At 53.7% G+C, this 41,912-nt stretch carries 31 protein-coding genes; 16 read left to right on the top strand and 15 right to left on the bottom strand.

What is annotated here, in order from left to right:
* Window positions 1-234: 234 nt before the first annotated feature.
* The 3 genes from JW953_22015 (at window position 235) to JW953_22005 (ending at window position 3,100) form a co-directional block, all read left to right on the top strand.
* Window positions 235-900 (top strand): hypothetical protein, encoded by a 666-nt coding sequence (locus tag JW953_22015; GenBank protein MBN1995380.1) that lies wholly within the window; start codon window positions 235-237, stop codon window positions 898-900.
* A gap of 204 nt (window positions 901-1,104) precedes the next feature.
* Window positions 1,105-2,046: an NAD-dependent epimerase/dehydratase family protein gene (locus JW953_22010; GenBank protein MBN1995379.1), complete on the top strand. Its 942-nt coding sequence runs from the start codon at window positions 1,105-1,107 to the stop codon at window positions 2,044-2,046.
* A 202-nt stretch (window positions 2,047-2,248) separates the two neighbouring features.
* Window positions 2,249-3,100, top strand: coding sequence for a hypothetical protein (locus tag JW953_22005; protein MBN1995378.1), 852 nt, complete (start codon window positions 2,249-2,251; stop codon window positions 3,098-3,100).
* A 116-nt stretch (window positions 3,101-3,216) separates the two neighbouring features.
* On the opposite strand, the gene JW953_22000 is transcribed toward JW953_22005, so the two are convergent.
* From JW953_22000 to JW953_21980, 5 genes are all read right to left on the bottom strand, one after another.
* The gene (locus tag JW953_22000; GenBank protein MBN1995377.1) at window positions 3,217-3,453 is read right to left on the bottom strand and encodes a family 1 glycosylhydrolase; all 237 of its coding nucleotides are present in this window, start codon (window positions 3,451-3,453) and stop codon (window positions 3,217-3,219) included.
* Window positions 3,341-3,688, bottom strand: a complete 348-nt coding sequence (locus JW953_21995) for a hypothetical protein (GenBank protein MBN1995376.1) — start codon at window positions 3,686-3,688, stop codon at window positions 3,341-3,343. Before JW953_21995 ends, JW953_22000 begins: the two co-directional genes overlap by 113 nt.
* 5 nt (window positions 3,689-3,693) lie before the next feature.
* A complete protein-coding gene (locus JW953_21990; protein MBN1995375.1) occupies window positions 3,694-4,320 on the bottom strand; it encodes a TetR/AcrR family transcriptional regulator in 627 nt (208 codons plus the stop codon).
* A 277-nt stretch (window positions 4,321-4,597) separates the two neighbouring features.
* Window positions 4,598-5,626, bottom strand: coding sequence for a zinc-dependent alcohol dehydrogenase family protein (locus tag JW953_21985; protein MBN1995374.1), 1,029 nt, complete (start codon window positions 5,624-5,626; stop codon window positions 4,598-4,600).
* Complete coding sequence (locus JW953_21980) at window positions 5,568-6,974, bottom strand: glycerate kinase (protein MBN1995373.1); 1,407 nt, start codon at window positions 6,972-6,974, stop codon at window positions 5,568-5,570. Before JW953_21980 ends, JW953_21985 begins: the two co-directional genes overlap by 59 nt.
* 348 nt (window positions 6,975-7,322) lie before the next feature.
* Between JW953_21980 and JW953_21975 the strand changes: the two genes are divergently transcribed.
* Window positions 7,323-7,868: a GNAT family N-acetyltransferase gene (locus JW953_21975; protein MBN1995372.1), complete on the top strand. Its 546-nt coding sequence runs from the start codon at window positions 7,323-7,325 to the stop codon at window positions 7,866-7,868.
* Here the strand turns inward: JW953_21975 and JW953_21970 are convergent.
* The 4 genes from JW953_21970 to JW953_21955 form a co-directional block, all read right to left on the bottom strand.
* Complete coding sequence (locus JW953_21970; GenBank protein ID MBN1995371.1) at window positions 7,857-8,561, bottom strand: M50 family metallopeptidase; 705 nt, start codon at window positions 8,559-8,561, stop codon at window positions 7,857-7,859. The genes JW953_21975 and JW953_21970 overlap by 12 nt on opposite strands.
* A gap of 538 nt (window positions 8,562-9,099) precedes the next feature.
* On the bottom strand, window positions 9,100-10,071 hold the full coding sequence (locus tag JW953_21965) for a hypothetical protein (protein MBN1995370.1): 972 nt from the start codon (window positions 10,069-10,071) through the stop codon (window positions 9,100-9,102).
* Window positions 10,072-10,111: 40 nt separating this feature from the next.
* Window positions 10,112-12,907 (bottom strand): VWA domain-containing protein, encoded by a 2,796-nt coding sequence (locus JW953_21960; protein MBN1995369.1) that lies wholly within the window; start codon window positions 12,905-12,907, stop codon window positions 10,112-10,114.
* An 86-nt stretch (window positions 12,908-12,993) separates the two neighbouring features.
* The gene (locus tag JW953_21955) at window positions 12,994-15,054 is read right to left on the bottom strand and encodes an SUMF1/EgtB/PvdO family nonheme iron enzyme (protein ID MBN1995368.1); all 2,061 of its coding nucleotides are present in this window, start codon (window positions 15,052-15,054) and stop codon (window positions 12,994-12,996) included.
* A 257-nt stretch (window positions 15,055-15,311) separates the two neighbouring features.
* Between JW953_21955 and JW953_21950 the strand changes: the two genes are divergently transcribed.
* From JW953_21950 to ruvA, 5 genes are all read left to right on the top strand, one after another.
* Window positions 15,312-16,196 carry a class I SAM-dependent methyltransferase gene (locus JW953_21950; protein MBN1995367.1) on the top strand — a complete coding sequence of 295 codons (885 nt, stop codon included), beginning with the start codon at window positions 15,312-15,314 and terminating at the stop codon, window positions 16,194-16,196.
* A gap of 73 nt (window positions 16,197-16,269) precedes the next feature.
* Window positions 16,270-17,805, top strand: coding sequence for a xylulokinase (gene xylB / locus JW953_21945; GenBank protein MBN1995366.1), 1,536 nt, complete (start codon window positions 16,270-16,272; stop codon window positions 17,803-17,805).
* Between the two features lie 173 nt (window positions 17,806-17,978).
* Window positions 17,979-18,728 carry a YebC/PmpR family DNA-binding transcriptional regulator gene (locus JW953_21940; protein MBN1995365.1) on the top strand — a complete coding sequence of 250 codons (750 nt, stop codon included), beginning with the start codon at window positions 17,979-17,981 and terminating at the stop codon, window positions 18,726-18,728.
* Window positions 18,728-19,219 carry a crossover junction endodeoxyribonuclease RuvC gene (gene ruvC / locus JW953_21935; GenBank protein ID MBN1995364.1) on the top strand — a complete coding sequence of 164 codons (492 nt, stop codon included), beginning with the start codon at window positions 18,728-18,730 and terminating at the stop codon, window positions 19,217-19,219. Before JW953_21940 ends, ruvC begins: the two co-directional genes overlap by 1 nt.
* Window positions 19,216-19,800, top strand: a complete 585-nt coding sequence (ruvA, locus tag JW953_21930; GenBank protein MBN1995363.1) for a Holliday junction branch migration protein RuvA — start codon at window positions 19,216-19,218, stop codon at window positions 19,798-19,800. Before ruvC ends, ruvA begins: the two co-directional genes overlap by 4 nt.
* A 26-nt stretch (window positions 19,801-19,826) precedes the next feature.
* Here the strand turns inward: ruvA and mnmE are convergent, their stop codons facing one another.
* Entirely contained in the window at window positions 19,827-21,206 is a 1,380-nt protein-coding gene (gene mnmE / locus JW953_21925) for a tRNA uridine-5-carboxymethylaminomethyl(34) synthesis GTPase MnmE (protein MBN1995362.1), read from the bottom strand.
* 175 nt (window positions 21,207-21,381) lie between these two features.
* Between mnmE and JW953_21920 the strand changes: the two genes are divergently transcribed.
* The 4 genes from JW953_21920 (at window position 21,382) to JW953_21905 (ending at window position 30,790) form a co-directional block, all read left to right on the top strand.
* On the top strand, window positions 21,382-23,688 hold the full coding sequence (locus JW953_21920) for a HAMP domain-containing protein (GenBank protein MBN1995361.1): 2,307 nt from the start codon (window positions 21,382-21,384) through the stop codon (window positions 23,686-23,688).
* Between the two features lie 471 nt (window positions 23,689-24,159).
* On the top strand, window positions 24,160-25,842 hold the full coding sequence (locus JW953_21915) for a tandem-95 repeat protein (GenBank protein MBN1995360.1): 1,683 nt from the start codon (window positions 24,160-24,162) through the stop codon (window positions 25,840-25,842).
* Between the two features lie 27 nt (window positions 25,843-25,869).
* Window positions 25,870-28,425, top strand: a complete 2,556-nt coding sequence (locus JW953_21910; protein MBN1995359.1) for a DUF11 domain-containing protein — start codon at window positions 25,870-25,872, stop codon at window positions 28,423-28,425.
* Window positions 28,426-28,552: 127 nt separating this feature from the next.
* Window positions 28,553-30,790: a hypothetical protein gene (locus tag JW953_21905; GenBank protein MBN1995358.1), complete on the top strand. Its 2,238-nt coding sequence runs from the start codon at window positions 28,553-28,555 to the stop codon at window positions 30,788-30,790.
* A 293-nt stretch (window positions 30,791-31,083) separates the two neighbouring features.
* On the opposite strand, the gene secD is transcribed toward JW953_21905, so the two are convergent.
* From secD to JW953_21885, 4 genes are all read right to left on the bottom strand, one after another.
* A complete protein-coding gene (gene secD / locus JW953_21900; GenBank protein MBN1995357.1) occupies window positions 31,084-33,561 on the bottom strand; it encodes a protein translocase subunit SecD in 2,478 nt (825 codons plus the stop codon).
* Window positions 33,562-33,851: 290 nt separating this feature from the next.
* Window positions 33,852-35,459, bottom strand: a complete 1,608-nt coding sequence (locus JW953_21895) for a fibronectin type III domain-containing protein (GenBank protein ID MBN1995356.1) — start codon at window positions 35,457-35,459, stop codon at window positions 33,852-33,854.
* 546 nt (window positions 35,460-36,005) lie between these two features.
* On the bottom strand, window positions 36,006-36,176 hold the full coding sequence (locus JW953_21890; protein ID MBN1995355.1) for an Rdx family protein: 171 nt from the start codon (window positions 36,174-36,176) through the stop codon (window positions 36,006-36,008).
* A 208-nt stretch (window positions 36,177-36,384) separates the two neighbouring features.
* Window positions 36,385-37,314, bottom strand: a complete 930-nt coding sequence (locus tag JW953_21885) for a prolipoprotein diacylglyceryl transferase (GenBank protein MBN1995354.1) — start codon at window positions 37,312-37,314, stop codon at window positions 36,385-36,387.
* A 216-nt stretch (window positions 37,315-37,530) separates the two neighbouring features.
* Here JW953_21885 and JW953_21880 point away from each other — a divergent pair, with 216 nt between their 5' ends.
* From JW953_21880 to JW953_21870, 3 genes are all read left to right on the top strand, one after another.
* Window positions 37,531-38,298 (top strand): triose-phosphate isomerase, encoded by a 768-nt coding sequence (locus JW953_21880; protein ID MBN1995353.1) that lies wholly within the window; start codon window positions 37,531-37,533, stop codon window positions 38,296-38,298.
* 20 nt (window positions 38,299-38,318) lie between these two features.
* Window positions 38,319-39,080: a hypothetical protein gene (locus tag JW953_21875; protein ID MBN1995352.1), complete on the top strand. Its 762-nt coding sequence runs from the start codon at window positions 38,319-38,321 to the stop codon at window positions 39,078-39,080.
* Window positions 39,081-39,380: 300 nt separating this feature from the next.
* Window positions 39,381-41,192, top strand: coding sequence for an AMP-binding protein (locus tag JW953_21870; GenBank protein MBN1995351.1), 1,812 nt, complete (start codon window positions 39,381-39,383; stop codon window positions 41,190-41,192).
* A 174-nt stretch (window positions 41,193-41,366) separates the two neighbouring features.
* On the opposite strand, the gene JW953_21865 is transcribed toward JW953_21870, so the two are convergent.
* A partial coding sequence (locus JW953_21865; GenBank protein MBN1995350.1) for an acetylxylan esterase occupies window positions 41,367-41,912 on the bottom strand: 546 nt, incomplete at its 5' end.

The raw sequence follows: 41,912 nt of genomic DNA, 5'->3' as shown, positions 1-41,912 counted from the left end.
TTTTGTGTGTTCATAGCCAAATTCTCTACCCAAGGGCGGTTCTGCGCAACTCGCAGCCCGCCCATTTTTTATTCTAAATTCAAGATGGCAGAAACTGCATGATAAAGGCGCCATTGGCATTCTTATTAATCTGGCGATTTTGGTCGCCGTGCTTATCTTTCAATGGCCCAACTTTGAATCTTAGTTTTCCCAAAATAGAGGAACTTGGCGATGTACACTAAAGGAGACAGATTTATGGAAAACAAAACCACTTTCAGCGCGGCAAAAAGCACAGCTTTGATATTTGGTATTTTGGCAGGGCTGGGCGGTCTCACCCACGGCGTGGGCGAGGTTCTGCAAGGCAATGTAAAGCCGGATAGTATCTTTGTAAATTCATGGACACAGGGGCCGATTGCCACCAACATGGGCGGCGAGCCGGGCGTGACCATTGTTCCCAATCTCTTGGTCACGGGGATTCTCACCATCTTGATTTCCGTGGCCATTGTGGCCTGGGCGATATTGGGGCGCAACAAGCGCTATGGGCGCACGCTGCTGCTGCTTTCGATTGCTTTGCTGTTGGTGGGGGGTGGGGTCGGCCCGCCGCTGATTGGCATGCTGGCCGGGGTGGCGGGGGTCGGCATTGGAGCGCCGGCAACTTGGTGGCGCCAACATCTCCCCGTAAATGCCCGGCGTTTCCTGGCCGCGTTATGGCCGTGGGTGTTTGGTGTGGCGGTTATCAACGGCGTGTTTTTGACGATCGGCTCCGTCATTCTGGTGTATTTTTTTGATCTGAACAACCCGGATTTGTTCCTCAACAGCTTTTACTTTTCTATCTTATCTCTGCTATTGACGATTTTTACCGGGCGGGCGTATGATATTCAGATGAGTGAGCCTGACATGACGGCCCAGGAAGCTGTCTAATACAAATTATGCGGCTCGTCAAAATCGGATATGTTCTATCGAAAGGATTCGTTACCCGACTCTCAACCTCCCGCAGGTTAGGCAGTAATTTTGGGTCATTTTACACGCTGGTCACGAGATTTGGCCCATAATCAAGACGATTTTTGAACCTGCGGGAGGGTAGCCATCTCAAATGTCGGGTAGTGAATCGAAAGGAGAGACTCAATGAGCATTAATTCTGAGCTACACGTCGTATTCGGCGCCGGCCCGCTGGGGTTGGCGGTGATGCGTGAATTGGTTGCATGTGGCAAACCAGTTCGAATGGTCAACCGTCGAGGGCAGGCAAAGGTACCCGCCGGAGTCGCAGTTGTACAGGCTGACGCCAGTGACCCCGCCAGTGCTCGTCAAGCCTGCAAAGAAGCCAGTGTAGTGTACAATTGTATCGGCGTGGACTATACCAAATGGGTGGAACTTTGGCCCGCCATTATGGATGGGATTATTGCAGGCGCAGCATCTGCCAATGCGAAACTGGTCTTTGGCGACAACCTATATATGTATGGCCCGGTATCAGGGCCGATGACCGAAGACCTGCCCTACGTCGCCACTACGCGCAAAGGCCGCGTCCGTGCTCAGATAGCAACCACTCTGATGGAAGCTCATACTAGCGGCAAAGTGAGAGCCACGATCGGGCGCGGTTCCGACTTCTACGGGCCGGGTGCGCTGGTCACTGCCGTCGGAGAGCGGGTGTTCCCCCAGGCGCTGTCAGGAAAAGCTGCCAGTGTGTTTGGCAATCTGGATATGCCGCATACCTACACTTACATTGAGGACTTTGGCAGAGGACTAGTGACGCTTGGAGAACACGACGAAGCATTGGGTGAAGTCTGGCACATTCCCAACGCCGAGACACTGACTACGCGCCAATTCCTTGAACTGGTATTCGAGGAAGCAGGGACACCATTCAAGGTCAGCGTGATGCCGAAGGTGATGGTCTCTATCCTGGCTTTGTTTGTACCAGTATTACGTGAAATGAAAGAAATGCTGTACGAGTTTGAGGAGGCGTTCATTGTGGACCACGGCAAGTTCGAGAGGGCGTTTGTCGCCAACCCGACTCCCCACCGCCAGGCTATCCGCCAAACCCTGGACTGGTTCCACCAGAAAACCGGATGACTTTTGGGTTTCACTTTCGTTTAATCCAACCTACGCGCTCCTTAAAAAACTCTGGTAACTATTCACCTTCTTGGCATGTCATTGCGAGGGCGCAGTCCGAAGCAATCTCCAATGCCAGGATGGAGACTGCTTCGCCTCTGGCTCGCAGTGACATGGGAGACAAGGTGAATAATTACAAACTCTGGAAGTCTGAGGAGTAACAATGTCAAATATAATGGAATCTTTTTTAATCCTTATATTTATTATTGGCCTTCAAATAATAGTATATGCTGTTTTTCTGCGCCCCATAATCTTAACTTGGGGCGCATCTAAAAATGAAGTAAAAATGCCGTTAGTGGGAGATAGTTTAGCCCCATATATAAGCGCCACTCGGGCGATAACTATAAATGCGCCAATTTCTGAAGTTTGGAAATGGCTGGTTCAACTGGGGGCGGACCGGGGAGGATTTTTCAGTTACTCTTTTATCGAAAAGGCATTAGGATATGAGTTCCGCAAGGGAGATGTAGAACCAGAATTTCAAGAAATGAAAGTGGGGCGTATTGTGCCAGCATCGCTCGATGAATCCAAGAGCCTAATAAAATATAATTTTCCGGTAGTAGCGGTTGAACCTGGACAATCGTTTGTTTTAAAAGATTGGGGGGCTTTTGTTTTGAAGAAGATCAATTCAAAGCAAACTCGTTTGATCGTACGCACCCATGGGCAGGAATTGCCAAATCTGAAGAGTATAATTGGTGATTTTATTGGAAGGCCATTGCATTATATCATGGAAAGAAGAATGCTGATGGGGTTTAAGGCCCAGGCCGAAGCGGGTGCTGGGGTTCGCTTATCTTCAACTTCAGATAATTTATGGCTTTTGGGCGTTTTTTTGTCTGGCATTGGCATAATCATAATGATCTTTATAGGCAGAAATATCCAAGCCACTTTGCTTGCAGCCGTCTATGGCGTTATTTGGCTTTGGCCTCTTTTGATTTTCGAGCCGCGACCTAAATACAGTTTGATTCTATTGCTGCTCGTCGTTGTGACTATTGGAGGGTTACTACAGATGTTCAGATAATGTTTTAGGGTGGGAGGAGGGCATTGTGCCCTCTCGCCACCCGACAGAGGCTCAAATTCTTTTTCTGAAAAACTATATAAGGCCGCATACCTATGCCCACCCCCTTGCCGTGATTTTCATCTCTGGGCAGCGATAAGCTCCTTGAACCACAGGCCGCTGTCTTTGATGGTGCGCTGCTGGGTCTTATGATCGACATACACCAAGCCAAAACGCTTGCTGTAACCCTCTGCCCACTCAAAGTTATCGACCAGAGTCCATGCAAAATAACCCTGGCAATTTGCGCCTTCGGCCAGGGCTTGTTTCACCCCGGCCAGAATGCGCTGGGGGGGGGCGGCCCAGGACCAGGGCGACATTGGCGTAGGTTTGCCACAGAACCCCCAAGGTCAATAGTTCAAAAGCATACTCGGCCCCGGAGCGAGGCGTCTCGCGGCCGGTCTGCCGGAGATAGGTTTGAAAGGCTTTCACCAACGCCCCAACCCGGTCCTCCGCCTCAACCAGCACTTCATCCGTGAACACGGCTACATCCTGGTAGTACTGCCCCGAATTTTTTTGTCCGTCTCGCAGCGAGTAGGTGACCACGTTTACCATTGCACTCACTCCTGGTCTTCATAGCGGCCATTCGGTTGCCGCAGCCCTTCCATCACAAAGATCACAATCTGGTCGGGGTCGAACCAAATTTTGCCTACTGAGTCCAATAACGAACAACTGCCCAGGTAAATGCTCATCAGCAGGGCCGCGGTTAGATTCGGGTCTACATGTTTGAAGTCACCCTGGGTTATGCCGTCGCCCACAATGCCCTCAATCAGCAAAGTGAACAGCGGCTGGTAGGCTTGATAGATACGCTGTTTGAATTCGTCGTCGTGGCCATAGACCACGTTAATGGCCAGCCGCGCCTGCACGGAATGTTGTTCAACAAAGGTGAAACCGGCGCTGAAGAAGCGTTGCAAACGTTGAGTGGGGTTTGGGGCAGTTTCAACCTGGGCCATAATGAAATTAGTATGGGTAGCCGCAATTTCGTCAATCAGGGCCAGCATCAGCGCCCGTTTGCTGGAGAAATAATTATAGATGGTGCCTTTGGCAAAACCGGCTGCCGTGGAAATATGGTTAATATTGGCGCTGGCAAAGCCTTTGTCGGCAAATTCCACGGCGGCGGCGGCCAGGAGTTGTTGCCGGGTTTCGGTTAAAACGTCGTCTCTTACGGCGGTGGATAAACGGGGCATGGGGTCTCCTTTGATTATTAATAGTGGGTGGGCAGTCACCCATATTATATTCCACTCTTTCTATTTTGTCAAGAGCTTGAATGTTACCGGCCTGAGAGCCTGTCTGAAAAGCCCAACATGTCATTTCGAGCGTAGCGAGAAATCTCTACGGCGTGAAGTTTTCCGGCGAGATTCCAGGGATTTCTCGGCCTATGGCCTCAAAATGACATGCTTTTCAGACAGCTTCTGAGAGGTCAATTTTGATCGGTAGATCATGCTGAATTTGGCCAAGGGCGGCTCAACCAATTTGTAAAACTTTTGCCCCCCGGATTTTTTGCGTTTTGAGTTCAAGCAGAGCCTGGTTGGCTTCTGCCAACGGGAACTGCTCCACCGTCGGTTTGAGCGGTATCTCGGCGGCCAGTTGCAAACATTCTTGCACGTCACGCCGGGTTACATTGGCCACGCTTTTGATCTCTTTTTCCAGCCACAGGTGAGTGGAATAATCCAGCCGCAACAGGTATTCTTTGTCTCCATCTTCCTTACGAATGGCGTTGATCACCAGCCTGCCTCCCGGGGCCAGGTTCTTTAGGGCTTCTACCACCGGTTTCCACACGGGCGTGGTATCTATGATGGCGTTCAACTTTTCGGGCGCTTTTTCGGCTGTATCACCGGCCCACACCGCGCCCAGTTCCCGGGCAAATTCTCGCTCTTTGGGATTGCGGGCAAACACAAATATTTTGGCCCGCGGATAGCGGTGCCGCGCCATCGGCAAAACCAGGTGCGCCGACGCGCCAAAGCCGGTGAATCCCAAATTCTGTCCATCTTGCAGGCCAGCCAGCCGGAGCGAACGATAACCCACGGCTCCGGCGCATAACAACGGCGCCGCTCCAAGATCAGAAAAGGTTGGGGGGATAGGATAGGCAAAGTCTTCCGGCACGGTTATATACTCGGCATAACCACCGTTGGCATCCCGGCCGGTGGCCTTAAAATTGGGGCATAGATTCTCTTGCCCGGTTTGACAGAACCGGCACCGCCCGCAACTGGAGTAAATCCAGGCAATGCCCACTCTATCGCCGACCTTGTGTTTTTGGGCGGCCCGGCCCATTTCTACCACACGGCCCACCACCTGATGGCCCAAAACAACGGGCAACTGCGGCGGCGGAGTGCGGCCTTCAATTTCGTCCAACTCGGTGTGGCATACGCCGCAGGCCAAAACTTTCACCAAAATTTCCTTTTCGCCGGGAAGGGGATCAGGCAGGTCGGTTAGTTCAAGGGGCGAGTTGTTTTCGGCCAGGTTGCCCAATTCGTTCAAAATCATCGCTTTCATTTGAGTTCTCCTTACGGCCGACTAAAATCAACGTCAAATCATTCACATTCGTCCGGGTCGGCCCGGTCATAATCAAATCGCCCAACGGTTCAAAAAAGTGATAGGCGTCGTTGCGAGCCAGGAAATCTGCGGCGTCCAGGCCCAAGGCGGCGGCGCGGGCCACGGTTGTGCCATCGGCAAAAGCGCCGGCCGCGTCGGTGGGGCCGTCGGTGCCGTCGGTGGCCAGGCAAGCAATAAGGACGTTGTCCCAACCGGTCAGAGCCAGGGCCGCAGCCAGGGCCATTTCTTGATTGCGCCCTCCCTGGCCGTTGCCCCGTAACGTTACCGTTGTTTCTCCTCCCAAAATCAAACAGGCGGGTTTAGCAATTGGCCTGCCTGCCGGATGCATGGTTTCGCCGCGAGCCAAACCTTTGGCCAGGCCCGCCACCACTCGCCCTACCTCCCGCGCTTCACCCTCGCTAAACGTTGTCAGCAATACCAGGTCAAAGCCCAGCTTTTCGGCAGTGTCAGCCGCAGCGCGGGCCGCCAGCCGGTTGCTGCCCACAATAATGTTTTGCACCCGGTCAAAAACGGGAGCGCCGGGTTTGGGGGTGTCGGCCAGTTGGCCGCTAAGTCCGGCGGTAAGATGGCGCCCGATGGCCGCCGGGATGTCGTTCTCTACCCGATAGCGCGTCAACACAGTCCAGGCGTCGGCAAAAGTAGTGGGGTCGGGCACGGTGGGGCCGGAGGCAATCACGTCCAGGGGGTCGCCCACCACGTCGGACAGGATAAGGCTGACCACTGTGGCCGGGGCGGCCCATCGCGCCAACTGCCCGCCCTTGAGCCGCGAGAGGTGCTTGCGCACGGTGTTGATTTGATGGATAGGGGCGCCGCAGGCCAGCAGAATTTGGGTCAGCGCCTGCAAATCGGCCAAAGAAACACCCGCTACCGGCGCGGTCAGCAGCGCCGAACCGCCACCGGAGATAAGACACAGCACCAGGTGACGGGCGGTGGCGCTGTGCAGCAAATCAATGATCTTTTGCGCCCCACGCACACCGGCCTGGTCGGGCAGGGGATGGCCGGCCTCGATAATTTCGATGAGGCCGGTAGCGGTGGGGTCGGCCAGGGTGTGTTTATGTTTGACCAGCACCACGCCGCCGGATAGGTAGTCGCCCAAAACCTCTGCCGCCGCAGCGGCCATTGGCGCCCCGGCTTTGCCCCCGCCCACAACCAATACCCGGTCGAAGTCGGCCAGATGGTAAGTTTGTTCAGGGCCGTGGGGGTCTGAAACGATCAGGTTGTTTTCGGTGAGATGCAGGCACCGGCGAACGGCTTGAGCCGGGTCAACGGCTTGCAGGGCGGCCCGCATTATCTGCCAGGCCAGGTCTCGCTGGGGGACGGATTGTTGAGTGGGCGTGGTCACCGACTGACTCCCTTCAGCAACGATGCCCTAATATACGTTCTTTCCAAGGTAATGTCAAGACCTCCGGCATCGGAGGGTCTGTCCGATATTTTAGGAGGACCGGGCGGTGTAGGGGGTATCCCCCCAAATTTCCCCCTGTGCTTTCCTAAAATTCTGGACACACCCGGCATCGGAGGTCTTGTCAAAGATATAGAGCAAATCTCGGCTTTGGCTTTGACAAACCAGGCTGAAGGCCATACCATACCTTGCCAGCCAAAAACACTGAATTTTTCGTCAGCAAGGAGAACATTACCAATGATTAAAGGCGACAAAATCAACTTACGCGTGATTCAAGAGAAAGATTTGGACATTTTGTTCAATTTTTGGTCGGATATCGAGAACAGGGGGGATTATTTTCCGGTTTTCCTGACGGCTCAACCGGCCTTCAAAAAGGATTTTGCCGAACATGGCTTTTGGAGTGAGAATTTTGGCCGGTTGGTGATTGTCAATAAAAAGGACAAAATATTGGGTAGCATTTGGTATTTCAAATCCGTGCCGTATTTTGACGGGCTTGAAATTGGCTACATCCTTTTTGACCGGGCCAGTCGAAACAAAGGATGCATGACCGAAGCGTTGTCGTTGTTGGTCAAGTTTTTGTTTGAAACCAAAAAGATCAACCGGCTGCAATTGAGCGTGGTGGTGGGCAATCCGGCTTCAAAAAAAGTGGCCCAAAAATGCGGCTTCAAGAGCGAAGGGATTGCCAGGCAAGCAATATTCTTAAAAGGCCGGAATCTTGATATTGAATGGTTTTCGCTGTTGAGAGAAGAGAGGATGGGCCAGGAGGACAATTCACGCGGATAAATGACGCAGCCAGGTAAACCAGAGAGCTACGGCTATCATCAAAAACGTTGTGATGGACCAGGCGGCAGCCCAAAATTTTGCCGACCGGCCGGTGAGTTTGGCCATTTGAGCGGCATCGTGGATACCTGCGGGATCAAAGCGGGCCAGGTGGGTTATTGTCCGCGAGTCACGAATAGCTACCACTATGCCTATGACAGCGAGTAAGTAAAGTAAAAAGACTGACCAGATCAATGCACTATTCCAGGCCACCCAAATGAATCCGGTGCCCAAGGCCAGCCCGATAATTGCCGTTGATAGAGATCGGCCATGACGCAAAACGCTAAAAATCAACAAAATACCTAAAAAACTCACAGCGTAAGGCGCAAGGTACGGCAAGCCACTCACCAAGGTCAATCCTGTGGTGAAAATTGCGGTGGCCATATACCCTGCCGGAATGATATAATGAGGGTCTCCCTTCTCAAAATTTGTTACCCCTTTCTGGCTGCCTTTGCTTCTAAAGTGGACTTCAAAGCCCTTCACTTCACCCCCGGTGAGTATAGCGGCAAAAACATGACCTAACTCATGAATGGTGGTAAAAAGGCGATCAAAGGGAGCGAATAAAGTAAAGGCCAGCACTATCCCGGCCACAATGGCCGCCGCCAGAACGACGACTGCCTCCATATTGAGTGGGGCAAAGACGTTAACCTCCTCCATACCTAATTTCTCCCAAATCAGGCAAAAACGCTCTGTATTATGTTAAGTATAACTCGTTTTATCTAATTTTGCAATCTGGGTTTCAGGACCACTTTAATTTGCCGACCAAACCAAAATGATCAGAGGGGAAAACATTAGCATGATCAGGCGAGATGGGCTTTGTGCCGAGGAGTTCAATGGACTTTGGCCGCCAAGGGAGCTACTTGAGCATAGAAATGGGCCTGACAGACAGTCGTCAACGCTTCCACTGACCACTTGGCTGTCCGTAGAAAATAGCACAAGCCAAAGATAGTCACCTTGGTGAACACTTGGCGTAACAAAGCTGACAGGGTGCGCCGTTCATCACAGTGCAATAAACCCAGGAATACTGTCACAACGTACTTCCATTGGGGCAAACTAAACACATTGCTGAACAGACGCAAATACTGCATCAGTCGTACATCTCGGATATGGCTCGGCTGGGGCATAATTCCCTCCAGATTAGCTTCAGAGTTTTTCAAAGTATGCCCCAAATGAAGCAATATTCCAATTCAAATTGTTAAAAATGCAAAACTACTGACTTATTACATTTTATACACCGAAATATAACATTTGCTTCTTGAGTAATCCCTTGATCCACTTGATAGGCTTTATGACACCACGGACAATAAAACACATCTAAACATTCAGAAGTGTTGGCCTCATCTTCTCCCATCTTGATAATTTTCACTGGAACAGGATCTTGATTGAACGCCTGATCCTCCGCAACTTTGGCGTTTTCTCCCCCATCCGCATATCTTTTCCACACTTTTATTTTAGCGTTTTTGACCACACCCTGCTGGCCGGCATCTACCATAGCCGCACCAACGGATAACGCTGGAGAAGTATCTGTTACAGGATTGCTATTTTGGGATAACAATTCATCATTCTTTGAAACTACAGTAGCCCCCCTGCCAGGCCGATCTTTTGGCTTGATGATCCATCCCACAAAAATAAGCGCGATCCCTGCGGGTATATTACAGTAGAAGCCAAACGCATTTGCGTCTCCTAATAACGACTGAAGTCCACTTAAAATAACCAAGATTCCAATAACAATAGTTATGCCGGCGGCAAAAGTACGCGCATCAGGGTGTTCTGCCACTTCAGTTCCTCCTGTTGACTTAATATGGTTGCCAGGTTTTTCTCCGGGAACACCTGTTTTGGAAAGAGTAAAATATTCTCCGTTTGATGCAAACCAATAAACAACATATCCCAATAAGGCCAACATAGCTATTCCGGCAAAGCCACCTGCTGCAAAACCGGCTAGTATTGCTAAACTTAACACCACAATGACCATAATGCGTGCCCAATTTTTTAAATGCCATAAACCCCAAGCAAGCACAAGTGAGAGGATAACATCGCCCCAATAAAAAGCCAAAAGCACTATTAGCTCACTGATGGCCTCATCTTCGGCACGAAAGGACATTAACACTAACCCTCCCTTTATTGCGGGAGGAATAGCGGAAAGCCCCATCACAATGGCCGCAGCCATTATACAACCGGGAAGTTGTGGAGATGTTTTCATATAGTCCTTAAGAACGCATCAACTCTTCATACAACGCATCAAAAAATGGGTCAAACCAGCCAAAATCGCCCGTAATCACGTTGGCCTGGGTGCGGCGGGCGCGCATGGCGTGGTACACGGGGTCGTCCGAGGCCGGGGCGTCTTGGCCCACGTACCAAACCGAGCCGCCTTCGCGCTCAATGGCCCGGTTGATATCGTAATCGCGCGGGCCGTGGCCAATAATGATCACGTCGCGGCTGAGATAGTGGCGTAAAATTCGTTCACTGTCGTTGCCAAAAACCGTGATCTCGCTGGGGGTAAAAGCAAAGGCGCGAGCTTCAACATCGCCGTGCAATTTGATCACTCTTACTTGAGCCTGCGGATTGGTAGGCAAATCCATTGTTTCGCCGTTGCGCTGCTCGCCGCACACCAATACGTCCACGCCTCTTATTTTATGCTCGGCCAGGGAATCTTCCACAAAGGGGTCAAGATTGGTGGTGAGGATGACATTGAAAAAACCTTTTTTGACCAGCTCGGCCAGGTAGCGGTAGCCCGACGAGAGATCGGCTTCGCCAAAATATTTCTTCAAAATCACGTAGCGTTCCATGGCGCTCAGGCTGTCGAGCGTTTTATAAAACTTTTCCAAATCCGCGGTGCCGGCCACGCCTTGAACCACGTATTGCATTGACTGGCTGCCCAGGCTCACCGCCGGGCCGCTGCCCAACACCAGCACGTAAGGTGCCTCGCCACTTTGCAAACGGGACTGCATCAATTCGGCCAATAATTTTATCTTTTCCGGCACATCCCCGCGACGTCGCTTGCGCCAATATCCGGCCAGCACCGCAATCAGCGCCGCCAGTAACAGTAAAAGCAGCAGCCCCGGCCAGCACCACGACGAGCGGGCGGCGGCCACCAAAAACGGAACCGGCGTAGGCGTAAGGGTGGGCGTGGGTGTGGGCATAGGGGTGGAAGTGGCCGTAGGGGTGGGAGTAGGCGGGACTGGCGTGGGTGTAAAAGTTGGCGTAGGCGTAGGCAGCGGCGTAGCCGTTGGCGGCAGCAAAACAGATAAAGGCAGCGGCGCAGTTTCATGGTCAAATACCCGTCCGCCGGGTAGAATGGCCATCAATTTCACCTGGACTTCATAATTGCCGCTTTCTTCAACCAGTGGGAAATCGCCGGTGTAGGCCACCACGTTCTCGTCGCCCTGGCTGGTGGTTTCGCCACGACTCATTTCGATGCTCTGGACCGGGATGCCATCTTTCAACAGCGTGGCCACCAGTTTGGTGTCTTCAAAAGAGATCGCCCCGGCCAGGTGCACGCCGGCGGCCAGGGGAATAGGCTCGGTGGGCACAAACGAGGCCTGCCGGCCCGGTTCGGTCACTTCAACCCAGGGCGCAGAAATCAGCGTGACCCACTTGTGCTCGTAAAGAGGCGTGCCGTCCGGCAGCAAGGTGTGGAAGGTCAACGAGTATTCACCTTTTTCCGTAAGCGGATCAAGCTCAACCACAAAGGTATCGCCATCTTTTTCCAGGCCAACCTGTTTTCTAAAGTTTTCCCCCTCTATTTCTACCTGAAAATCCTTGACCGGCACGTCAACCACCTGGCCGTTTTCATCCATAATTTTGGCCCGAACGGTAAAGGGCTTATCCACCGGGATAAAGTTGTTGCCCGGCTCAACCAGGCCAATGGATACGTTAGGGAAGAAAACATAACTAAACTCGGCCCGACCCTCGCCCTCCAGGGCTACCTGCCAGGTGCCGGCCCAAGGCTCCGAAATTTTTACGCCCCACACCTCATAATCCACGCCGCCTTGCCAACTAATGCCTTCTTCGCCTTTGTTTAGGGGCACGGTTCCTTTGCTGCCGTCCGGCTGGGGCCGGTAAACTTTGGCCGCCACTTTCGGGTTTTCTTTGCCGGAAATGGTGAAGAAAATTTGAAAATAACTATCGTAAACCTGGTATTCAAGCACCTGGGGCGAGCGCACGCCCAGCGAGGGCGTAGCCGGGGTGCAGAGCAACTCCGAGAAGATGTAGGTGCTGATGCCCTGCATTTCCTGTATTTTCTCTGCCTCTTTGTAGTAGCCGCCGGCCCTGGCCGCGCCCTCCTGCCAAAACTCCCGGTAGAGTTCAATATATTCCGGGCTGGACGACTCCACCAGTTTGTCCACGCCCATGCCAATCATATACAGCGGCGCGCCGTTGGGGCTGGCGCAAACATTGGCCAGGTAAGGATATCCCTGCAACTGCCCCAGCAAGCGGCGCGTTTCCTGCAAGTAGGTTGCAACCGTTTCCTCGCCCTTTTTCTCGCCGGTCTGGCGGTTGGTGGGCTGACCGTCGGAGATGAGGATAAGGGCAGATTTGCGGGTGGGGTCGCTATCCTGGGTCATCATATCCAGGGCCGCTTGGAGGGCCAGGTTGAGGTCGGTATACTCTTTATCATGGTGCGCGTCAATGCCCCGGTGGATGGCCGCGTACCTCTCTTTGAGGGTCGTGGCGGCGGCGGGAGTGTCGAGCGTGGTATAGGGGATCACTTGAGGCTCCGTGCCAAAAGCAACCAGGCCCACCCGGTGCGTGGCCCCGGATTGCTCAGAGGTGAGCACGTCAATAAAATAATTAACCGTGTTGACTCTGACGCCCTCGGTATCGGTTTTATTCCACATTGTCTCCGACTCGTCAACCAGGATAATCACGTCCAGGCCGGGCACGGCCCGTTGCTGCCGGGCGTCGTTTTGGTCCTGGCCATGGGCGGGTAAGGGAAAAAGTACGCTCACCAGAATCAGGATGATAGCGAGAAAGAGCTTGTCAGGCCAGAGTGAGGTTTTCATTATTTTCTCCTCTACAATTTATTGATGATTAAATGGGTGGTTTACAGTAAGGGTAAAGTTGATTTCTTGCATTCTATTTTCAGGGATTACCGGCTGCAACGAAATCCCGTAAAATCGTAAGTGTAATCGGGCCTTACATTGTAACGAAAGGCTGTACGGGCGTAAACCGAGTCAAAGAGCCACGAGCCGCCCCGCAACACTTTGTACGCGCCACTATCCGGCCCCGGCGGATTAGCCGATGGCGACTGGCTGTAGTAAGCGCTGCCGTACCAGTCCGCCACCCATTCCCACACATTGCCGGTAATATCGGCCGCGCCGTAGGCGCTGTCTCCTTGTGGGGAAAAAGCACCCACCGGGGTGGTATTATTCAGCCCTGTCTCTTTGATATTGGCTTTGGTTGAGTCAAACTCGTTGCCCCAGGCATAAGCATAACCAGCCGGGCCGCGAGCGGCCTTTTCCCATTGGGCTTCGGTGGGCAATTGTTTGCCGGCCCAATCACAGTAGGCGTCGGCGTCGTTCCAACTCATCAAAACCGCAGGGTGGTCCATAAGGCCCTCAATATTGCTGTTGGGGCCGCGCGGGTGGCGCCAGTCGGCGCCGCTGACCTCTTCCCATTCATCACCGATGCGCACCCAGCCCCAACCGGCCTGCTCGGCTTCTGTTTGATAAGCGGTGGCATCCACAAAACGGGCAAAACGTTCGTTGGTCACTTCATATCTATCCAGCCAAAAATCATCCAGGTAAACCGGGTGGATAGGCCGCTCATCATCGCCCAAATCATTGCTGCCCATCAAAAAACCTCCGGCGGGCACAAAGACCATTTCTGCGCCGTCGGCCGGCCAGATTTGCGTTTGGACGGTTGGCTGCGGCGGCGCTGTTGGCGTGGCCGGGGGAGTGGGTGTAGGCAAAGGCGCGAGCGCCGTAGCCGTTGGCATTGGGGTTGGCGTCAACTCCGGTGAGGGGAGAAAGGTAGCGGTTGGAGGGGGATCGGTGGTTATGGCCTCAGGCTCTGTGGCCGTTGGGACGGGTAATGTTTCCAAAGGGGTAGCTTCGGCGGCTGAAGGAGTGATCACGCCGGCCAACAGGTCGGCAGACATAGTGGAGGCGGTTTCTTCAATAAGAGGGGCTACCAGGGGCAACAGCGAATCCCGAAAAAGCAAGAGAGCGATCAGCCCAAAGCCTACCAACAGCAAGAATCTCATAACCACCTTTACCCACCGCGACTTTCGCTGGCGGAGGCGACGGGAAGGCGTGCTTGGGGTTGAAACGGGTTCATAATTTAGAGGGGGATCCCTGGGGCTAATGGGCATGCCGCCCGGCTGGAGCAGGTTGAGATTGGCCGCCTTTTGTAGATCGGTCACAAAATCTTCCATCCGCTGGTAGCGGTTGGCCGGGTCTTTAGCCAGAGCCTTGAGAATAACGCGCTCTATTTCATTGGGTAAATCGGAGCGCAATTTGCAGGGCGGGGTCACGGGGTCGCTGATGTGTTTGAGGACCACGGCCATGGGACTGTCCAGGCCAAAGGGGGGCTGCCCGGTAACGGCCTCATACAATACCACCCCCAAGGAATAAATATCGCTGCGTTGGTCAACCGGAAAACTCTGAGCCTGTTCGGGCGACATATATTGTGGCGTGCCCACGCTGGCCCCGCTCATGGTCAATTGCAGCGTGTCCTGCACCATCTTGGCCAGCCCAAAATCGGACAGCAAAGGCCAGTCTTCTTCAACCAGCAAAATATTGGCCGGTTTGACATCCCGGTGAATCATCCCCAGCCGGTGGGCATGCGCCAGGGCATTGCCCATTTGGGAGATCATATTTACCGCATAGCCCAGGTCCTGGGGCCAGCCGAGTCGCTCTTTGAGCGTGCCTCCGCCAACGTACTCCATCACCAGGTAAAACAGGTCCTGCTCGTGCCCGTAATCAAAAATGGTCAGAATGTTACGATGGCGCAACCGGGCGATGGTTCTGGCTTCGCGTTCAAAGCGGGCCACAAAGCCTTCGGCGTGGGCCAGATCGGCCTTTAGCACTTTAATGGCTACGTAACGATCCAGGCTGGGCTGGCGAGCCTTGTAGACGGTCGCCATACCCCCGTGTCCGAGTTGCTCGATAACGTGATACTGACCAATGGAGGTTCCGGTTAAGTCCATTTTTACCCCTTGTTAAGGATCCTTGGCGGTAGATACTACCATAAAATAGCTTATTACATTCTTTAAGATGGGTCAATAGGAAATTGTTCACTTGCCTTGAGGCAAAACTCCATTAGAAATTTCACCCGGGCAGAAACAAAACATTTTTTGAGTGATTGCCGGGGATGTGGTATGATGAGGGGGTTATAGCAAACAAAAACAACAACCAGACAGGCCGGGGCCACCATTTTAGTGGCCGGGAGTATGATGGAGGAGTTATGGCGCACAAAAACAATGACCAACACCTGGCTAAAGCGCTCTGGAAAATATACCATCGCCCCGGCCGCCCCGCGCCTTGGAGTGAAGGCGGCAATTTACCCTGGGACGACCCAGATTTTTCGGAACGGATGTTGCGGGAACACCTGGACCAATCGCATGGAGCGGCCTCGCGGGTAACAGGCGAACGGTTGAAGCAGATTGATTGGCTGTGGCAGAAACTGGAATTGTTTTCCGGCGCATGTCTGCTGGACGTAACCTGCGGGCCGGGCCTTTACGCGGTAGAATTTGCCCGGCGAGGCTGCGCAGTAACCGGCGTTGACTTTGGCCCGGCTTCTATTGCTTACGCCCGTGATCTGGCTTTGAGCCAGGGCGTGGCCAAGCAGTGTACGTTTGCGCAAAAAGACATCAGGCAAATGAATTACGGCCAGGCCAGCTTTGACGCCGCTATGTTTATTTACGGCCAACTGAGCGTTTTCAAAAAAAATGAAGCCCAGGCTCTGCTGGCCCAAATTGCCCGGTTTTTAAAACCGGGGGGCAAACTGGTCGTAGAATTGCTCAACCAAGACCGGGTAGATAAAAACCACAACACCTGGTGGTTCACCGACGACAAGGGCCTGTGGGGTGACAAACCCTTTTTGCACCTGGGCGAACGCTTTTGGGACGAAGCCGAGGCTATGTCCATTGAACGGTTCCACATTATCCACCTGGAAACGGGAGAGTTAGAGCAAATTATGCTCTGCGACCAAACTTACACGGTTGAAACAATGATAGAGATGATGAAACAAGCCGGCTTTGCTACGGTTGAAGTTTATCCCGGTTGGGACAACCTGCCCCTGTACGATGCAGAGGAGTGGGTGGTGTACGTAGCCGGTAAGGCGAGTTAGGCCCTGTTTAAACCTCAGAAGTCGCCAACACCGTCCGCTATCTGGTAGATTATTGCCTCAAAGGAGAGGAACCATGACCACCAAAAACTATGTTCTGGCCCACGACTTGGGCACAACGGGCAATAAAGCCACGCTCTACAACCGCGCCGGCGCTTTGGCCGGCAGCGCCTTTTACCCCTACGGCACCGAGTATGCCCACACCGGTTGGGCCGAGCAAAACCCCGCAGATTGGTGGCAGGCCGTGTGCGGCTCCACCCGCCAACTCCTCCAACAAACCAGAGTTGGCCCCACCGAAATAGCCTGCCTTGTTTTCAGCGGGCAAATGATGGGCTGCGTGCCCCTGGATAAACAGGCCCGCCCCCTGCGCCACGCCATTATCTGGGCCGACCAGCGCTCGGTGGAGCAGGAGCGCTGGGTGGGTGAGCGGGTGCCGCCGGAAGAAGTTTACCGCCTTACCGGGCATCGTCTCAGCGTCTCATATTCGTTGAGCAAAATACTCTGGCTGCGCGACCACCAGCCGGATATTTACCGCGCCGCCTACAAAATTGGCCATGCCAAAGACGCAATGGTAGCCCGGCTGACCGGCGCTTTTGTTACTGACCCCTCGGATGCGTCGGGAATGAACCTTTACGATTTGAAACAGGGCGCGTGGTCGGAGCGCATCATCGAGGCCGTTGACCTTGACCCGGCCAAACTGCCTGACCTGCGCCAATCCATTGATGTTGTTGGCGGCGTGCTGCCTGCTGTGGCCAATGAAGTTGGGGTAGCTGCCGGAACGCCGGTGGTTCTGGGTGGAGGAGATGGCCCATGCGCCGCCACCGGGGCCGGGGTGGTGGCCGAGGGGATGGCCTACAATTATGTCGGCTCTTCTTCCTGGATTGCTATGGCCAGCCAACAGCCCATTTATGATCCCGATTTTAAAACCTTTACCTTTGCCCATGTGGTGCCCGGCATGTTTACGCCCACCGGCACCATGCAGGCTGCCGGAGCCTCTTACCAATGGACGCGAGACCAATTGTGCCCGGTAGAAGTTCAGGCCGCCGCCACTTTGCGGCTCAATCCGTATGAATTAATGAATTTAAAAGCCGAAGACTCGCCCGCCGGAGCCAACGGGCTGATTTTTCTGCCCTACCTGATGGGTGAACGCAGCCCGCGCTGGAATCCGCAAGCACGTGGCGCATTCATCGGCCTGACCATCCGCCACACCCGCGCCGATATGGTGCGGGCCGTATTGGAAGGCGTCACCTTGAACCTGCGCGTCATCCTCGATGCCTTCAAGGCGCAGGGCGCGCCGATAGAGGCGATGCGCCTCATTGGCGGCGGGGCGCGAGGCCGTTTCTGGAATCGATTGATGGCCGACATCTACGGCATCCCTGTCCAACGGCTGGCGACTCTGGAAGAGGCTACCTCCATGGGGGCCGCCCTGATCGGCGGGGTTGGCGTGGGCCTGTACCCGGATTTTTCGATGAGCGAGACGATGAACGAAATCGCCGAAACAATCCTGCCCGATCCGGCGGCTCAAGCAGTGTATGAGAAAATCTACCCCGTCTTTGAGACGGCGTATCAGGCCTTGATCCCCCTCTACGAAATGATGGCTAAAACAAAATAAGTTTCAGAATGATGTGACCTGAATAGCTACCAACGGCTTTTATTTGGCAGCCCCTATTCTCTGGCAAGTTTCTGGCCTTAATGATATAATGTCGGGTAAATAAAGCCCATTTTTTTAGATAGAAAAATAACCCGGGCGTTCCCAACAAAAAATAGTTACAGAAGGGGTGGAATATGTCTGGCCATAGCAAATGGAGCACCATTAAACGTAAAAAAGGCGCGGAAGACGCCAGGCGAGGTAAGGTCTTTACCCGCCTGACCCGCGATATAATGATTGCTGCCCGCAGCAGTAGCGACCCGGCGTCGAACCCAACGCTGCGCACGGCCATTGAAAAAGCGCGGGCAGCCAACATGCCCAAAGACAACATCGAACGGGCCATTAAAAAAGGCACGGGTGAGTTGGAAGGGGGCGAACTTGAGGAAATCATCTATGAAGCCTACGGCCCGCACGGCATCCCTATCTTGATCAAGTGCCTCACCGATAACCGCAATCGCACCCTGGCCGAAGTGCGCCGCGTATTCAACCGGCAGGGGGGTAATATGGCTGAAGCCGGGGCAGTCAGTTGGATGTTTGACACCAAAGGCTATATCACCCTGGAACGCAACGACCAGGACCCGGACGAGATTTTTATGCTGGCCGTTGACGCTGGCGCCGACGATGTGGAGATTAGTAACGAAATGATTGAAATCTACACCCTGCCCATCCAGCTTCACGCCGTGGCCGGCGCGCTGGCCGACAACGGCCTTAAAATTGACGAAGCGGAATTGGCCCTTATCCCCAAAAACGAAATTGAATTGGACCCAAAAGAAACTCAGCAGGTGATGGGCGTAATTGAAGCGCTGGAAGAACTTGACGACGTGCAGCAAGTTTACTCCGGCCTGCACCTCAGCGATGCGGCCATCGCCGAACTGGCCGCGGCTTGATGCGGGTTTTGGGCGTTGACCCCGGCACCGCTATTACCGGCTGGGGCGTGGTAGAAGGGGACGGTGATGATTTGGCCATGGTGGCTTGCGGCGTGATCACCACGGCGGCAGGCACGCCGCTGCCGGAACGCCTGCAAACCATTTACCGCGAACTGACCCAAATTATAGACCGCTGGCAGCCGGCCATCTCGGCCATTGAAGAGCTGTTTTTTAGCCGAAACGCCAAAACCGCCTTGGCCGTGGGGCACGGGCGGGGAGCGGCAATGTTGGCCCTGGCCAATGCCGGACTGCCCATTATGGAATACAAACCGCTGGAAGTGAAACAGGCTCTTACCGGCCACGGCGGGGCCGACAAACAGCAAATGCAGCAGATGGTCAAACTGCTATTGTCGTTAGACGACATCCCCCGGCCCGACGATGCAGCCGACGCTCTGGCCGTAGCCATCTGCCATAGCCATTCGGCCCGGCTGCGAATGTTGGAGAGCAAATGATTGGTTCTTTGCGCGGCGAAATCATTGATAAAACAGACGACGCGGTTTTGCTTGAAGTCAACGGGGTGGGCTTTCAGGTGCTGGCCCCGGCCACGCTGCTCGATATCTTGGACGTGGGCGTTAAAACCCAACTTTTTACGCACCTGCACGTCCGCGAGCAAGAGTTGACCCTGTTTGGTTTTGCCGATAAAGAGGAATTGGATTTGTTCCGCACCCTGCTTAAAGTGCAGGGCATTGGCCCCAAAGTGGCCCTGTCCATTCTCTCGCATATCCCCATTGAAACCTTGCGCCAGGCCGTGGCCCGGGAAGAGGCGGCCCTGTTGGCCCGGGTGCCGGGCATTGGGCCTAAAAAGGCCAAACAAATTGTTTTTCAACTCAGAGATAAAATTGGCCTGGAAGACATCTTTGTAACCACCGTGCCCATTAGCGATAGCGACGGCGAAGTGATTGCGGCCTTGACCACCCTGGGCTACAGCGTGGTGGAAGCCCAGGCCGCCCTGCAACAACTGCCCCAGGAAGCCCGGAATCAAAGCGTTGAAGAAAAGGTAAGGCTGGCGTTAAGCAGTCTGGCCAAACTTTAAACCATTTAACCTCGGAGTGTTCAACGTTATTTCCCAATACAAAACTTGCCAAAAATGGTATCCAACAAATCCTCGGTCACGGTTTCCCCGGTGATTTCCCCCAGGGCTTCAACCGCCTCGCGCACGTCAATCGAAACCAGATCGGGGGAAATATCGTTTTGTTGGGCCTCAATGGCGGCCCGGATGTGGGCCAGGGCGCGTTGGAGCAAAGATTTATGCCGGGGGTTGCTCACCAGCGGTGTATCGGCCAGAGTGACCCGGCCACCCAGCACCAGATCAACAATGGCCGTTTCCAGGGTGTCAATTCCCTCTTGGGTAAGGGCAGAAATAAAAACACGGGCTGCGGCAGTGGGCAAAAAATCAGCCGGGATGGGGTGCGCCTCGGTGGCGGCCAGGTCATTTTTATTAATGACCAACAAAGCCGGTTTGTTTTTGACCAACGCCTCAATCTCCCAATCTCCGGTTTCCAGATCACCACTGCCGTCAACCACCAGCAGGGCCAAGTCGGCCCGGGCCAGGGCGTTTTGGCTGCGGGCTACGCCCATGCGTTCAACTTCATCCGTAGGCGCGGCCCGGATGCCGGCGGTATCTACCAACACCACCGGGATGCCGCCCACATTGGCCGTTTCTTCCAGGGTGTCGCGGGTGGTGCCGGGAATGTTGGTCACAATGGCCCGGTCGCCGCGCAGCAAGGCATTGAGCAGGCTGCTTTTGCCCACGTTGGGCCGGCCCACAATGGCGGCCCGCACGCCCTGGCGATAAACAATGCCGTTGTCGGCGCTTTGAAGTAACTTTTCCAGCCGCAAGGAGGCTTCACTTAAAGGACCAACGACATCCTGAAAAGGGATTTCGTCTTCCACAAAATCAATGCTGGCTTCCAAAAAAGCCAGGATATCAAGCAAGGCCAGCCGCACCCCAGAAACCTGGGCCGAAAGAGAGCCGCCCAGTTGTTCCGTAGCCACCCGCAGGGCGGCGTCGGTTTTGGCCTCAATGATGTCCAGCACGGCTTCGGCCTGGGCCAGGTCTAGCCGGCCGTTGAGAAAGGCGCGCAGGGTCATCTCGCCCGCCTCGGCGGGGCGGGCGCCCAGGCTGAAGGTCAGCTCTAAAATTTGGCGCAAGGGCGTAATGCCGCCGTGGGCTTGAATTTCAATGATGTCCTGCCGGGTGTAACTATGGGGTTTGGGCATGTAAACTACCAGGGCCTCGTCTACAACGGCCTGGGACTCAGGCTCAATAATGTGGCCGTAATGCAGGCGATAGGGCTGTAACCGGCCCGCTCCTCTGGCCGAACGAAAGAGTTGTTGGCCAATGGCGCGGGCTTCCGGGCCGCTGATTTTAACAATGCCAATACCACTTTGGCCTATTGACGTAGCAATAGTAGCTATGGTATCATCTAAACTGTACATAATTAATAGTTTTCTCCTGAAGATTCCTTAAAGGCCGGGACCTTATTCAACCGGAAAAGAAACTAGAGGGGGACACACCCCCCAAGCCTACCGGCAGTTTCTTAGTAGGATTATACCATAAGCCCCTGAACCGGGGGAGACAATGGTATCCAGACCTGAGTTGTTTTGATAGATCATGAAGAGTCCGCTCCAGTGGCTGAGCGCGGGATCAAGATTTTTCTCGTCCAGCATTCGACATAGAATTATCATCCCCTATGCTTTGCTAACGTTGGTGTTGGCTGCATTTGGCACGTTTGTGGTCACCCAACTGGTGGCCGGCAGTTTTGAAGAGCGTTTCCGCAACCAGTTGCTTGATGCCGGGCGGATTGTGAGCGATGAGATCGTCAATCGAGAAGAACTGCGCCTGGAAGTGGAACGGGCCGTAGCCAATACCATTGGCGTGCCCCAGGCCCTGGTTGATCGCAGATTTGAAGAGCTTGACAACCTGGTCTCGCCCATCATCGCCAATGCCGCCGATATTGACAGCATTGTGCTGCTGGATACCCAGGGTAAGGAAGTGCTGCGTTTGCAGCGGGAAGCGGTGTCGCCCAACGCCCCCGCCCAAACTTATCTGGGCAGCGGGGCAGACTTCTTCAACTGGCAAGCGGTGGCCCGCGTTTTGTCTGATCCTAAAGGCAACCTCAAAGAGGTGCAACTGGCCATAGACCCCACCTCAAATGAACGGATTGTTTACACCGTTGGCCCGGTCAAAATGGACGGAAAAACCATTGGGGCCGTGCTGGTGGGCACCTACCTAAAAAAAGAAGTTGAGGCCATTCGTGATCTGGCCCTGGCCGAAATCACTCTGTTTGACGACAAAGGCAATGTCATCATCTCCACCCTGGTGACCACTGAGGCCGACCGGGAAAAGTTGTCACAAGCTCTCACCCCGGAACGGTTTCAACAGGTGATTGACCAGGGCGGAGAAGTGACGCTGCTGGAGGATATAGAGGATACAGGCGCCCCGGCTGAACCGGGAGTAGAAGCGCGCGGGCAAAATTATCGTTTGGCTTTTGCGCCTTTTAAACTGCGGGACCGGATCTACGGCATTTATGCCGTAGCCCTCTCTACCAATTTCATTACCGACACCAACAACCAAAACCGTCTGTTCCTGTCTATTATCTTTTCCGGCGGGGTGGTGGCGGTGCTGGTGATTGGTTACGCCGTTTCCCAACGGATTATCCGGCCCATCATTCGCCTGGTGCAGACCTCGCAAGAGATTGCCAAAGGTAATCTGGACCAGCGCACCGGCCTCAAAGGCAAAGACGAGATTGGCTCTCTGGCCAGCACCTTTGACAATATGACGGCCGAACTGCAAAGAAAAACGGCCGCGTTGCGGGAAGAAGCCGGTAAACTCAACGCTATTCTTAACAGTATTGCTGATGGGGTAATTGTGCAAGATTTAGAGGGCAATATTATCACCATCAATCCTGCGGCTGAAGGAATTTTTGAGGCCATCGGCGGCGATTTTGCCTATTTTCAACTTCAAGAGAATGGGGTTACAAGTCAAGCATACCAACCGGGTAAAGAACAATCGTTAGAATTGCTCAATCATTTGACCGGTCTTGACTTCCACGAGTCGCGCCGTTTTGAAATAGAACGCCGATTTTTGAGCGCCCTCTCCGCGCCGGTGGTCACTTCAGATGGCGAGCGGTTGGGGTCGGTGGTGGTGCTGCGCGACATTACCCGCGAAGTTGAAGCCGAAAAACTCAAGGACGACTTCATCACCAGCATGTCGCACGAACTCAGAACCCCGCCCACCGCTATCAAAGGCTACAACGATTTATTGAAGATGACGGCCTCCAAAAAATTGGACGAGCGCGAGTTAAGCTTTATTACGGCCATCGAACAAAATGTAACCGACCTGCTCAATATCATCCAGCAAATGCTAGACCTATCGCAAATTGACGCCGGCACGTTAGGCATTGACCAGGAAACAGAAGACCTGGTGGAAATTGTGCAAACCGAGGCCGAACAATGGGCCGCGCAAATGGAAAAGAAAAACCTGGCCTTCAGCATCCATGTGCCTGATGAGCCTATCTGGATTGAAGGTGATTGGAGCAGATTGACCCAGGTGATGCATAATCTGCTCAACAATGCTTACAATTACACGTTGCCGGGCGGCAGCGTGGAGGTTTGGGTAGAGTCAAAAGATGGTCAGGTTCAGGTTGACGTAAAAGATACCGGCGTAGGCATCTCTGAAGAGAACCAGCGGTTTCTTTTTACCCGCTTCTTCAGGGCCATCCATGAAGAGAGCACTTTTGAAGTAAGTGGGGCCGGCCTAGGTTTATACATGAGCAAGGCCATTATTAAGGCTCACCAGGGAAAAATCTGGATGCAAAGCAAACTGAACCAGGGCAGTACCTTTAGTTTTTCTCTGCCGGTGTTGGAACAGGAACCGGCCCATGCAGAGAAAGACATTGTTAAGTTTGTTGAAACTTAGGCCAACTTTTGTAAAGCCGTTCTGGGCAACAATGATTTTTATTTCTAAACTGGGTATGGGTGCAAACCCGGTTTAAAAAACTCCTGCCCCAGAAATAAATATCCTGGGCGATATAACCGCAACATGGGGCAGTTATAAAAACCCAAGTCCTTAACACCGCTATTGCTTTCCAAAAAGCTTAACTTAAGTAACCCGTGAGATACAACAGCCGGGACAAGCTTAAAATTGGCTCTGCCATTATTTTAAAGCGCATCCTTTGCGCCTGGTTATAGACTCCTTATTTAAGGAAGCAATTATTCCAATGGCCGTCACTTTGTCAAAGCAGTCAGGCGGGCGCACTTTTGCCAGTTGAAAAACTCCATTCACTAAAGTGCTGGCCGTTTGGGGTTAAAGGCCGACATGATAACCGAAAGGTCCCAATCCTCACCTGGGGAAACCGGCAACAAAAACACAAAAAACGAAAATGATGAGGTGCGAAAAATCCTGATTGCCCTCATTTTTTTGCTATTGAGTTTTGCCTGTATTTTCTGCTCTTCACAAAGCGCGCTCTGGTTTATTGATGAAGATCAGGTGCAAGCCAGCATGCTTTCCGGAAACAAAGCCAACTATGAGCTTGACCCGTCAATAGCCCCGGCCCCTCTGGACCGCAACAGCATTGCCACTGAAATTGCCCATGATCAAGACACGCTCCGGCAAACGCCGCAGGCGTTGGGAATTGTGGATGAGGTTGCGTTCTTGCCCAACCCGGTTCCCACGTTGGCTCCAACCCCAACCCCTTCCCCCTTACCGCCAATCCCAATACCGCCGCCTACCCTATCATCGCCTCCCTCCCCCGTCCCTCCCACTGCGCCGCCACCTACCGCGCCCCCAGCCCCAACCACCGCGCCGCCAACTGCTGCGCCGCCTACGCCTGTGCCGCCCTCCAGCCCAACACCTCCACTGCCGACGCCAAGCCCGGCGTTGCCAACACCTACGCTCATCCCGCCCACACCCACGCCTATCCCCCCCACTCCAACCCTCGTTCCACCACCCCCGCCCAACCAACCGCCAATAGCCATAGACGACGCCGCCAATACAAATGAAAATACGCCGGTCACGGTCAATGTTTTGCTTAATGATAGCGACCCGGACGGGACGCTTGTGCCCGGCACCGTCGCGGTTATCAGCGGCCCGGCCAACGGCGCCGTTGCGGTCAATCCCGGCACCGGCCAAATAACCTATACCCCCAACCTTAATTTTAGCGGCAGCGATACTTTCATTTACCAGGTCTGCGACAATGACGGGGCCTGCGACACGGCTACGGTCACCATTACCGTTATCTCCATCAATGCCCCGCCCAATGCGGTGGATGATCCGGCGTTTACCGATCAAAATATCCCTATCACCATTACCGTGCTAAATAACGACAGCGACCCGGACGGCGACCCTCTCACCGTTATTGCGGTGGGGCTGCCCGCCAACGGCGTAGCCACTACCAACAATACCACGGTCACTTACACCCCCAACCCCGGCTTTGCCGGTAATGATACCTTCACCTACACCATCAGCGACGGCCTTTTAACCGACACAGCCACAGTGACCGTCAGCGTTAACGGCCCGCCGGTAGCGGTGAATGATACACCCAATACGGCGGAAGATACCCCTACCGTCATCAATGTGCTTGGCAACGACAGCGACCCGAACGGAGATACCCTGACCGTGATTGCCGTGGGCGCGCCCATGAGCGGCACCGCCACCATCAATGTGCCGGGCTATACGGTTACGTATAACCCCAATCCCAATATCAACGGCACCGACAGCTTCACCTACACCATCAGCGACGGCGTTTTTACCGATACGGCGGTCGTCACGGTCACCATTTTTGCCATCAACGACCCGCCGGTAGCCAACCCAGACGCCTATACCACTCCTCTCACTACTACCCTGGTTATCTCCGCCCCCGGCGTATTGGGCAATGATACGGATGTAGACGGCGACAGCCTGACCGCCAATCTGGTTACGTCGCCCGGCGCCGGCGTTCTGATACTCAACCTGGATGGGTCCTTTGTTTACAGTCCCACCGTTTTTGGCGTCTACACCTTTACCTATAGGGCTTATGACCCCATCCTGACCCCTTCCAATGAAACCGGCGTCACCATTACGGTTTTGCCGTAAAAATGCAGTTAGCAAGGGCAAAAAAATTTGTCGCAGCCATTAAACCTATCCCAGCGGGTCACAGTTTTACAAACTGCGCCCAAAACCTCTCCCAAAAAATCATTGGCTCAGTTGGCGCTGACCGTTTTCCTGGGCAGCCTGGCGGTGGCCGCGGCTTTGTTTCTGCTTTTATGGGCCACCTCCCAAAAAATACAGGCCGCGCCGCCTATTCGCCCTTTGTTGGCCGTTATCACCAATACCACCGTTATTACCCACACTGCGGCTACCACCCACCAAATGCGGGTGTATGCCAACGGCAGAATCAGCAATCAATTCCTTGACCAAAACAACCAAAACCAAATAGACCAGGATGGAAATGATATCACCGGCACCACCATTGCCGTCCGCTTTGATCAGCATACCGGCGATAATGTGGATGTGGGGGTGCAAGGCGATTTTATCCCAACAACGCCAATCACGCTTTACACTTCTCCCCACAACAACTATCCAGCCTACAGTGAGGATAGCCGGGTAATATATGCCAGCAAGGCGCTTTCATATCAAATTACCCAACGCACCCTGGCCACCCCGGCCAATAACTGTGTGATCATGGAATTGGATATTGAAAACACCGGCAGTATCTCTCTGACCGAGGGCAAGCTACTATTTATGGTGAATATAGATGTAGCTCTTTCCGAGAATGGCGACATAGGGTACTACGATCCTGCTCGTCGCCTGGTTTATCTTGCAGACGAGAATGAGGCAGCTCCGTTATACGATGGATTTGCTATGGGGGTGGCGCTGCTGCAAGGCAGTTGGCGAGGATATGGCATTAATGGGGATAGAAATGTTTTTCCTCCAGAAAGTTATCCCATTACAGATTTTGATATAAAAAATCAAATGATTACGCCCTCCAACACCATTACCAATCTCCCAGCCGACGACCATATTGTTTGGATTGTGGCCAATATCCCTGATCTTACTTCTGGTCAGACCACACCGTTGGCTTTTGGCCTGTGCGCCGCCAATGGCGCCAGCAGAAGTGAGGCCCAGGACGAGCTCATTGATACTTTTGAGAAACTGGTCAACCTCGCTGTAATAAAAACAGCTACGCCGGCGAGCGGCAGCTCTGTTTCAGTTGGTCAACAGATAACGTACACCATTGCTCTCTCCAACACGGGCGACCGGTACGTGGATAATATCGTGGTCACCGATGCCGTGCCCGCCGCCACAAATTTAGTCACCTATAGCGTCAGCCAGGGCAGCATTACGGCCACAGGCCGCCTGGTGACGGCTACGGTGGGACGGCTGTATGCCACCAGCGATACGGTCACCATGACCCTGGTGGTGGCCCCGGTGGCCACCACAACCCCAGGGGTGATTATCACTAACCAAGCCTTCATCAACAGCGAGCCAATCATCACCCAGACCAATCTGGTGACCCATGAACTGGGTACGGTTGGCCTGACCGCTACAAAAACTGCCACCCCCACTGCGGGTAGTTCGGTTTTAGCGGGCCAACAGATAACGTATACCATTGCTCTCTCCAACACGGGCGAGGGGTACGTGGATAATATCGTGGTCACCGATGCCGTGCCCGCCGCCACGGATTTGATCACCTATAGTATCAGCCAGGGCAGCATTACAGCCACAGGCCGCCTGGTAACGGCCACGGTAGGACGGCTGTATGCCACCAGCGACACAGTCACCATGACCCTGGTGGTGGTCCCGGTGGCCACCTCAACGCCCGGAACTATCATCACTAACCAGGCCTTCATCAACAGCGAGCCGATCATCACCCAGACCAATCTCGTGACTCATGAATTCAATACGCTTGGCCTGACCCTCACCAAAACCGGCCCGCTGACCGCGGCGGTGGGTGATAGCCTTGTCTATAGTTTCACCGTTGCCCTGAGCGGCACAAAATCTGTCACTGCGGTTATGGTAACCGATAGTATCGCCGGCAACACCGGCTACAGCAGCGGCGATGTCAACAGCAATAATCTCCTGGAGACCGGCGAAACGTGGGTGTACACGGCCGCCTATACCATCCAACCCACCGATACTCATCTACTGGTAAACACCGGGACTGTTTCAGGCAAAGATCTGAGCAATAACAACGTGGTTGCCACCGACACCCACACCACCACCCTCTCCTTTGACCCGCAATTAGTGGTGGTCAGCAGCGGCCCGGCCGTGGCCAACCTGAACGAGACTGTAGTTTTTACCTTTATTGTGATCAATTATGACATGCAATCTCTCTTTCTGTTTGGTTTGGACCTGATCAACATCGCCAGCATTGGCGACGGTTCCCCCATCAGTATCACCCAGGTCACCGATACGCTGGCCGGGGAAGCCGCCTATGCGTTTGGAGATTGGAATAACAATAGCACCCTTGATGGAGGCGAGGGTTGGGTTTATACGGCCAGCTATACCATTCAGGCCGCCGCGCCCAACCCCTTAACCGGCGTAGTGGTGGCCGTGGGCCGGGATATGGAAGGCGATGAACTGACAGCCACCAGCGATGTCCATTTTACGTACCTGAACCTGCCGGACGCCGGAAATAGTACCTTTATGCCAATTATTTTTAAGAATGGGCCTTGAATTAATGCCCAAAATGGGGTAAAGTGTATAGGCAGAAGAGAACAGAAGAGGTTGGCGCGACAAAGTTTTTGGGAAAATTTTGCCGCCAGGGCCATTAATTAGGGGCAGAGGATAATGTTTGCAGATTGTGTCTATAGCGCCTACAAAAATACCTGCTGCTTCAGAATGGCAGAATAAGCAATCAAAAAACGAAAACGACGGCTGGCGCAGAACTTTGCTGGCGCTCATTTTTCTGTTGTTGAGTTTTGGCTGTATCCTCTGTTCTTCGCAAACCGCCCTGTGGCTCATCCGGGAAGAGCAGGTTGAAGCCAGCATGCTCTCCCCGAGAATAGCCAATTACGGCACGGACCTGTTGCTGGCGCCGGCCCCCCTGAACCAGAGCATTATTGCCGAAGTGGCCCGTGATCAGATTGCGCTTCAAGCAGCCAATGGTTCCGGCGTGGTCAGTGAAGTGGCCCTCTTGCCCAATGCTTGGCCCACCTTTACCCCCACTCCGGCCCCTACCCCTTTGCCATCTCCTTCGCCCACTGCCATTCCGCCCACCTTGCCGCCGCCTTCACCAACTACACTGCCCACACCTACCACACCCCCAACCCTGGCCGCCTCGCCAACGCTGGTTCCCCCATCGCCAACGCCTGTTTTGCCCACCGTTACCCCTGCTTTACCTTCCCCGACGGTTGCGCCACCTTCACCAACCTTTGTTCCGCCCACCGCCACTCCCCTGCCGCCCACTTCGCCGCCACCCACCTTGCCGCCGCCTACGGCCACCCCCATCCCCCTCCCACCGCCGAGTGTCGCTTTTAGCGCGGCAAATTATAATGCAAACGAAGCCGATGGTTTGGTGACCATAACGGTAAATCTCAGCGCAATTTCAGGGCAAACCGTCAACGTAAACTACGCCACCGCCGATGGTTCAGCCACGGCCGGCAGCGACTACACCGCCACCAACGGCGTGTTGACTTTTCTGCCCGGCCAGATCAGCCAAACTTTTGCTGTAACCATCATCAACAACGCAGTTGTCGAGGGGAACGAGACCTTTTTCGTTACCTTGAGTAATCCTGTTAACGCTACCCCAGGCGCGCCCAACCCGGCCACGGTGACAATTATTGACAATGACCAGCCCACCGTTCAATTTGACCGCCCCATTTATACCGTGAGTGAAGATGTAGGCGCAGCGCTCGTTACCGTCACCCTGAGTGTGCCTTCACCGTTTACCGTCACCGTAGATTATGCCACCAGCGACGGTTCGGCGACGGCCGGCAGCGACTACACCGCCGCCGGTGGCACTTTGCCTTTTGCGCCCGGCCAAACCGCCAGCGCCTTTACCATACCCATTACCGACGACATTCTGACCAACGAGTTCACCGAAACAGTCAACCTCACTCTCAGTAACCCCACCAACGCCGCGCTTGGCCCGCCCAACCCGGCCACGCTGGAAATTGTGGACAACGACGGGCAACCGGAAGTGAGTTTTATTTCTACAGAGTTCAGCGCAAACGAGGGCGATGACGGCGGAACAGGTATCGTCACCGCTACCGTTGCCGTTACGCTCAGCGCGCCATCGGCCCTGGCGGTTACGGTCACTTATAGCACCACCGACGGCAGCGCCACTTCTATTCCACCTCTCCCGCCGCCCCCCCTGGGCAATTATGATTATAATCCCGTGAACGGCGCGCTGATTTTTGCGCCCAATCAAACCGGCCAGAATTTCGTTGTCCAGGTCATTAGTGATACCGTTAATGAGCAGCCGGGCGAAACGTTAACGCTCACCTTGAGCAGCCCGGTTAACGCCACGCTTGGCGCTACCCCGGTATCCGCGCTCACCATTGTGGACGATGACGGTTGGGGTTGCAACCCTATTGGCTCCGGCACGGGACCGGAAGTATATCCAACTACCCCCCCAAACGGCTCTGAAAGAAATCTTACCTGTGGCGCCGCAATTGTGGTTGACCTGGGTGGATACCCCATCATCATGAATGATGACACCAACTTTTATGAATTGGTTTATTACGAACTTGGGGCAGGGTTGGGGATTATGCTGGACAAAGTTATTATTCAAGTTGGCCCAACTAATAGCGGCCCCTGGTTTACCGTTTTTTACTGGGGCGATAACCTGGCCGATACCAATACCAATCTTTGGCCCACGTACGGCCCGCCGGAAAATAACAATGCCGACCTTAGCGCCGCCGTTCTTTACAACGGCACCCCCTTCATTGTTCCGCCTGCCCCTGATACCGGCATCCAAATAGACGTAGACGCCCGCGCCCCCGCCGACCTTGGCCCGTATCAATACGTGCGCATTTTCTCGCCTTTTAATGAACTCGGCGAAGCAGCCCAAGTTGACGGCCTGCAAGTGATTCCTTAAGCTTCTCGGCAAGCAAGTTTATTGGCCCTGGTCAGCGCCAACAAAGCAAAAGACAACTTGGTCTGAGCAAGTTGTCTTTTTTATACGCTCCCAAATTCTACATACGCTTATGTCATTTCGAGGCCATAGGCTGAGAAATTCCCGGAAGCTCGCTTGAAAACATTAAGCCGTAGGGATTTCTCGCTACGCTCGAAATGACATGGAGCCTGTGTCAAGCTTTTCAGACAGGCTCTAAAGACGAACGAACCGCCGGTTCGTCTGGAACCTTTAGGGGCTTATATAATTGATGGTTATCAAGTAGTAGCTTCCACCGGCGCGCGGCCAATCAATCGCCGGAAGAAATTGCCGAATTCGCCATACCGCCAGGAAACCAACACCGGCACGGCGTTGAAAATAGAAGAGTAAGTGCCGCTGATAATGCCCACCAGGATGATGGCGGTAAATTGCCTGATGGTACTGCCGCCAAACAGCAAAATAGCCAGCACCACAAAAACGGTGCTCAACGAAGTGACGACGCTACGATTGAGCGTTTCTAACAGACTCCGGTTACAAACAACGCCATAAGGTTCCATGCGATACCGGGGGAGATTCTCCCGGATGCGGTCGAACACAATAATGGTATCATGCACCGAGTAACCGATAACGGTTAAAATAGCGGTGAGGAAAAGGGCGTCAATTTCCCAACCGGCTACCAGCCCGGCAATGGCAAAAAAGCCGGCCGTCACCAAAATGTCGTGCAGCATGGCCACCACTGCGGCCACCCCATACCGGAAGGCGTTGGGCACGGCCCGGAAGGCAAAGTACAGGTAAAGCAGGATCGCCACCGCTGCTACGGAAACAGCGATAAGGCCGGCCCGGGTTACCTCTGCCCCAATTGTGGGGCCAACAGAGTCAAACCGCAACTCCTCAAAGTTACCCAACTGCGTTCTCAATTGGGCCTGGAGCGTTGATTTGGCCTCGTCGGGTAAAAACTTGGAACGAACCAGAATTGTTTCTTGCCCCAATTGTTCGGCCGTGGTCACAGTGGCATCCTTATAATCAACGCCGCCGTAGGTGAAGCCGGTAAAAATTTGGCGAACCTGGCTGGGCCGGACCGGCTGCTCAAACTGGAGTTCCATCAACGAGCCGCCCTCAAAATCAATGCTGGGTTTCAAGAGGGAACCAAATTGGGCCATCGAAATGCCCATGGCCATCAAGCCGGGGATAATGACCAGGACCGATAGAAGATAAAACCATTTACGTTTGTCCACAATAGCATACAAACCTTTGGCCCAGCGGGGCACTTTGGCAAACCTCTCTTGCAAGGCAAAACCCATCAAAAAGACGCTGTTTTTTAGTCCTTCGCCGGTTAAACCCAACATAAAACGCAGGAAGGTCCGCGTGACCGTGACCGCCGTAAAGATATTGGTGACCACCCCCAGGGCCAGGGTTACGGCAAAGCCCTTGACAATGCTGGCCCCAAAGTTGGAACCAAACCAGAACAAAATGGCGCAGGTAATGAGCGTGCTCACCGCCGAATCTCGAATAGAAGGCCAGGCGCGGGAGAAGCCAAGTTCCATGGCCCTGTTCAGGGTGCGCCCGGCCCGCAGTTCTTCTTTCAGGCGCTCAAACACCAGGATATTGGCGTCTACGGCCATGCCCAGGGAGAGAATAAAGCCGGTGATGGCGGGCAGGGTGAGCGTGACCGGGATGATTTTGTACAGGCCAAAGTTGAGCAGGCCATAAATCACCATGGCCAGGGCGGCCATAAAGCCCGGCAGGCGATAGTACACAATCATAAACAGCAGCACCACAATCAGCCCAATGGTGCCGGCGCGAATGCTCTTTTGCACCGAGTCCTGCCCCAGCGTTGGCCCCACCGAACGGCTTTCCACTACTTTTAGCGGCACGGGCAGCGCGCCGTAGCGCAATTGAATGGCCAGGGCCTGCCCTTCCGTCAAGTCGGCATTGCCCAGGGAGATGGTGCCGTTCTTATCAATTCTGGCGTTGATCACGGGGCAAGAGATGACGGTTTTATCCAGCACTATGCACAGGAAACGGCCAATATTGTCTCCGGTGTGTTCGGCAAACCTGTTGGCCCCCTCATCTTTGAGGCTGAAGTATATTTCAACCACCCGGGTATCGGGATTGAAACCGGCATTGCTTACTTCTTCCAGGTCGCCGCCGGTGATGACGGTTTCGTAGACCTGCGCCGGCGCCGTGGGTTCTGCTGAAGGCTCTTCGCCTTCGGCGGGGGCCTCGGCCGGGGTTTCGGTTTCTTCAGGTTGGGCGCCGCCAAAGGTGGTTTGGATAACGGCGCCGTCGGGAATAGGCGTGAGGCCGGCGTCTACAAATTCCAGCAGGCCGGTTTCGCGGATGGTGCTGATGGCCAGTTCCGGGTCGGAGATGCCGGGCAGTTCCACAATGATGCGGTTGTCGCCCTGTAGTTGCACCAGCGGCTCGGTTACGCCCAGGCCATTGACCCGGTTATCTACAATAATCCGGGCCGCTTCCATGGCCCCCTCCGGCAATTCCTGGCCGGTGGGCAGGTCGGCTTCCAACACCACTTGCAGGCCGCCCTGCAAATCCAGGCCCTGGTGAACTTTAACGCTGCGTTGTTGGCTGCCTTGCCAGGGCATTAAAACGGCCCATAAGGGAGTTGATTCTACGGAAATTTCGCCTTCGGCCTGGGCCGGAAAAACGTACTCCAGATCATCAACGGCCACAATCCAGGCCAACAGGGCGGTCAATAAAAGAATACCAATCAGAATACTGATGTTGCGTCTGTCCATAAATGAAACTACTTTCTAGTTTGAATTTTAGAAAGAGTAGTATAGCACAGTTTGGTGATTGCCAAAAAAATCCCCCGCCTGGAATTGAGGCGGGGGGACGAATTAATAAAACTCGATTGGTTGGATACATCAAGCGTGGCTTTTAGTTAGAGTGTATTTCATTTTTGGGGCGAGTTTGACCCATCTACCCAAAATTCACCACAGAGACGCCGAGAACGCAGAGTTTTTTCTCCGCGACCTCTGCGCCTCGGCGGTGAGACAATATTCGCCCAAAACTGAAATGCTCCCTTTTAGTTACGCCGCAGGATAACCGGCACGTAAATGAACTGGGCGTTGGTGGCGGAAAGGCTATAGTTAGAATCGCCGCTGCCATTGTACGCCCGCACGTGATAGTAATAAACTCCGGCAACCACAGTATTGCTGTAGGTGGTTACATTGGGGCCGGTGGTACCTATTTGCGTCCAACCGCTCAGGCCATTGGCCGACCGCTCAATCTTAAAGCCGGTTTCGCTAATGCTGTTGTCCGTCCAGGCCAGGTTGATCTGGGTGGGCGAAACCTGGGTGGCGCTTAGATTGCTGGGGGCAGTGGGCGCGCCGCCCGGCGGGGCCGAGGTGGTATCATTGGCCGGGCCGGCGTAAGTAGAGTCGCCCAGGCTGTTGTAGGCCCGCACCCGGTAGTAGTAAGTGGCGCTGGCGAACAGGCCCACATCATTATAAGTGGTTACATTTGCTACCACCGTAGCAATTTGGGCCCAAGGCCCGGCGCCTGTTAGCGAGCGTTCAATCTTAAACCCATCCTCGTCGCTGCTGTTATCCGTCCAGGCCAGGTTGATTTGATTCTGGGCGCTGGTAGTGGCGCTTAACCCGGTGGGCGGATCGGGGGAGCCGGCTACGGTCCAGCCCATATCTTTGAAGATGCCCAGAACAACGGGGCCAGGGTTGTGTTCTGCCTCTCCTGACGCCAGAGAGTATGTCATCAGGGCATTCGCTGTACCGTTAAATATTTCATCAACGTGGGAATAACTGGAACCACTATCCCAGGTGGAAGGGGTATACAGTTTGACCCGGGTACCGCCGTTGGCGGCGTTGGCATTGGTCCCATTAAAATAGACGCCCCCGGCATTGCCCAGAAGGGCGTTGCCCAAAGCAACAGAGTTATTAGGATAATTCAGAAGTTTAGTGGCACTATTGCCATCTTCGCTGAAAAGATCAAAGCTGGCGGGGCTGGTGGTATCTTTGCCTACGCCGCCGCTATACTCCAAAAAACCGATAAAGCCTAAACCGTGGCATAGCTCGTGCAGTACCACGCTAACAAAGTCTAACTGGCCGCCGGGGTTGCCGTCTGTACCATAATACCAGCTAAAGGTACTACTGAAGTTGGCCCGTATATCCGCCACGCCGGGGTCCAGATCGCTATTGGCTAACGAATTGGCTAACGCTACCGCATACCAGGTGTTAGGAGTTGGAGCATTTGCAAAATTCCTATAGTAATTTCTTGCCCCGGCCGAACCAAGGACACCCGACGGCAAATCCGACCGCCAACAGGCATCCACCTCTATGGGCACATTTGAGGTAAGGAGCGAAGCCCAGATATTGGCAGCGTGCAAAAAAGCATTTTTGGCATCATTGGGCCAGGCCGTGACCGTTCCGGTACAACTGGCCGGATTCCAATTGACGTTGATGGTGGCGGCCTGGATACCCAGTTCGGCCTGTTTGGGAGGAGGTACATAAAAAGGGAAAAACCGATCATCGTAACGCACCACCACTTCGCGTCCTGCCCCTAATGCTTCCGCTCCAACTTGCGAAGCCGGATTTGCGTTGGGTATAAAAGCCACCAGTACTAAGGCAAACAAAATCAATCCAATAAATAAAGCAATTTGTCTGTTAAAACCTTTCATGAATATTTTCTCCTAATTAAATAAATGAGTTTTTAGAAATTTGGTGATGACCACAAACAGGGGCGGCGGCGGCCCCGGTTATGGGCCTCATTACGGACAATCCTGTAGAACGATTATTCACTTTTGAGGTGACGGGCCAAAAAACTACTCAACGGTTTTTGAAATCCGCCTCCCATTTTAGACGATTTGGGGTTACTTGTAAACCCACAAATTTGAGGGTTTTGGCCAAAGATAAAAACTGGTTATGGTAAAACAGGCCCGGGGCATCAGCTTTTCCCATTGTAGCAAAAAAAAGGGATCTTGTCACTAACTTTTTGGGGGTAAACTTCAAGCCGTCGCAAATAATGTAGGAGTTGCGCACGTTCCAGAGGTGACAGTCACTTTGTAAGTGACTGTCACCTCTGGAATGCATCAACGATTTGCGTAAGTTCAAAAATAAACAAATAACGCGAATATACCTAAAAATAATAAAAATCGTCCGCGCTATTCGTGTCATTTTGTGGTCTACAAGGGGTTAGACAAACCCTGATGGATCAAGGCTCTTGCTTAAAGCTTGGCCTTGATCAACCGGCGCGCCTCGCCGGGTTGGGCGTGGCGGCCGGTGGCCAACTTGGAATAGACCAAATCGCCGTTGACCACCACCTCAAATTTGCCGCCGCTGGAAGGGATGATCTTAACGGACTCGAGCTGGGCCTCAACGGCGTTATCTTGCATCAATTCATTGAACAGGCTCACGGCCTGGGGGGTATAGTTTCAAACCCGGCAATACTCAATGGAAATGGTTAACATTGGATAACTCCTTGAAAAATTGTGAATGGTGAATGGTGAATGATTAATGGCGAATGACTCAGCCGATTATTTGCCTGCAACCTCTAGCTTCTGCCTTTGGTTGTCTTTGCTGATTCAAGCAATTAATTTTCCACCATTATTTTCTGGCCGGGCGGCGACGCTGCGGCTGTTGGGTAGGATGGGTCAGCGGGCTGGTGGCCAGGCCGGGTTTGCGGCGGCGATAGATCATCAGGCCAAGGCCAATCAAAATCATCACTATGCTCACCATTTGCGCCACCGGAATGCCGTAGGCTGTCCAGGCGTCGGGGCGGAAACTTTCAATCAATATCCGGCCCAACGGATACCAGATGAGATAAAGCGAGGCAATATCGCCATCATATAATTTATGGTAATACTTGCGCCCCAGCCACATCAACAAAACAAACCCAACCAAGTTCCAGATTGACTCATACAGAAAGAGGGGATGGAACAAGGTGCTCTCCAGGGGATAGGTGGTGAGATCATTATACGGCGCAAGGCGTTGATTCGCGTCGGTAATGAGAATGCCCCAGGGTAAATTGGTGGGAGGGCCGTAAAGCTCCTGGTTGGCATAGTTGCCCCAGCGGCCAATGGCCTGGGCCAGGATCATCCCGGGGGCAGCGATGTCGAGCCAGCGCCATACATTCAAATGCTGGCGGTAACAGTAAATCAGAATAGCCAAAACACCGCCCACAATTGCCCCAAAAATCCCAATGCCGCCCTCCCAGATAAGCAAAGCGGTTGGAAAAGGCACAGCCGCGCCAAACAGGTTGAGCGTGGTAAAGGGGTGTTCAATAAAATAATAGGAGAAATCGCGACTGGTTCCGGCCGGGCTGGACAACACGTGATAAAGTCGCGCGCCCAGGATACCGAAGATCAAACACCAGATGAGAATATTCCAGGCATGTTCCGGGTCTTCATTGCGGCGCTTGGCTTCAAGCGAGGCGATGTAGGCGGCGGCCAACGCGCCCAGCACAATTAACAGGCCGTACCACCGCACGGTGAAAGGTCCAAATTCAAAAAGAATGGGATCAATTGGGGATGGCATATTTTCTCCTCATTTTTACCGGGTGAGTTATAAAACGCGGTGTATTATAGCACAGTCTTACGTATAATCAATACTCACCGGCGGCAATTTTCTCAAGCCCATCCCCTTTTGCCCAACCCTTACCTGCTTCCCATGCTTTTGGTGATTAATCCCAAGTGTGGTAAGATACGGCGATTTTATTTGGTTATATCTAATTTTGGAAGGAGACAATTGGAGATGCGAACCCCAATTATTGCCGGAAACTGGAAAATGCATAAAACCATTGCCGAAGCCGTGCTGCTGGCTCGCCAGGTCCGCGAGGCGGTAGCCGACATTGAAGGGGTGGAAGTGGTGTTGTGCCCGCCTTTTACGGCGTTGAGCGCGGTTGAGGATGTGATCACCGAGAGTAAAATAGGCCTGGGCGCGCAAAATATGCACTGGGAAGACCAGGGCGCGTTCACGGGCGAAGTATCGCCCCTGATGCTGAAAGGTTGGTGTGATTACGTGATCATCGGCCACTCCGAACGCCGCCAATATTTTGGCGAAACCGACGAAGGAGTGAACAAAAAAACCAGGGCGGCTCTGGCGCATCATCTCAAGCCCATTGTGTGTGTGGGCGAAAACCTGGCTCAAAATGAAGCCGGCGAAACCGAATCCTTTGTCGGCGGCCAGGTAAAAGCCGCGTTTGCCGATTTGCCCGCCGCAGAAGCCCAAAAAGTGGTGGTGGCCTACGAGCCAATCTGGGCCATTGGCACCGGCAAAAATGCCGAACCTTCCGACGCCAATAACATCATCGGCGGGGTTATCCGGGATACGCTGGCCAAAATATATAGCCAAAACGTGGCCCAACAAATCAGAATTCAATACGGCGGCAGCGTTAAACCGGATAACATTGAGGCTTATATGGCCCAGCCCCACGTTGACGGCGCCCTGGTGGGTGGGGCCAGCCTTAAGGCCGATAGCTTTGTGGCGCTGGTCAAAGGCGCGCTGGTTAAATATCGTTAAAATGAACTTTTTCGCGTGACATGTCCGGTTGGTCTACCCTTTTTTGGCTCATTGTTTCTTTTGCCGTAATGTACCCCCTGAAACGTTGGATTAGCGCCCACGTGCAGGGGGTTGCTTTTTTATTGACCGGTAGCCAGAAAGCCGCCATGTGGGTTTTTTGGGTGTTGTTTTTACCCGGCACTTTTTTGCACGAACTCAGCCACTGGCTCACGGCCAAATTGCTGCGGGTCAAAACGGGCCGTTTTTCCTTGTGGCCCAAACAACGGCGGGGACAACTCCAGATGGGCGCGGTGCAGGTGGAAGTGGCCGACCCTTTCCGGCACAGCCTGATCGGTTTGGCCCCGCTTATTTTTGGCAGCATCGCTATTCTGCTGATTGGTTTGGGCTGGCTGGAGTTAGGGGGAGTGGGCCAGGCCCTGACCGGCGGCGACCTGGAAGTAATGTGGCAGGTTATAAGCAAAGTGCTGGGCACCCCCGACGTGTGGTTGTGGCTTTACCTGATTTTTGCCATTTCTAATGCCATGCTGCCCAGCGCCTCGGACCGCGAAGCCTGGTGGAGCGTGCTCATTTACCTGGGGCTGGCCCTGTTCCTGGCCATTGGCCTGGGCCTGAACCCCACGCTATCGCCCCAACTCCAGCAGCTTGGCCTGACCCTTATTGCCCATCTGCTCTATGCTTTTCTCATCACCATTGCCGTGGATATACTCTTTATTTTGGTGATTTTTTTTATCGAAACGTTTTTTGCCTGGGTGTTGGGCCGGCAGGTACGATATAATCATTAACCGGCACCCATCTCCAACCATCCCCAAAAACCCAAAAAATTCAGCGCCGTTTGCCTGACAACCCACAAGCGAGTATACTCTGCCCGGACGCCTTGCCACCTTGTTTCCACTAATCCAAAACCGCCTGTTTGATGAGGAGTCCCAATCATAAACCTCAGGATAGCCCTCGTATCCAATGCCAAAAAGAGGTGTTTTAGGCTAAAGATTGGCGTTTCTGTGTTCTTTCCGCAAAAGTTGGGGAATTTTGAACAGCAGCGATCCGGTCAATGGTAGACCTTAGAATCAAAGGAGGATTCAATTATGGCTTCACACGTGTGGCATCAATTTTATGATCCCGAAGTACCTACTTCAATTGATTATCCCGCTAACCCGGCCGACTATTTTTTGCGCAAAAGCGCCCAAAGATTTCCCCATAACATTGCCCTCATTTTTGGCAGCCTGGCCCCTGTAGTTGGCGAAGTCCACAGTAAAATGACTTACCAGAAACTCGATGCCCTGGTGGATCGTTTTGCCGCCGGCCTGCAAGAGTTGGGCTTACAAAAAGGGGACCGGGTAGGCATTTACATGCCCAACTGTCCCCAGTATGTCATTGCTTATTACGGCACGCTGCGAGCGGGCGGCATTGTGGTGCCCTGCAACCCGCTCAACGTGGCCCGCGAGGTGGAGCAGCAGTTCAATAACGCCGAGGCCACCTATGCCGTGGTGTTGAGTATGCTCTATCCAAATATCAAACAGGTGCGCGCCAAAACCTCGCTCAACCACGTGATTGTAACCAACATCAAAGAATACTTCCCCGGCTTGCTCAAAACCCTGTTTACAGTGGCTAAAGAGAAAAAAGGCGGGCACCGGGTTGATATTTCCGGCGACCCCCATACCACCTGGTTTCAAGATTTTTTGTCTTCCGCCCCGGCCAAACCCCAACCCGTTGAAATTACGCCAGACGACACCGCCGTGTTAATGTATACCGGCGGCACCACGGGCGTGCCCAAAGGGGCCCAACTAACCCAAAAAAATATTGTCAGCAACGCGCTCCAGGCCGCGGCCTGGCTGATGGGCGGCGGCACCGGCACCGATGGCGAAGAAGTGATGCTCACCGCCCTACCTATGACCCACAGTTACTCCATGACCGTTTGTATGAATCTGTCGGTTTTCCACGGCCATACGCAAGTGATCATCCCCAATGCGCGGGATATTCCTCATTTATTAACCGCTATTAACAAACACAAACCCACCCTTCTGCCTGGCGTGCCCACCCTGTACACTGTTATCAACAATAATGCCGGGGTTAAAGCAGGCAAATATGATCTAAAATCCATCAAAGCCTGCATCAGCGGGGCGGCGGGCTTGCCGGTGGAAGTGCAACAAGAGTTCCAGCGGATCACCGGCGGCAAATTGGTCGAAGGCTATGGTCTCAGTGAGGCCTCGCCGGTAACCCATGCCAATCCCCTGGGCAGCGGCGGGCGGATTGGCACCATTGGCGTGCCCATCCCCGATACCGAGGCCAAAATTGTAGACAACGAAACCGAAGAAAAGGAATTAGGGCCAGGCCAGACCGGGGTGCTTTGCATTCACGGCCCCCAGGTGATGAAAGGTTACTGGCACATGCCCACCGAAACGGCCAACACCCTGCGCGAACACGCGGACGGAAAAATATGGCTGCATACCGGCGACGTGGCCGAGATGAGTGAGGATGGTTTTTTCCGCATTGTGGACCGTAAAAAAGACATGATTCTGGCGGCCGGTGGTTTTAATATCTATCCGCGCGATATTGAAGAACGGCTCTACGAACATCCCAAAGTGCTCGAAGCCGCCGCCATTGGCGTGCCGGTGGGCGGCACCAGCCAGCGCCCCAAAGTATTTGTTGTGCTCAAAGAAGGCGAAGCCGCTACCCGGCGAGAGTTGATTGATTGGTGTAAAGAAGGGCTGGCCGAATACAAAATCCCGCGCTACGTTGAGTTCCGTAATGAGTTACCCAAAACAATGGTGGGTAAAATCCTTCGCCTCCAGTTAATGGCCGAAGAACAGCAAAAGGCCAAAGAGAAAGCCGAAGACAAGGCCAAAAGAAAAGCAGAAAAAGAACCGCACGGGGAACCGGAAGAAGAACTGATTTAAACCCTATAAGGCTCAACAGCGACAATTTTTGGTGCAGGAAAATCAACTCAGTTGCAGGGTAGCAAAGTAGCAGGGTAGCAAAGTAGCAGAGTAACGCCTTTGTTACCCTGCTACTTTGTTACTCTTTAAACGTGCCTCTGTAGCGTCTGTCATTCTTACTTTCTTGTTACTTTATCAGAGTTTTTGCATAAACTTAAAAACGGTATCCGCCCGGCCGGGTAAATTTTCGTGCCCGTAATCAGGATAAAGGGCCATTGACTTTTTGGCCTTGATTTTATTATAAGCGGCAAATTGGGTTGACGGCGGGCATATTTTATCCAGCAGGCTGACAAACATAAGCACCTCACCCCGAATGCGCGAAGCCAGGTGTTGCACGTCAATGTAACCCAGTTTGGTGAATAACTCCTCCTCGCGCTCGTGGAGCGGGTCAAAACGGCGGAAATAGAGGTGCAGTTCAACGTAAGCTTGCTCGGCCAGGTCAATTTCCCACACTCGCTGATAGTCGCACAAAAAGGGATACACCGGCGCCACCAGTTTGAGGCGGGGTTCCAGCGCGGCGCAGGCCAGGGTCAACCCGCCGCCTTGACTGCCGCCTGTGGCGCCCACCCGGTTTTCGTCCACGTCGGGCATATCCATTACAATTCTGGCTAACTGGGCCGTGTCCAGAAAAATCTGGCGATAGAGCATCTTCTCCGGGGCATCGGCCAGGCCGCGCACAAT

It is taken from the genome of Anaerolineae bacterium, from assembly GCA_016931895.1.
Classification (GTDB): domain Bacteria; phylum Chloroflexota; class Anaerolineae; order 4572-78; family J111; genus JAFGNV01.
This window is presented reverse-complemented; position numbering and strand designations above follow the sequence as displayed.

Coding starts and splice junctions, on each gene's coding strand:
- ruvC (MBN1995364.1), top strand. CDS start 18,728: ATGCGGGTTTTGGGCGTTGACCCCGGCACCGCTATTACCGGCTGGGGC.
- JW953_22005 (MBN1995378.1), top strand. CDS start 2,249: ATGTCAAATATAATGGAATCTTTTTTAATCCTTATATTTATTATTGGC.
- JW953_21940 (MBN1995365.1), top strand. CDS start 17,979: ATGTCTGGCCATAGCAAATGGAGCACCATTAAACGTAAAAAAGGCGCG.
- JW953_21870 (MBN1995351.1), top strand. CDS start 39,381: ATGGCTTCACACGTGTGGCATCAATTTTATGATCCCGAAGTACCTACT.
- JW953_21980 (MBN1995373.1), bottom strand. CDS start 6,974: ATGCGGGCCGCCCTGCAAGCCGTTGACCCGGCTCAAGCCGTTCGCCGG.
- mnmE (MBN1995362.1), bottom strand. CDS start 21,206: ATGTACAGTTTAGATGATACCATAGCTACTATTGCTACGTCAATAGGC.
- JW953_21985 (MBN1995374.1), bottom strand. CDS start 5,626: ATGAAAGCGATGATTTTGAACGAATTGGGCAACCTGGCCGAAAACAAC.
- JW953_21965 (MBN1995370.1), bottom strand. CDS start 10,071: ATGGCTGCGGCCATTGTGATGGGGCTTTCCGCTATTCCTCCCGCAATA.
- JW953_21960 (MBN1995369.1), bottom strand. CDS start 12,907: ATGAAAACCTCACTCTGGCCTGACAAGCTCTTTCTCGCTATCATCCTG.
- JW953_21970 (MBN1995371.1), bottom strand. CDS start 8,561: ATGGAGGAGGTTAACGTCTTTGCCCCACTCAATATGGAGGCAGTCGTC.
- JW953_21995 (MBN1995376.1), bottom strand. CDS start 3,688: ATGGTAAACGTGGTCACCTACTCGCTGCGAGACGGACAAAAAAATTCG.
- JW953_22000 (MBN1995377.1), bottom strand. CDS start 3,453: ATGTCGCCCTGGTCCTGGGCCGCCCCCCCCCAGCGCATTCTGGCCGGG.
- JW953_21990 (MBN1995375.1), bottom strand. CDS start 4,320: ATGCCCCGTTTATCCACCGCCGTAAGAGACGACGTTTTAACCGAAACC.
- JW953_21885 (MBN1995354.1), bottom strand. CDS start 37,314: ATGCCATCCCCAATTGATCCCATTCTTTTTGAATTTGGACCTTTCACC.
- JW953_22010 (MBN1995379.1), top strand. CDS start 1,105: ATGAGCATTAATTCTGAGCTACACGTCGTATTCGGCGCCGGCCCGCTG.
- JW953_21950 (MBN1995367.1), top strand. CDS start 15,312: ATGGCGCACAAAAACAATGACCAACACCTGGCTAAAGCGCTCTGGAAA.
- JW953_21880 (MBN1995353.1), top strand. CDS start 37,531: ATGCGAACCCCAATTATTGCCGGAAACTGGAAAATGCATAAAACCATT.
- JW953_21920 (MBN1995361.1), top strand. CDS start 21,382: ATGAAGAGTCCGCTCCAGTGGCTGAGCGCGGGATCAAGATTTTTCTCG.
- JW953_21975 (MBN1995372.1), top strand. CDS start 7,323: ATGATTAAAGGCGACAAAATCAACTTACGCGTGATTCAAGAGAAAGAT.
- JW953_22015 (MBN1995380.1), top strand. CDS start 235: ATGGAAAACAAAACCACTTTCAGCGCGGCAAAAAGCACAGCTTTGATA.
- JW953_21955 (MBN1995368.1), bottom strand. CDS start 15,054: ATGGACTTAACCGGAACCTCCATTGGTCAGTATCACGTTATCGAGCAA.
- secD (MBN1995357.1), bottom strand. CDS start 33,561: ATGGACAGACGCAACATCAGTATTCTGATTGGTATTCTTTTATTGACC.
- ruvA (MBN1995363.1), top strand. CDS start 19,216: ATGATTGGTTCTTTGCGCGGCGAAATCATTGATAAAACAGACGACGCG.
- xylB (MBN1995366.1), top strand. CDS start 16,270: ATGACCACCAAAAACTATGTTCTGGCCCACGACTTGGGCACAACGGGC.
- JW953_21895 (MBN1995356.1), bottom strand. CDS start 35,459: ATGAAAGGTTTTAACAGACAAATTGCTTTATTTATTGGATTGATTTTG.
- JW953_21875 (MBN1995352.1), top strand. CDS start 38,319: ATGTCCGGTTGGTCTACCCTTTTTTGGCTCATTGTTTCTTTTGCCGTA.